53 protein-coding genes and 2 pseudogenes (1 of these 55 only partly in view) are annotated in these 57,671 nt (G+C 42.5%); 8 read left to right on the plus strand and 47 right to left on the minus strand.

Translation table 11 applies throughout. From position 1 onward, the window contains the following. Nucleotides 1-214: 214 nt before the first annotated feature. A complete protein-coding gene (locus B9D94_RS16135; RefSeq protein ID WP_148247494.1) occupies nucleotides 215-805 on the minus strand; it encodes a DJ-1/PfpI family protein in 591 nt (196 codons plus the stop codon). A gap of 145 nt (nucleotides 806-950) precedes the next feature. On the opposite strand from B9D94_RS16135, the gene B9D94_RS16140 reads away from it, so the two are divergent. The 4 genes from B9D94_RS16140 (at nucleotide 951) to B9D94_RS16160 (ending at nucleotide 5,266) form a co-directional block, all read left to right on the plus strand. Continuing rightward, nucleotides 951-1,316, plus strand: coding sequence for a hypothetical protein (locus tag B9D94_RS16140; protein WP_006209915.1), 366 nt, complete (start codon nucleotides 951-953; stop codon nucleotides 1,314-1,316). A gap of 443 nt (nucleotides 1,317-1,759) precedes the next feature. Further along, nucleotides 1,760-3,094, plus strand: a complete 1,335-nt coding sequence (locus B9D94_RS16150) for a spore germination protein (protein ID WP_063479346.1) — start codon at nucleotides 1,760-1,762, stop codon at nucleotides 3,092-3,094. Continuing rightward, nucleotides 3,087-4,181 (plus strand): GerAB/ArcD/ProY family transporter, encoded by a 1,095-nt coding sequence (locus B9D94_RS16155; RefSeq protein WP_063479345.1) that lies wholly within the window; start codon nucleotides 3,087-3,089, stop codon nucleotides 4,179-4,181. Before B9D94_RS16150 ends, B9D94_RS16155 begins: the two co-directional genes overlap by 8 nt. 44 nt (nucleotides 4,182-4,225) lie before the next feature. Beyond that, on the plus strand, nucleotides 4,226-5,266 hold the full coding sequence (locus tag B9D94_RS16160; protein ID WP_234972872.1) for a Ger(x)C family spore germination protein: 1,041 nt from the start codon (nucleotides 4,226-4,228) through the stop codon (nucleotides 5,264-5,266). Nucleotides 5,267-5,395: 129 nt separating this feature from the next. On the opposite strand, the gene B9D94_RS16165 is transcribed toward B9D94_RS16160, so the two are convergent. The 11 genes from B9D94_RS16165 to B9D94_RS16215 all read right to left on the minus strand — a co-directional run bounded on the left by B9D94_RS16165 (nucleotide 5,396) and on the right by B9D94_RS16215 (nucleotide 15,205). Next, nucleotides 5,396-5,701 (minus strand): Dabb family protein, encoded by a 306-nt coding sequence (locus B9D94_RS16165; protein ID WP_006209907.1) that lies wholly within the window; start codon nucleotides 5,699-5,701, stop codon nucleotides 5,396-5,398. After that, on the minus strand, nucleotides 5,698-6,933 hold the full coding sequence (locus tag B9D94_RS16170; RefSeq protein ID WP_036638309.1) for a Bcr/CflA family efflux MFS transporter: 1,236 nt from the start codon (nucleotides 6,931-6,933) through the stop codon (nucleotides 5,698-5,700). Before B9D94_RS16170 ends, B9D94_RS16165 begins: the two co-directional genes overlap by 4 nt. A gap of 196 nt (nucleotides 6,934-7,129) precedes the next feature. Beyond that, on the minus strand, nucleotides 7,130-9,640 hold the full coding sequence (locus tag B9D94_RS16175; RefSeq protein ID WP_148247495.1) for a WG repeat-containing protein: 2,511 nt from the start codon (nucleotides 9,638-9,640) through the stop codon (nucleotides 7,130-7,132). Nucleotides 9,641-9,854: 214 nt separating this feature from the next. After that, on the minus strand, nucleotides 9,855-10,316 hold the full coding sequence (locus B9D94_RS16180; protein ID WP_006209903.1) for a DUF2269 family protein: 462 nt from the start codon (nucleotides 10,314-10,316) through the stop codon (nucleotides 9,855-9,857). Further along, entirely contained in the window at nucleotides 10,313-10,939 is a 627-nt protein-coding gene (locus B9D94_RS16185; RefSeq protein ID WP_006209902.1) for a TetR/AcrR family transcriptional regulator, read from the minus strand. The genes B9D94_RS16180 and B9D94_RS16185 overlap by 4 nt, the downstream gene beginning before the upstream one ends. 26 nt (nucleotides 10,940-10,965) lie before the next feature. Beyond that, a complete protein-coding gene (locus tag B9D94_RS16190; protein ID WP_148247496.1) occupies nucleotides 10,966-11,418 on the minus strand; it encodes a DoxX family protein in 453 nt (150 codons plus the stop codon). 148 nt (nucleotides 11,419-11,566) lie between these two features. Continuing rightward, entirely contained in the window at nucleotides 11,567-12,808 is a 1,242-nt protein-coding gene (locus B9D94_RS16195; protein ID WP_148247497.1) for an MDR family MFS transporter, read from the minus strand. A 284-nt stretch (nucleotides 12,809-13,092) separates the two neighbouring features. Next, on the minus strand, nucleotides 13,093-13,497 hold the full coding sequence (locus B9D94_RS16200) for an NUDIX hydrolase (protein ID WP_036638322.1): 405 nt from the start codon (nucleotides 13,495-13,497) through the stop codon (nucleotides 13,093-13,095). A 31-nt stretch (nucleotides 13,498-13,528) separates the two neighbouring features. Further along, entirely contained in the window at nucleotides 13,529-13,987 is a 459-nt protein-coding gene (locus B9D94_RS16205; RefSeq protein WP_006209898.1) for a DMT family transporter, read from the minus strand. 39 nt (nucleotides 13,988-14,026) lie between these two features. Further along, nucleotides 14,027-14,728, minus strand: coding sequence for a Crp/Fnr family transcriptional regulator (locus B9D94_RS16210; protein WP_148247498.1), 702 nt, complete (start codon nucleotides 14,726-14,728; stop codon nucleotides 14,027-14,029). Between the two features lie 51 nt (nucleotides 14,729-14,779). Then, nucleotides 14,780-15,205: a DMT family transporter gene (locus B9D94_RS16215; RefSeq protein WP_006209895.1), complete on the minus strand. Its 426-nt coding sequence runs from the start codon at nucleotides 15,203-15,205 to the stop codon at nucleotides 14,780-14,782. A 368-nt stretch (nucleotides 15,206-15,573) separates the two neighbouring features. Between B9D94_RS16215 and B9D94_RS16220 the strand changes: the two genes are divergently transcribed. Beyond that, a complete protein-coding gene (locus B9D94_RS16220; RefSeq protein WP_148247499.1) occupies nucleotides 15,574-16,437 on the plus strand; it encodes a pentapeptide repeat-containing protein in 864 nt (287 codons plus the stop codon). Nucleotides 16,438-16,498: 61 nt separating this feature from the next. Here B9D94_RS16220 and B9D94_RS16225 read toward each other — a convergent pair. Beyond that, nucleotides 16,499-16,782, minus strand: a pseudogene (locus B9D94_RS16225) (glutamate--tRNA ligase family protein); the annotation flags it as partial. Nucleotides 16,783-17,076: 294 nt separating this feature from the next. Continuing rightward, a complete protein-coding gene (gene infC / locus B9D94_RS16230) occupies nucleotides 17,077-17,565 on the minus strand; it encodes a translation initiation factor IF-3 (protein ID WP_148247500.1) in 489 nt (162 codons plus the stop codon). A gap of 176 nt (nucleotides 17,566-17,741) precedes the next feature. Here infC and B9D94_RS16235 point away from each other — a divergent pair, with 176 nt between their 5' ends. Continuing rightward, nucleotides 17,742-18,557 (plus strand): alpha/beta fold hydrolase, encoded by an 816-nt coding sequence (locus tag B9D94_RS16235; RefSeq protein ID WP_148247501.1) that lies wholly within the window; start codon nucleotides 17,742-17,744, stop codon nucleotides 18,555-18,557. Between the two features lie 298 nt (nucleotides 18,558-18,855). On the opposite strand, the gene B9D94_RS16240 is transcribed toward B9D94_RS16235, so the two are convergent. The 4 genes from B9D94_RS16240 to B9D94_RS16255 form a co-directional block, all read right to left on the minus strand. Continuing rightward, on the minus strand, nucleotides 18,856-19,533 hold the full coding sequence (locus tag B9D94_RS16240; protein WP_253806171.1) for a metallophosphoesterase family protein: 678 nt from the start codon (nucleotides 19,531-19,533) through the stop codon (nucleotides 18,856-18,858). Between the two features lie 256 nt (nucleotides 19,534-19,789). Continuing rightward, on the minus strand, nucleotides 19,790-20,635 hold the full coding sequence (locus B9D94_RS16245; RefSeq protein WP_148247502.1) for a CheR family methyltransferase: 846 nt from the start codon (nucleotides 20,633-20,635) through the stop codon (nucleotides 19,790-19,792). A gap of 33 nt (nucleotides 20,636-20,668) precedes the next feature. Further along, nucleotides 20,669-24,319, minus strand: a complete 3,651-nt coding sequence (locus tag B9D94_RS16250) for a response regulator (protein ID WP_172963956.1) — start codon at nucleotides 24,317-24,319, stop codon at nucleotides 20,669-20,671. 216 nt (nucleotides 24,320-24,535) lie between these two features. Beyond that, nucleotides 24,536-24,976 carry a GNAT family N-acetyltransferase gene (locus B9D94_RS16255; RefSeq protein ID WP_148247504.1) on the minus strand — a complete coding sequence of 147 codons (441 nt, stop codon included), beginning with the start codon at nucleotides 24,974-24,976 and terminating at the stop codon, nucleotides 24,536-24,538. Nucleotides 24,977-25,242: 266 nt separating this feature from the next. Here B9D94_RS16255 and B9D94_RS16260 point away from each other — a divergent pair, with 266 nt between their 5' ends. Together B9D94_RS16260 and B9D94_RS16265 are read left to right on the plus strand one after the other, a co-directional pair. Further along, nucleotides 25,243-27,189 carry an elongation factor G gene (locus B9D94_RS16260; RefSeq protein WP_148247505.1) on the plus strand — a complete coding sequence of 649 codons (1,947 nt, stop codon included), beginning with the start codon at nucleotides 25,243-25,245 and terminating at the stop codon, nucleotides 27,187-27,189. A 1,037-nt stretch (nucleotides 27,190-28,226) separates the two neighbouring features. Next, complete coding sequence (locus B9D94_RS16265; RefSeq protein ID WP_036638352.1) at nucleotides 28,227-29,096, plus strand: cation diffusion facilitator family transporter; 870 nt, start codon at nucleotides 28,227-28,229, stop codon at nucleotides 29,094-29,096. Between the two features lie 36 nt (nucleotides 29,097-29,132). Here B9D94_RS16265 and B9D94_RS16270 read toward each other — a convergent pair whose 3' ends face one another. The 29 genes and pseudogenes from B9D94_RS16270 to B9D94_RS16415 form a co-directional block, all read right to left on the minus strand. Next, on the minus strand, nucleotides 29,133-30,281 hold the full coding sequence (locus B9D94_RS16270; protein ID WP_253806172.1) for a kanamycin nucleotidyltransferase C-terminal domain-containing protein: 1,149 nt from the start codon (nucleotides 30,279-30,281) through the stop codon (nucleotides 29,133-29,135). A 240-nt stretch (nucleotides 30,282-30,521) separates the two neighbouring features. Continuing rightward, nucleotides 30,522-31,130 carry a sugar O-acetyltransferase gene (locus B9D94_RS16275; protein ID WP_006209879.1) on the minus strand — a complete coding sequence of 203 codons (609 nt, stop codon included), beginning with the start codon at nucleotides 31,128-31,130 and terminating at the stop codon, nucleotides 30,522-30,524. Nucleotides 31,131-31,798: 668 nt separating this feature from the next. Beyond that, nucleotides 31,799-32,287, minus strand: a complete 489-nt coding sequence (locus tag B9D94_RS16280) for a hypothetical protein (RefSeq protein ID WP_148247506.1) — start codon at nucleotides 32,285-32,287, stop codon at nucleotides 31,799-31,801. A 499-nt stretch (nucleotides 32,288-32,786) separates the two neighbouring features. Then, nucleotides 32,787-33,455, minus strand: coding sequence for an HAD family hydrolase (locus B9D94_RS16285; RefSeq protein WP_036638355.1), 669 nt, complete (start codon nucleotides 33,453-33,455; stop codon nucleotides 32,787-32,789). Between the two features lie 290 nt (nucleotides 33,456-33,745). Beyond that, on the minus strand, nucleotides 33,746-34,087 hold the full coding sequence (locus tag B9D94_RS16290; protein ID WP_148247507.1) for a hypothetical protein: 342 nt from the start codon (nucleotides 34,085-34,087) through the stop codon (nucleotides 33,746-33,748). A gap of 256 nt (nucleotides 34,088-34,343) precedes the next feature. Next, nucleotides 34,344-34,775: a GNAT family N-acetyltransferase gene (locus tag B9D94_RS16295; protein WP_006209875.1), complete on the minus strand. Its 432-nt coding sequence runs from the start codon at nucleotides 34,773-34,775 to the stop codon at nucleotides 34,344-34,346. Between the two features lie 468 nt (nucleotides 34,776-35,243). Beyond that, nucleotides 35,244-36,359, minus strand: coding sequence for an aminopeptidase (locus B9D94_RS16300; protein ID WP_148247508.1), 1,116 nt, complete (start codon nucleotides 36,357-36,359; stop codon nucleotides 35,244-35,246). Nucleotides 36,360-36,692: 333 nt separating this feature from the next. Next, entirely contained in the window at nucleotides 36,693-37,127 is a 435-nt protein-coding gene (locus B9D94_RS16310) for a GNAT family N-acetyltransferase (protein ID WP_051449297.1), read from the minus strand. 1,004 nt (nucleotides 37,128-38,131) lie between these two features. Further along, on the minus strand, nucleotides 38,132-38,548 hold the full coding sequence (locus B9D94_RS16320; protein ID WP_253805985.1) for a GNAT family N-acetyltransferase: 417 nt from the start codon (nucleotides 38,546-38,548) through the stop codon (nucleotides 38,132-38,134). A gap of 1,054 nt (nucleotides 38,549-39,602) precedes the next feature. Then, nucleotides 39,603-40,129 (minus strand): annotated as a pseudogene (locus B9D94_RS16325) (GNAT family N-acetyltransferase). Nucleotides 40,130-40,359: 230 nt separating this feature from the next. Continuing rightward, nucleotides 40,360-40,803: a DUF4279 domain-containing protein gene (locus tag B9D94_RS16330; RefSeq protein ID WP_006209869.1), complete on the minus strand. Its 444-nt coding sequence runs from the start codon at nucleotides 40,801-40,803 to the stop codon at nucleotides 40,360-40,362. Between the two features lie 1,317 nt (nucleotides 40,804-42,120). Continuing rightward, nucleotides 42,121-42,849 (minus strand): ABC transporter permease, encoded by a 729-nt coding sequence (locus tag B9D94_RS16335; protein ID WP_148247511.1) that lies wholly within the window; start codon nucleotides 42,847-42,849, stop codon nucleotides 42,121-42,123. A gap of 10 nt (nucleotides 42,850-42,859) precedes the next feature. Beyond that, a complete protein-coding gene (locus B9D94_RS16340) occupies nucleotides 42,860-43,597 on the minus strand; it encodes an ABC transporter permease (RefSeq protein WP_148247512.1) in 738 nt (245 codons plus the stop codon). After that, a complete protein-coding gene (locus B9D94_RS16345) occupies nucleotides 43,590-44,513 on the minus strand; it encodes an ABC transporter ATP-binding protein (protein ID WP_006209865.1) in 924 nt (307 codons plus the stop codon). The genes B9D94_RS16340 and B9D94_RS16345 overlap by 8 nt, the downstream gene beginning before the upstream one ends. Before the next feature lie 97 nt (nucleotides 44,514-44,610). After that, nucleotides 44,611-45,534 carry a sensor histidine kinase gene (locus B9D94_RS16350; protein WP_006209864.1) on the minus strand — a complete coding sequence of 308 codons (924 nt, stop codon included), beginning with the start codon at nucleotides 45,532-45,534 and terminating at the stop codon, nucleotides 44,611-44,613. Between the two features lie 2 nt (nucleotides 45,535-45,536). Beyond that, a complete protein-coding gene (locus B9D94_RS16355; protein WP_006209863.1) occupies nucleotides 45,537-46,235 on the minus strand; it encodes a response regulator transcription factor in 699 nt (232 codons plus the stop codon). A gap of 500 nt (nucleotides 46,236-46,735) precedes the next feature. Beyond that, nucleotides 46,736-47,053, minus strand: a complete 318-nt coding sequence (locus B9D94_RS31915) for an SMI1/KNR4 family protein (protein WP_367613776.1) — start codon at nucleotides 47,051-47,053, stop codon at nucleotides 46,736-46,738. Nucleotides 47,054-47,176: 123 nt separating this feature from the next. Next, nucleotides 47,177-47,674, minus strand: coding sequence for a DUF8453 domain-containing protein (locus tag B9D94_RS16360; protein ID WP_148247513.1), 498 nt, complete (start codon nucleotides 47,672-47,674; stop codon nucleotides 47,177-47,179). 8 nt (nucleotides 47,675-47,682) lie between these two features. Next, nucleotides 47,683-47,940: an ECs_2282 family putative zinc-binding protein gene (locus B9D94_RS16365; protein ID WP_053492220.1), complete on the minus strand. Its 258-nt coding sequence runs from the start codon at nucleotides 47,938-47,940 to the stop codon at nucleotides 47,683-47,685. A 565-nt stretch (nucleotides 47,941-48,505) separates the two neighbouring features. Continuing rightward, nucleotides 48,506-50,878, minus strand: coding sequence for an SEC-C metal-binding domain-containing protein (locus tag B9D94_RS16370; RefSeq protein ID WP_148247514.1), 2,373 nt, complete (start codon nucleotides 50,876-50,878; stop codon nucleotides 48,506-48,508). 654 nt (nucleotides 50,879-51,532) lie between these two features. After that, entirely contained in the window at nucleotides 51,533-52,252 is a 720-nt protein-coding gene (locus B9D94_RS16375) for a metallophosphoesterase family protein (protein WP_148247515.1), read from the minus strand. 184 nt (nucleotides 52,253-52,436) lie between these two features. Next, nucleotides 52,437-52,898, minus strand: a complete 462-nt coding sequence (locus B9D94_RS16380) for a GNAT family N-acetyltransferase (RefSeq protein WP_006209839.1) — start codon at nucleotides 52,896-52,898, stop codon at nucleotides 52,437-52,439. A gap of 244 nt (nucleotides 52,899-53,142) precedes the next feature. Beyond that, nucleotides 53,143-53,667 carry a phosphotransferase-like protein gene (locus B9D94_RS16385; RefSeq protein ID WP_006209851.1) on the minus strand — a complete coding sequence of 175 codons (525 nt, stop codon included), beginning with the start codon at nucleotides 53,665-53,667 and terminating at the stop codon, nucleotides 53,143-53,145. Nucleotides 53,668-54,261: 594 nt separating this feature from the next. Beyond that, nucleotides 54,262-54,543, minus strand: coding sequence for an RNA polymerase alpha subunit C-terminal domain-containing protein (locus B9D94_RS16390; protein WP_036642829.1), 282 nt, complete (start codon nucleotides 54,541-54,543; stop codon nucleotides 54,262-54,264). 274 nt (nucleotides 54,544-54,817) lie between these two features. After that, nucleotides 54,818-55,072: a dihydrofolate reductase family protein gene (locus B9D94_RS16395; protein WP_307719602.1), complete on the minus strand. Its 255-nt coding sequence runs from the start codon at nucleotides 55,070-55,072 to the stop codon at nucleotides 54,818-54,820. Continuing rightward, complete coding sequence (locus B9D94_RS31920; RefSeq protein WP_081742828.1) at nucleotides 55,069-55,194, minus strand: GrpB family protein; 126 nt, start codon at nucleotides 55,192-55,194, stop codon at nucleotides 55,069-55,071. Before B9D94_RS31920 ends, B9D94_RS16395 begins: the two co-directional genes overlap by 4 nt. Nucleotides 55,195-55,526: 332 nt before the next feature. Beyond that, nucleotides 55,527-56,306: a hypothetical protein gene (locus tag B9D94_RS16405; protein WP_148247516.1), complete on the minus strand. Its 780-nt coding sequence runs from the start codon at nucleotides 56,304-56,306 to the stop codon at nucleotides 55,527-55,529. 224 nt (nucleotides 56,307-56,530) lie between these two features. Beyond that, entirely contained in the window at nucleotides 56,531-57,316 is a 786-nt protein-coding gene (locus tag B9D94_RS16410; protein ID WP_148247517.1) for an abortive infection family protein, read from the minus strand. Nucleotides 57,317-57,535: 219 nt separating this feature from the next. Continuing rightward, nucleotides 57,536-57,671, minus strand: partial view of a hypothetical protein gene (locus B9D94_RS16415; RefSeq protein ID WP_172963957.1) — the final stretch only. Its footprint extends 365 nt past the window's final position; only the last 136 of its 501 coding nucleotides appear in the window; its start codon lies off the right edge, out of view — the gene reads right to left on this strand; its stop codon occupies nucleotides 57,536-57,538.

A 57,671-nucleotide genomic window follows, 5' to 3' on the forward strand; every position in this document is an offset into this window, starting at 1 on the left:
TCGGCTATCTCGAAACCTTTGAAATACCGCATCTTGCCCTATTAATTCAGATATTTAACGGCTTCAACGTAAGCGTAACATCGTCCCAAAACCATAAATAGAGGAGGTATGAGTATAATTAACTTTTATATAAACTGTCGTTGGCCGCAATAAAAAAAGCAACGAGCACTGTCCAGCTCAGACATGCTCATTGCTTAATATGCGTGTTAGTCCGTTACTTTTCCGCAAAACCCATCAAATCTTTCACATGTAACGTATTTTCTCGCGTTGTCAGCTTTTCCAGCAAAGTGAAGGCCACTTCAAAGGCTGTTGCCGGGTTACAGGAAGTGATCAGATTTCCATCGACAACGACTTGTTCGTCCACCACGATGGCGCCAAACTCGCGCAGCTGTTTCTTTCTGATGCTCGTTGGATGATCGTAGATTGTTGCCCTGCGCCCCTCCAGCAGCCCGGCCTTGCCAAGCGTCAGGGCTGCAACACATATGGTGGCGATCCACTTGTTTTGGGCATGGAATGCCTGAATGACGGCGGAGAACCTGGGATCGTATGCATCCTTGTAAAACCCGGCTTCCTCAAATCCGCCTGGAATCGCAAGCGCATCATAGTCATCAACCCGGACTGAATCCAGTGTCACTTCAGGAATCACGGTGAAGTTCCAGGTACACTTTAATCGGTCGTGCAATCCGGTCGTTACCACCTGCGTGGTGCCGTCTCCCTCAAGCATGTTCCATCCTAATACGTCGGTAAAGACGCTTGCTTCCACTGCCTCGAATCCATCGGCCAGCAGCAACAGCACTCTTTTCATCGTCATCCCTGCCTTTATGTTTACTAATAATTATAGTCCCCATTACCTCTCATGGAAATATACCTCCTGAAACTATTCTATCTGTCTATATCCTTTTCTCTCTTTGATGAATAGAATGTAAGACTTAATTAAAAGAGGTGAGCATATGACTCCGTTACAGTTGAATGGGATTGTAGGTGGGAAGAATCCTATTGATGTAGGTGCTGGAAAGACCATTTTGTTGCAGCAAATTGTAATCAACGTGAGAAACGGCAGAAAACTGGTTCTCAAAGATATTAACTTTTTGTTTAACAATGATGCTTTTGCAATCAAAATTGAGGCACAGCCATCCCCCGGCGTATATATTGCCAGAGGTGGCGCTGGTGATTTGCACCCGAACAAAGTATTGTTCAATAATAATACGGGGTCATCCGTTTTGATCTTCTTACTGGTAAGTGCCGTCAATACGTCCCGTAACAAGCGTTCGCTCAGTCGTTCTGACAGCTGGCACCTTAATCTCAAGCGACAATAAAGCATTCCTCCTACAAAAGGAAGCAGCTCCTGTGCTGTTTCCTTTTTTTTATGGCGGTAAAGGGCATCATGCCGGAAAAAGCAGCCGCCGTCGCAACTTGACATCGTTTAATACCCGCGTACCACCAAATGAATGCCAGCGCCGTTACGATCGGAACGTACCATACGAGCGCCAGCCATTCTTGCATTCCAATTGCAGCAAGGGAAGCTGCCGGATTTTCGAACCATAAGGGAATGAGACACAGGATAAAGGCCGCCGCAGATACCCGTGTTGTCTCGAGTCCTTCAGCAGATACAATCGCTCATCGGTGTTAACAATACCGGACGTTGAATCCTTGTACTTGACTGTTGCTTCTCCTCCCCATTCTCCTTTCATGCATAAATTAAAACATAGAATGGAAATGATAACTAAATCATGTATTGCATGGACTAGGGAGTGAGTGTATGGATCTCAAACAGCGTTTGGCTGATTATTTCAGGGCAAATGCCGATTATTTCAATGTAGAAATTCAATTGCTGCAATATCGAGTTCAGGTGATCGGCTTGGATTCTTTGGTCGATCTTCCTCAGAGCATTGCTATGCTCCAGACGCAGACAACAAACATGGTCGATGACTCGCTGTCACCGGATTCATTGCTCAAGATTATTGGACAGCTTGTGGACCCCGATCTGGGTGCAATTGTGCCTGACATCATAAAGGGCAACTTGATTGTGCTGGAACCTCTGTCAGGAACATGCTGCGCTGTCCTTCCTATATCCAAAGTTGTTACCCGGTCGATCGGACCGGCTGAAACGGAGAACACCCTGTATGGGTCCAGCAGCTCTTTTCTTGAAGATCTCAACACCAATATCGGCATCCTTCGGAAACACTGCACAAGCGCCAACTTGAAAGTAGAAACTTACAAGGTCGGAAAGAGCAATCCCAAAGCCGTTTTGTTAATCTACGTTGAGGATCAGGTTAAGCCCGCGCTTATCGACAACCTCCGGAAGAAAATTGAAGCCGGTTTGGATAAGGATATCCAGCATCTGCAGCAGCTTGAGAAAATTCTGGGATCAAACCCCTGGACGCTGGTAGCCCGGTTTAACGCAACCGAGCTCCCGCAGAATGCGGCACATTCCCTGCAGCAAGGGAAAGTCGTGTTAATGATTGATCGACTGCCGTTTGCGGTCATCATCCCGAGTCTGATCTGGGATATGTTCTGCATGAAGGATGATCACAATTTCCCGCTGCCCTTCATGTATCTTATCCGCTTACTTCGCATTCTGGGCGCGCTGATTGCCACCATCATTCCGGGTCTCTATGTTGCCCTGGTGTCCGTAAACCCAGAAGTATTGAGGCTGCAATTGGCGCTATCCATTGCCCACAGCCGTCAAGACGTCCCGTATCCCGCCATGGTGGAAACTTTACTGCTTCTGGTTGTGCTGGAGCTCATACTGGAAGCCAGCATTCGCCTGCCCAAGAGCATAGGACCGACCGTTACGATGGTCGGAGGCATTATCCTCGGGCAAGCCGCAGTTGCGGCGAAACTCGTCAGCAATCTGTTAATCATCGTGCTGGCGGGCACCACCATTGCCTCTTCGACGGTAGTCGGATTTCAGAACTCTGTGCCGATCAGGGTCTTCAAGTATCTGCTCATTATTTTATCTGCTATTTACGGGGTATTGGGTCTGCTCGCGGGGATTGTGCTTATCTGCGCCTACATAGGCAACCAGAGCAGCATGGGTGTTCCTTACTTGTCCATGCCCTCATTGACCCAGAAGGATGAACCCAATGGCTAAAGGCGGACTTCAATCAGCCGTAATGTACGTGGTCTGTCATATGGGGCTTATCTTTTTTCTATATCCCTCGAGGTTTTTTTCTGCTATGCAAACCGGGCACTGGATAGGCATTGTATTCAGCTACGCCGTACAGATGACCGTTGTTTTCTTATATATCATGGGCTTGCGATTTGCCAAAAATCAAACGGTCATTGATATATTCCGAAGTGCAGGCAGGGTTGTTCCATGGATTGTCCTGCTGCCTGCCTTCCTGTACCTGGTCGTTGCGTTTATCGTAACTATTCGTGCCTACTCTGAAATGCTCACGCTGATTTTCTTATCCAACACACCCCTGTGGGCCATCCTGCTGCTCCTGTTCCTTGTCGCCTTTGTAATGGCTTGGCAGGGAATTGGCAGTATGGCCAGAACAGCCTTATTACTTGCTATCTTGTTCTCGGGTCCACTCCTGTTTGTCCTGTATCTATCCTTTCAGAATGTCGATTGGTATTACGCTTTGCCGTTCGTCGGCCATAAACAAACGTTTACCTTCATAACGGATGTAGAATTTCAAGTTAGTCTGTTTGTGTATGCGGGGGGATTCTTTTTTCTGGGACTACTCCCCGTCTCTATTCCTATCAACATGAAAAAGATGGCCATCGGCGGACTGCTGCTGCTCCCAATGTACCTGCTGTCGGTATATCTTCCCCTGCTGACCTTTGGCCAATCGACCGCTGAGCTGTATGAATTCCCCATGCTGATGACGATCGATACGGTGAACGTGACCTGGCTGATGTTTGACCGGATCACCATATTCTTCCTGCTCAGTTTGATGGCTTTTGCTCTGCTATACATGGCAGTCACCCTATGGACTTTAATGACCTTAACGAAAAAAGCACTGCCCTTTATCCCCGATCCTTACGGGCTAATCGGGTTGACGATTCTCCTATTTGTTATCTCATTGGCCATTCCGGACTGGGACTTCCTGAAACAGCTGCAGATCGGGATCATCCCGCTCAGGTTATACATTTTCATTGTCATCCCCGTGCTCACTTTCATTATGGGATGGCGGCTCAAGAACAAAGCCAATCGTAAAGCGGAGGTATCTTGATGATGATCATACGAACCCCTTTTCGTTGGAGGATGAAACTTCTGATGGTTTCGATAATCCTTCTCCCTTTATTAAGCGGCTGCTGGGACAACAAAGATATTAACCATCGAGCCCTCCCTGTCATCATGGGGATATCCCTGACCGAGCATAATCAGTACAAAATCTTCTTGGATATCCCGTCAGCGGATGATTCCAACAACATTACGATTGTATCGGATACCGGAGACACCATTAACAAGGTCATTGACCATATGAGTATGAATATGGAATCTCAAGTTGATTTGCTTCATCTGAAAATTGTTATTGTGGATAAGAAATTTGCGCAAAGCGGAATGCAGGACGTCGTGTCGGCCTTTAATCGGTCCCGTGATATTTCTTCCAAAACGCTGTTTGCTATCAGTGAACAGCCGTTGGAGCAATTCTTCTCCGAGATAAAGGCAAAGACTCTGAACAGCGGGAATATCATTTATGATTTTTTCGAAAAAAACGCCGGATGGAATCCCCAATTAGCCGATACACGGGTATGGGAAATGTTTCGAAGCATTAATTCCTATACGCATGATGTCATCGTTCCGCTTATTCGCTCAGGAAAGACAACGAATATCGAATGCATTGGCTCGGCCATTATCAAGAATGGGAAGATGACGGGACAGATCAGTCCGGAGGAAACGCTGGTCGCTAACGCTTTTTATGGAAAAAGCGCCTATGGCAAGCTCGAAGTTATGGACAGTGCGACAGTACAGATTATCAGCAACAAACTTACCCATAAGAGCTGGATGAAGAATGACCAGGCTTTTTTGAGGAGTAATCTGAAGCTGAATGTCACCATTCTGGATTCAAAGGGCCATCCCACGGAACAAGAGATTAAAGATAAATTGGAGCAACTGCTCACCTCTCGATTAGAGCATTTATTTAAGCAAACCCAGCAGGACGAAGCGGATATATTAGCATTAGGCCAATTTTTCAGAAACGATCTGACCCGTGAGCAATTGTCCAGATGGCGATCCGAATATTACCCGGAGCTGGACTTCGAGCTTAAGGTCACGACCAAAATCGAGAACCGGGGCAATCTCAAAAATTTATGATAGATATGAAAAAAGGACCCTTTGCGGTCCTTTTTTTACTTTCCTCTTATTTCATAAGCAGTGAAATTCCATTTAATGCCTCAAGCCGTATTTTGATTCTCCTCGGCGGTACCTACAGAGATGCGAATATTAAACCTCGCTGTAATCGATCTCCAAAAACTGTACGACTTCCTTCTCCCAGCGATCCTCTACAAAGGCAACATGCTGCGGATGCACATGGTATGCTTCATAATCAGCTTCGCTATCAAATACCATGGAGAATCCGAAATCGTATGTATTCTTATGGCTGATCTGCTTGAACACCTTGAACTCCTGAACCACTTCAATCGTACTAAGGGCAGATCGCCCATCCTCCAGAAAACGCAGCTCCTCTGCAGAGCCCTTCTCATGCTTCAATGAAAAAATAACGGAGTGAATCATTCGGTTTGATGTCATGTCAATCCCGCTCCTCTCATGTCGTCTTTTGATTCGGTTTCATGTTTCCTGGTCCATTTGAAAAAAGCCAACGAGCCGAGTACGGACGTGATGAACAGGATGGCTCCCATCGGCACGGCTGTAGACTCATCCATACCGACAAGCGGTGATACGATGGATCCCAGCAGGAGTGGAAGCAAACCTATGACAGCACTTGCACTTCCTGCGCGGTGTCCTTGCTTCTCCATGGCCAGCGTAAATGTGCTTGTTGCCACCATTCCAATGGTGATCATGTAGATGAATATCAATATAACAACGATGGCCAGAGGCCCTTTCAGCATCGTCATCAGCAACAACAGGAACGTTGCACTCACCGCCATGATGACTCCGACCCGGAGCAAGCTTCGTTCATGAACGATGCCGCCAAACCGTCCAATAATGAAACTTCCCGTAATAATAGCGATCCCGTTAATCCCGAACAGTACGCTAAACATTTGTGGTGAAACACCGTAAATTCCCTGATACACAAACGGCGTTCCCGAAACGTAAGCAAAGCTGCCTCCGTGAATGAAACCCACCGTCAGGGCGTACCCGATAAAGGAACGATCCTTGAACAAACTTCCCATCGTACGGACGGAATGGCCCAGCGAGCTTGGCGTTCTTCTCTCCTGCGGCAAGGTTTCCTTCAGCCGAAAGGCAACGATCAGTACAATGAAGACACCGAATATGCTCAAGAAATAAAAGATCGTGTGCCAGCTTGCAAACGGCATCAGCAGGATGGCTCCGCCTGACATCGGGGCAACCATCGGGGCAACCGCGTTAATGACCGACAGCAGCGCAAAGAATTTAGTAAGCTCACGCCCGCTGAACACATCGCGCACAACAGCACGTGAAATCACAAGCCCGGCCGCCGCCGTGAATCCCTGCAGGAATCTGGCAACAACCAGTGCCGTAATATTCGGTGCCAGTGCACAGAACAAGGAGGATATCGCAAATAAGGCTAGCGAGACTAATAACGGCTTTCTTCTTCCGTGAGCGTCACTGATCGGTCCAACAATGATCTGACCAACCGCGAGTCCGATGAGACAGGAGGTCAAACTCAGCTGGACAAGCGAAGCCCGCGCCCCAAAATCATGGGCAATCTCGGGAAAGCTGGGCAAATACATGTCGATATTGAACGGTCCTAATATACCAAGCAAGCTGAGAAGCAAGGCTAATCCGAGGCGTTCTTTTCCTGTTGGGTTATGAAGCATGCGTGTCAAACACCTCTACTCTACTATTGTTTTGTATTCATATAATGTAACAGCTTTGTCCCAAATAGAATAGTGCCATTGCAAGGCAGTATGATAACATATTTGCATTTGCACAAGCTAAAGAGCCCGGTTCTGATCAAACCGAGCTCTTCGACGCTTTTATACAAGATCCGGTTCACCTTCTCCGTGCTCAGCATCAGGAATGAAACGCCTTCCAGAACTCGCCTTCCGTATTGAGGATGTCTTTAATCTGAACAAAAGGAATCGTGAAAGTGGGAAAACCTGCGGCATAGGGGCCGATCTCATACGGTGCAAACACCAGATGAAGGGCATTCTCTGTCACATAGAAGGGCTGGTCTGCGGCGATTCCCGTATAACTGCCGGGGAATACATACGAATATTGGGGATCTTCCTTAATCTGCTTGCCAACGATTCGGCTGAGCTCTGCGAGATAATCACTGCCCGGTTTAAACAAATCCTTCAAGCTGTACATGCTGCCATTCTCCAAGTTGATCACGGCATACACTTTGGTTGGCATGCCATGGGCGGCTCCAAAAGGATAATGATATCCGTTCAGCTCCATTTCAAGCAGCTTCTGCTTAAAGAAAATTACGTCGAAATCACCGGAATAGGAATAATCCAGCTTCTTATCGGCAGGAATCGGCTTCACCCCAGACATATCCTTCAGCTTGGTATTCACGGCTTGCTGAGTCCCTTGGTCTCTCATTCCTGTGACCTGCGGATAATAGACCAGATAATCCGGATTCGGCTTATACTTCTCTTCTGTTACCTGATAAGGCCGCTGCAGCGGAATAACGGTATTCTGCGCCCAGACGATACGTCCCGACCGGTCCAGATAGGATAGACGCAGATCGACCAATGCCTTAATCAACCCTCCGGGTTCCAGCGTAAGCGTACCGCTGCCGTTCACTCGGGGAAAACCCGGCGCAGGTTTGCCGGTACGGTCAATCAAATACGTTTGCTTCGCATCATACACGGAGGCCAAACCGTGCTTGTAGTCGGAGATATCGCGATACGTAAAGTCAGATAGCTGCTTCCCGTCCCAATCTGCAATCGCATATATCGAGCCGATGAAAGGCTGTTCAGGATCAATCGCGCGCCCGAGCGCAAACCGTTCTTCCGTTAAATCCCGAATATCATTGTATTCCGGATGGATCACCCAGGTCCCCTGTCTATTGATGACGCCATACTTCGACTTGTAATCTTCAGCTGTATTTACAATAGCTCTGCCATCGTGAAACGGAAATGCCGATGTATAGGTCGGCGGAATGACGATTTCCCCCTGCTCATCGATGTAGCCATATTTGCCCGTGCTCTCCTTCTGAAAGGCAAGCAAGCCCTCGCCAAGCGGTCCGACATAGGCAAAGTGATACGTGGCCAGTTTCCGTCCATGAAGATCAATGAGCGCATAATTATCATCTTTTAACTTCACAACAGCTTTACCATCAACAAAATCATTCGCGTCCGCGTACCGAGCAGGAATCACCTCATGACCATCGGCATCAAGGTAGCCGTAACGGCTGTTATCCCCATCACCGCTGCTATGATCGGTAACATAGAACACGGCCCTACCTTCACGCAGTTCTGCAATGTATGGATACGCCCGACTTGTCAGAATTACCCCTTGTTCGTTAATCATCTTAAAGCCTTGACCATCCATGACCGTCGCGCGATGCTCCGAGAAAGGACTGATGGACTGATATTGGGGCTGCACAACATAATGGGCGCTTCTATCAATGACACCATAGCTGCCGTGTGCACTTACGATTGCAAGACCGTTATCCTGAAAATCCTGTGCATCATCATATACCGGATGAATCACCATCTCGCCGCTATGGTTAATGTATCCCCATCGGGTTCCACTCGTTGTCTTCACAGATGCCAGGTATAACCGGGAACCCAGCTGTGCCTCTCCTCTTCCAGCCAGCATCTCCTGAATCCGGCGCTCAAGCTCAAGCAGCGTATGGCGCTCAGGGTATGGCTCTGCAAAAGAGAGTGCCTTACGGACGGACTTCAGCCCAGCTTCCGGCATTCCCGCACGATACTGCGCATCCGCCAGATAATACCAATAGAATGAATAATCCGGGTGTTCCTGGGTCAGCCTCTCGTAGTAACCCACTACGGCGGGAAAATAATACGGATAAGCGTCCGGTGCAGCTTCAAACGCCCCATGATTCCATCTAACGACCTCAACCCGGTAAGCTTCGCCTGTATCATGAATCCACAGCGCGATTTCAGCCTGACCATCCGTCCCGATCGAACTTGGCAAATCAACGATATCGATATGGCTGTAGGTCATATCCGCGGGTGCTGCATCCTTCAGCCCCTCCGGTGTCCAGGCATATATCGACTGCTTAGACCAGATGGCGCCAATCTGCCAGCCTATGATCAACTGGTTTACGTTATGACCCAGCACCGGTGCGGCCGTCATTAAAGTGACGCCATATCCCTGTCCCTTCACATTGGCAACGACTTCCCAGCCTCCCTGATGGTGCATGAGGACCATTACATAAAGTTCACCGTTTAATCGATATACTCCCGCAATTTCAGGCACCCGATCTCCCGTAATGTCAGCTGCATAAACGGCTTCATGCGCACCCGATGCATCCTTCCCTACCAGTTCTGCGCCGTTAGGCAATTTGGCCTTAACCGCCTGCACCAACTGCTGCTCATTGTAAGCGGACATATCAGCATCCTCCCTCTTCGCAAGCTTTCTCGCCTAATCGTATGCCGTCTATTACCAAATATTCGCTGGCTTGAGAAGCCGCAAGAGGAACTGACGCCACTACGTGATGCGGTCCGGAACATCTGTCGGCGCTCGGTCAATCAAGTGCAGCTGATTGCCATTTAATCCTCAACTAAAAAGAAGGACCGTCACCAAGGCGACCGTCCTTCTTGATTCAAAAAGGCTTGCTGATCATCAAGTACAAGATGATTACCGGCAGTAGTGTTGCTGCCGTCCCGCCTACCGCCCAATACATCGACACTCTCTTGTATCTATCGGAAATAACTCCGCCGCCTATCGATTCCAGACTAAGGCGAATCATTCCTTTTTGCAGTGGTATCAAAATCCCTGCCCACAATATGCCTGTGATGCCGAACAGGATCAAAGAGACCGCCAGCCAGCTCATTCCACCCATTCCATATCCCGCCTGTACAGACATAACGACTCCAGAAATAATCAGCAGCAGCAAGCCTGGCAAGGTAAACACATAATCGGCTAGCATAACATTTTTGACCGTATGATGGATTTCCGTTGGATCCCCCTTCAGGTCTGCCCTCACTTTCCAGAAAGCTGCCGTGATAATATTGCCCAGGAACAGCACGCATCCGGCGATGTGAAGAAATAACCACAATGTCATAGGCCTTCCCTGCCTCCCTCTTTGTTCCCGGGCCGCAGAATGTCGGTTATAAAATCCGAATATTCCTTGGTACTGAATACATTTCCCTTCACTCCGATCAGTCCCCGCATCCGCAGCCCGAAGGATAACAGCTCGAACAGCTCGGCTGTCCGTTCAGCATCAATTGTATCGGTGATAACACCTGCCTCCTGGCCTGTTACAATCCACTGCTTGGAGGTGGCCGTGGCTTCCTTATAGAAGCCCGCAACGATGTCAGCGATCTCGGGCTGATCGCTTTTGCCGATAAGGTACATCAAGATGAGGTTGCTTACGTCATCCCGGCTTTCCAGGCTCGACATGCTGTTTATGATGGTATTCATCGGACCATCAAATTCCTTGATGTCCCCTTGCTTGTTCACTTCGCTCATGAAATGCTCGTTCTGTTCCGCAAGCCTGGCTTTCAATACATGGACAAACAGTTCGTCTTTACTGGATACATAATGAAAAATGGCTCCTTTGGACATGCCGGACCGTTTCATTATGTCATTAAGCGTCGTTTGGCTGCAGCCTTTCTCCCTTATCAGTTCTTCCGTGGATTCAAGCAATATCCGCTTGGTCTGCTCGCGCCGTTCTTCCTGCTTCATCTGGAATCCTCCTTCTTCTCGATGGGTTACCCCTGGGGCGGAAGCCATCCTGCTGCTAGAGCCGCAGCAAGGAACAGCATTTGCATAATCGTTCTCGCTCCGATTGGAGTGACCGGTTTGCCCCCAAGTGTCAGCTTCTTCTGGGCCGCATATATGTTGGCGGGAAACATAGCCAGGAGCATTAGTGCCAGCCCTGTTGACGCAGCCATCGCAGTTGCCGGGATGAGAAGCAAAATCGCACCCGCAATCTCAAGAATACCTGTAAGACTGATCAGGATCTGGGCATTCGGTATTCTTGGCGGCATCATGGCAATCAGATCACCTCGAAGTCTGCCCCAATGCGCCGATGCGGCTACCAAAAACATGATGGCAACCGCAAACCGCAGGGAAATCACCCAATCATTCATGTAATCCCACCCTGCCCAGCCCAGCGTCCGAAACAATATAAGCGAAACCAGCATGGCTGCTAATGGTACCATCTCCTTCACCTCCAATTTGAATATTCTGTATTTTTATTATATATACCGACCATCGGTTTGTAAATATAATTGTTTGTATGTTTAAGGGAGCAAGCTCACGGCTGTGATACAACCGGGCTGGCTCCCTTTTGCAAACACTATTCTCTTCCTACGCCCTGCCCTCTTCATAAATTCTGAACAGCAGGATATACAGCACCGCACTGATCAGTGCTGCTGCCAGAATGATGGTGAAGATTCCCATAGGCGGCAGCCAAGCGGACAGGAATACCGTCACCGGTGCAAAAAACCTGCCGATCGTATACTGCAAACTGTCCGCCCCCATATACTGACCTCTTGCATGCTCGGGAGCATAACGGCTGATAAAGCTCTGTGTCACCGGAGAACGAACCATTTCGCCAAACGTGAACACCGTCGTTACAAAGAACAGGAACCAAATATTCGTGTGTAAACCAAGGGCAAACGTACCGATTCCGGACAACAGTGAAGACAGGACAAATACGTTGCGCTCCTTCCAATGATGGAACCATTTTGTGATCGGGATCAGAAACAGGACAAACAATAGTCCGCTATACCCCAGCAGCCAGCCTAATATTTCTGTGCTCGACAGCATAAGCGAATTTCCGTTCCAATGGATCAGTGCTTGGGAAGGTACATAATGGATGACATACACCGCTAGATACATATCCAATTGCATGATCGTCACAAGCGCAAAGATCCCCGCCAAAATATACAGCAGAAACACCTTATCCCTGAATATAATGCCATAGCCTCTCCATTGTTCCTTGAATGTATGTTTAATCGAGGCTGAACGTTCTGTGATTCTCGCTGACGCTGGCAATGTTTCATGAACAATGAAGTATATGGCGATGAAGTATGCCAGCAGAACGATGGAACAGGACCACAAGAGCTCTTGCCGATATTGGAAGAAAAAAACAGCCCCGAGTGCCGGACCCAGTACAGCTCCCACATTGTTGGCTGTCGTAAACATGGCGAATACTTGTCGCCGTTCTTGTGCCGGAACCAGATCCGCCACCATCGCCGTGCTGGCCGGTCTATAGATAGCTCCGCCGAATCCAATCGCTATAAAAGCCGCATAATCCATCCAATGTGAAGGCGATAGCGCAAACAGCGCAAACATGAGCGTTTGTAACGAAGCGCCAAGCAGCATGATGGGCCGTCGGCCTAACCGATCCGCCAAGGCACCCCCAAGCAGGTTGCCGATAATGCTGAATATCGGGGGGACCGTCATTAGAACACCCGCGATATGATTGCCCAGAGACTGACCAAAATAAACCGTTATGAAGGGAAAGTACATCCAATACAACATATTGAACAGCCCTTCGCCCAACAACCGGACCTTTAAATTGTTATCCCATAATCGTATGTGCACAAGACTCCCTCTTTCTATCCAAACAGCGCATGGTAAAAAGCTTCCGCGCTAACACGTCTCCCGGCCGGGTATTACAAACTATAGAGCATTTCCCTGCCAAAATATAGACTTATAATGAGGGCTGAGTTATACTAATAATATCAAAGCCGAATATACAAGTATTTAATTTCGATGCCCCATAAAACGAACATTTGTTCCGCATATAATAAGACGCTCCGGTCGGAGCGTCTTTTTTAGGGCATTCATATATGCCATTATCATGCTGTTCCAGCTTGCCTGAAGGCTTAATCAGCCAGCATCTTCTCGTTATGCAAATAATCAAAAATCATCTGACAAACGGCGGATACACGTTCCCTGTCCTTATAAGTGAACCAAGCTAAGGCTTCAATCTCCGAAGCTGGGTTCAGCTCTCCTTCATAGTCCGCGGTGTAACAGGTCATCGTTACTTGAACGCCCTCTAATTTACCGTGAGCGGCCGCATGAAAGCTGTCGACGCGCGCTGCCGTCTTTCTGTTGATTCGAACAGACAGCTCCTCCTCGATTTCTCTCACCAGCGTATCGATATCGGATTCTCCCGGTTCGCGTTTCCCTCCAGGCAGATAATAGGTGTCCTTGCCTTTGGAACGAGCAGTTAATATCCTTCCATCTACGATATGAAGCCAGGCGATTTTATCAATCTCCGTATTCATATGGATTCCTCCTCATCATTTCAACGCGTGTTTATGCCGCCTCTTGTTGCTCATGTTTCCCGCCCAGTTTAAAAACCAGGATGCCTCCGACAATAACGACAACACCGATCAGTTGGTTCATCGTAAAGGGAACCTTCTCCAGGCCTAACCAGCCGAGGGAGTCCCATAACAAAGCAAAGCCGAGCTGTGAGGTCATGACGATCGAAATAGCGAACGTTGCTCCCAGCAGCCTTGTCGCCTGCACGAGACAGATCACCACACCAACACCGATCAAACCGCTGATCCAGTACCACGGCTCCATATTTTGAATATTAAACGTACCCTTACCCTCCACGATAAGACTCATGCTTAATGAAGCCACAAAGCCCATGCCTAACACCAAGGTGGTTGTGGACCATGATCCTGTTTTTTCATTGACTCTATTATTGAAGATATTTTGCAGACTGACCAGTGAACCTGCGATAAGTGCTAATATTAATCCTGCTATCATGCTCGATCTCCCTTGCTGAATGATTCATATTGTTGCGTGTTACTCTTCATAAATATTGCCGCCGGCTACAATTGTCAAAGCTTCTCGATTCTTAATCAGAATGAATCCCTTGCGGCGTTCAATCAGACCCTCTTGGCTAAATTTTAAAATCACGCGGTTTAAGTGACGGTAACTGGTTCCGAGTAAATTCGCGATATCGGTGAGGTTGAATGCGGTTGGATCATCTGTCTTGAGCGTGTCCGAATCCTCCACCGAGACCGACAGCAAATAACTGGCCAACCGCACCTCTACCGGATGCAGCAAATTAAAGCTTAGGAAATTGGATTTAATATAAAATTTTCGTGTAATGATGCGCAATAAAAATTGCAGCAGCGGCGAATGCTCCTGTCCGCATTTTCGTAACCAGCGATAATGCACGCCAATCATGTACACGGGCGAGACGGCTTGAACCGTATTAATCATCGGATTCCCTTGGATATATTCAATATCTCCAATCACCTCAAGAGGTGTTTTGAAGGAAAGAACGAGGGCTTTGCCTTCCGCAGAGGTTGTGTATATTTTGATTTTCCCCTGGACAAGGATGTACAGCATTTCGGCAGGTTCTCCTTGCGTGCAGATGATATCCCCCTGATCGAAGCGATACAACACCAAATAAGGCATTAACTCCTCATGAAACACGGACTCCATCTCATGGTTCAGCAGAAAGTTTCGCAGAAGCTCTGCATTATGAATTTCCTTCACGTTTCTATCTCCCTCTCCAGCCTTCCAATCTTCGGCACCAGCCGTGCCTCATCATAATTTTATAATGACCACTCCAGCGATCATCATCCCGATGCCAATGAATTGTGGCAAACTCATCCTCTTCTTCACCACTCCGAACCAGCCGTTGCTATCGATCAGGAAAGTCAAAAATAGCTGCGCTATTAACAATGCAGATATCGTTAACGTAACACCGATATTCTGAATGGCCGTAACTTCACTGAATATAATGGGCGCTCCCAAGGCTCCTCCAATCAGATAAAGCGGCTTTACCTGTCCAAATCCTTGCTTGCTTCCGTCCCGGACGAACAGTAGAATAACCAAAGCCATCATGAATCCGGTCAGCTGCGTTACCGTTGCGGCTTGCCAGGTGCCCATATCCTGACTGATCCGGGCATTCGCTACGCCTTGCAGTGTAATGCAAGCTCCGCCAATGAATGCAAATATAATTCCCCTCATGGTTCAAACTCCTTCATATATATAGGTCTGTATACTATTAAAAGTGAAATGGCTGAACTCAGGAAAGGACATATGTCCTGAAATGGTTTAAAACCTGCATGCTTTCAGATAAGAAATCACGAATTCCATTATATACTATCCGTCAACTTTGCATTTAACATACAAATAAGCTGCCCGCGTTTCTTGACAGCTTAAGCTTTATTCGTATAGCACGCCCCATTTACGCTCCCTCATATTAATCGTCTCGCATGGTATAAAACAGTTATAACCAAGTTTGCTTATATGGTGCGGCCATCATTATGTTTTACTATAAATATATAAATGTAAACCGCTTTACATATTGGATTGGGAAGGAGCTCCTGTAAGTGATGTTAGACAGACAAGACCATGCTCACAATGAACGCAACCGTATGAATCTGCAATCCGACTGCAGCAGCTGCTTTGGATTATGCTGCGTCGCGCTGCCCTTCGCGGCCTCGGTTGACTTTGCCATGAATAAAGATGGCGGGACGCCTTGTCACCATCTGCAATCCGACTTTCGCTGCGGCGTTCACGGCAGCTTGAGGCAGCGCGGCATGCGAGGCTGCACCGTATTTGATTGCTTCGGAGCGGGACAGATGGTTTCGCAGGTTACCTATAACGGCCGTGATTGGAGGCAGGCTCCGGAAACGGCACAGGAAATGTTCGATGTATTCCCGGTCATGCGACAGCTTCATGAGCTGTTATGGTACCTGAACGAAGCCATGACATTGCAGCCAGCGCAGGAGATACATTCCAACTTAAGAGAGGCACTGGACGAGACCAAGCGGTTCACTCTGCTTCCACCCGAATCCCTGTTACGGCTGGATATCGCAGCACACCGGTCCGAGGTGAACCGGCTGCTCCTTCAAACAAGTGAACTCGTACGGGAGAATGCGCGCCGTTTATACAGAGATAATCCTGTCCGCCGGAAGATCGGCAGCCGTGGAGCCGATCTCATCGGAGCTAAACTGAAAGGAGCCGACCTGAGATACGCGAACTTAAGAGGCGCATATCTGATCGCCGCGGATCTCAGTGGAGCTGATTTGAGAGCCGCTGATCTGATCGGTGCGGATCTCAGGGATGCCGATCTAAGGGGAGCTGACCTGACGGACAGCATTTTCCTTACCCAGTCCCAGCTTAATGCAGCGAAGGGCGACGCCAATACCAAACTGCCACCCTCCCTGTCACATCCGATACATTGGGTGGATTAAGCCTAATGAGGGACGGTATATCATATGAAATGGGTCACGAACGTACCAAAACCTCCGGCGTATACCCGAGCCACGCGATATCCTCCTGGATCGCTTGTACGTATTTCACATCCTCCTTCAGAGGATTCGTATCGTCAAACCGAAGGTTGAATGTTCCATGAAATTGGCTTGCTATGGAATGGTTGATGTGTATGGCATAAGCGCTGCCAATGTGCAGGTAGCCGTTAGGCTCAGGCGGGAAGCGGGTGGCCACGTTCTGTGGTAACCTCCCTTTTCAATACCTTCCTTAACCATTCTTGTCAAAAAATCCACCGTTTCTTCTCCCAAACCCTTATCATGGATCATGCCGAGCTCCTCCTTCGAATTCATCCCGAATAACTTCCTGAAAAAATAAAAAAATCCCGTCTCCAAGACATTAGTCTTGGGGACGAGATTGGTTTCGCGGTGCCACCCCTATTTACCGATATATCACGATATCAGCCTTATCGGGTACGGCTATCACAAAACAAGCTTATACCCTTGCTCTGTAACAGGAGCTCCTGTCGCACCATCCTATCTATAAATAAAAAAGTAAACCGTAAGCGTCACTTAAAATCGCAAAAAATCTTATGAAAATCCCTCCGTTAAACGGTCCAGGAATCAGATTGGCAGCAATTTAATGGTAGCCAACTTGCCGCTGACCTGAATGCCGGTCTCCTTCTTGCCGACCTCGGCCAGATCATGGACCAAACGCTCAAGCAGCTTGCGGGCTGCTTCTCCCTCCTTGCCTTGAATGCGGATGACCGGCTGCACGGCTTTATCCGCTGCAAGCAGCTTGTGCATTTGTGACAGCTTGGTATCGTAGTCGTGCTCCTCGATATGTACAGACAAGCGGAATTCCTTCACTTTAATTGGACCGGATGTTTCATTATGGCCTTTCTTTTCCTTCGCAGCCACCTGCTTAGCCTGCCCCCGGCTCACCAGCTTACATGGTGGCGGGCTGCTAAACAAAGAGGTACACACCAGATCGGCTTTGTGGCTCTTGGCCAGTGCGAGCGCCTCTTCCCTTGTGACGATGCCCAGACTCTCGCCGTTTAACCCGGTAAGTTCAACCTCTCGTGCCTTTATCTTTTCATTCATAATCAACATAAACAAGTCCTCCCATCATACGTGTCTCTCCCATTTCTTCTCTTGATAGAATAACATATTCCCTTATCTGCATGGATTGTTTTAATAATGACAATAGTTGTCACTATTATGGGTTATAGTTGAACTACAAACAACAAGCAATGGGATAGGTTCCATTGCCCTAAGGAGGATATGATATGCAGTCCGCTCAGGATATTCAATCAACCAAACGCAAGTATTTTCAATCAGGCAATTTGAAACTCTCCTACCTCGATTATGGTGGCGAGAGTCTTAATGTTCTCCTTATGCTGCATGGGCATATGAATGATGCCGAAACCTTCACGAAATTAGCCGCAAAGTTTACGGATTGGCGGGTGATCGGGCTTGACCAACGCGGTCACGGCTGGAGTGAGCATTCCCCGGATAAAAATTATTCAAGAGAGAGTTATGTGGAGGATATCCACACCTTGATTACATCCGAGTTAAAGGGACAACAGGTAACATTGCTCGGACATTCTTTAGGAGGTATCAACGCATACCAGTTTGCCGCCCGGTATCCGCAGTACGTTAAAGCCGTTATCGTAGAAGACATCGGGGCTGAGATTGACGTCGACATGTCCTTTATCGGGAACCTGCCGGAACGATCAGATACACTAGACGACCTTAAAGAGGCTCTTCTACGTATTGGCCTAAGAAATGTCGATTACTTTGCTGAAAGCGTATTTGAAGATGAGAGAGGCTGGGGCTTCCGTTCGGATCTTCAGGGAATTCCGGTTTCTACACAGCATACGAAAGGCGACTGGTGGAAGGATTGGTTGGCCTCCACTTGCCCGATCCTGCTTATTCACGGCAAACAAAGCTTCGCCTTGGACGAAGCCCATGCCAAGTTGATGGCAACTCGGAGGTCTCATACTTCTCTCGTCGTTTTTGAACAATGCGGCCACGATATCCATTCTACCGATTTGGAAGGATATACCCAGGCAGTGAAGGAGTTCCTAGACACGCTAACATAAAAAATCCAAACAGATAGCAGTCAGCATAACGAGAAGCATGTTGAAAAATTTTCTTATGTAGGATAGACTTCCAAGATATCATTTTCCCTGTAAGTGTGGTGATAAGAGTATGCAGCTGCTTGGCAGGATACTAATCTTTATTCCTCTATTCTTGATTTTTTACTTATAATCTCAGGTCTCATCTCATTGATTTTGTCCGCTGTAATGGTGGATAAGCTAAGAAATAGCAGGGATTATTAGTCTTACTAGCAAACACCTTAACTCGACGAAAACCTTTTGTCGAGTTAAGGTGTTTTTTTCATTTCTCGAGGTTCTGCTTTAACGGGACAAAATAGGTTTGGTAAACCTTTCCTTCCCTGATTTCCAGGCAGTTCAGCTGTTTGCCGTACACGCATGCCCCATCAATGCCAATCTTGTCTCCATCCTCACTGAACCAAACCTTCTCGGATGCATGCAGGTTGATGGCCGGCGTATGCCCGAATACAACGGTTTTGGGAAGACGGGTCGGATAATTATAGAACTTGTCGCGAATCCATATGAAATCATCCTGCACCTGCTGCTTCCAATCCTCCACAGCCGGATTAATCCCGGCATGCACAAAGATGTGGGTGTCTGTCTCATAATATAGCCGGAGTGTATTGAGGAATGCGAGATGATGTTCATAATGCTTCTTAATATAGGCTTTACCCTCGTTATACTTGTCCCGCTCCATTTCACCTTCAAAGAAATCAGCGCCGCAGTAACTCTCAATTGTATGTCGCGCACCGTTGCGAATCCAGCGCGAATTCACTTCCTCCGTATCCAGCAGAATAGCATCCAGCATCATCTGATCATGGTTCCCGCGAAGGGTGATGACTCCGCAATCTTGCAGTGCCATTACCTGTTCCACAACTTCCTTGCTTCGCAGTCCCCGGTCCACATAATCACCAAGCAGGATGAGCCGATCTTCATCCGGATCAAAACAAACGTCTAACAATAACTGATTAAACTCATCATAACAGCCATGAATGTCACTAATAGCTAAGACCCGAATCGTGATCCCCTCCACTTCTTAGGAAATGATATAAACCCAAACACCCATAAATTGTACATTCTAATTAGGTATTCTAGCATAATCTTATCATTCGCGAAGAACACTTCTATACGGCCTGCCGTGGATCTCACATAAAAAAAGGCGCTCCATCAAGTCCTATTGACCCGCTGGGAACGCCTCTTTAAGCTTGCAGTCATCTCTACTTTATTTTTCGATACAGCTTTTCCCTGTCATCCATCGCTTCATAACAGTGGGTGTAGGGATTAAACAGAATGGATTCCTTATCCCCAAGAACCAGAAAGCCCAGTTTAGCCAGACTCTCATAAAAAAACTGATGTACGCTGTGCTGCAGCTCTCTATTGAAATAGATGAGCACATTGCGGCACAGAATGACATTGAACTCATTAAACGACTGGTCCGTCACCAAATTATGTCTGGCGAACACGATATTTTTCATCAATGAAGAATGAAAGATAACCGATTCATGCTGCGCTGTATAATAATCCGCAAAATCCCGCGTTCCGCCGGATCGGATATAATTCTGCGTGTATGCCTTCATGTTACGCAAGGGAAAGATGCCTTTTTGCGCCGATTCCAGCGCATCGTCATCAATATCCGTTGCGTAGATACGCGCTTTGTCATACAGGCCTTCCTCTTGGAGAACAATCGCCATGGTGAGCACCTCCTCGCCCGTAGAGCACCCCGCATGCCAGATGCGGATATGCGGGTATGTCCGCAGGTACGGCACCACCTTTTGCCGAAAGGTCAAATACATGGAAGGATCCCGAAACATCTCCGTGACATTCACCATGAAGTAATTCACAAGCTGCTGCATACTCTCCGGTTGATAAAGCACTCTGGGAATGAGAGAGGCAATCGATTCCTCACCCATCCGCTGCATGCCATGTCGAATCCTGCGCCGGATGTAATCATACGCATAATTCCGAAAGTCATAACCGTACATCCGATAGATAGCCTGCAGCAGCAGCTCTACCTCAATCTTCTCGCGTTCGGCATATTCATCGTTGACCGATGGATTCATCATCTCATCCTGGTTGAGAATAATCTTCTGCCTCCTCTATGTGTAAAGCCATACCTTCAGCAAGGACAGCAGCTTCTCGACATCAATCGGTTTGGTGATGTAATCGGAAGCACCCGCATCAATGCAGCGCTGACGGTCTTCCTTCATGGCCTTCGCTGTCAGGGCGATAATCGGCAGCTTGTCGAATTGCGAGATCTCTCGAATCGCCTTCATCGTCTCATAACCGTCCATTTCCGGCATCATGATATCCATCAGCACCAGATCAAAATTGTGATCCTTCTGGAGCATCTCAAGCGCTTCCCGTCCGTTTTCTGTGAAGACCACGTTCAGTTTATAGGATTCCAGCACACTGACCAGCGAGAAAATATTACGGATATCGTCCTCCACCAGCAGAATCCGTTTTCCTTCGAACGCATCTTCATTGTTATACAGCTTACGCAATAGATTGCGTCGATCTTCCGGTAAATTGGCCTCTACCCGGTGCAGGAACAACGCCGTCTCGTCAAACAGCCGTTCCTGCGATTTCACGTTCTTAATGATGATGCTCTCCGCATATTTCTTCAGTTCGATTTCTTCCTTCATATCCAGTACTTTACCCGTATAAATAATAATCGGCAGCTGCTGAAGATGCTTGGTCTGCCGAATGCGGTCCAGCAGCTCGAAGCCCGTAATGTCAGCCAGCCCCAAATCCAGTACCATGCAGTCAAAATGCTCCCGCCCCAGCTCGCGCAGTGCTTCCGCACCCGTGGAAACGGCCGTTATGATGACATCATCATGACCAATCAGCTCTACCATGCTGCTGCGCAGAATAACATCGTCTTCAACAATCAGCAGCCGCTTGAGATCACGATCCACAAAGGTTTCGATATGAGCCAAAGCTCCCTCAATCTGATTCTTGTTGGCCGGTTTCTTCAGGTAGGCCATTGCCCCCATGCTTAAGCCCTGCTGCGGCTCATCAACCACGGAAATGACATGCACCGGAATATGGCGCAAATCCGGCTGCTGCTTCAGCCGCTCGAGTATGGTCCAGCCATCGATGACAGGCAGCTGAATATCAAGCATAATGGCATCCGGTTTATAGGCATGCGCAAGCGCCAAGCCCCGGTCCCCTTTCAGCGCAACAATCCCTTTAAATTTATGTGCGCGAACGATATCCAGCAGTATTTTCGCAAAATGGATATCATCCTCAATGATTAATAAGATCCGGTCGCCAGGCTTAATATGTTCCCGGTCATCCTCCATTTCGGAGACGGTCAACAGATCGGGATCGGATAATTCAATATCCGTTGCCAGAACCTCTTCCGAAGACGAAGAAGATGAGGGTACGCCCGGGATAACGGCTTCATGGGCAGCGGCGGCTTCCTGAATACCTGATGCCTCTGGTAGAACCGGGGTTTCCGGCACATATAGCGTGAAGGTGCTGCCTGTGCCTTCCTGGCTTTTAAAATCAATGTATCCGCCAATCAATCCGGCCAGCTCGCGGCTGATTGTAAGCCCAAGTCCCGTGCCGCCGTATTTGCGGCTAGTGGATCCATCCGCCTGCTGGAACGCCTGGAAGATGACATCCTTTTTATCCATCGATATGCCGATGCCCGTATCGGTCACGGAGAATGCAGTCCATCCCCCTTGACTCATTTCACTGAAAGGCTGTTGATGATTCGTACGGGTTACCTGCAATGTTACAGAGCCCTGGCTGGTAAATTTGAAAGCATTGGATAACAAGTTTTTCAGAATCTGCTGCACGCGCTGTACATCGGTATGTAACGAATGAGGCAGACCCTGCTCCATCTCGATATGGAACTCAATGCCTTTTTTCGCCGCAAGCGGCTCGAAGCTGCGCTGCAGGGTTTCCTTAATCTCTTCGAGAATAACAGGCTCCAACTCAACCTTCATCTGTCCCGCCTCTACCTTCGACAGGTCGAGAATATCATCAATCAGATGCAGCAGATCATTGCCCGAAGAGTGAATCGTTCGCGCGAAATCCACCTGCTTCTCATTCAGGTTCCCTTCCTTGTTCCCCATCAGAATTTCGGACAAGATCAATAAACTGTTCAGCGGCGTCCTGAGCTCATGGGACATATTCGCCAAGAACTCCGATTTATATTTCGATGCAGACTGCAGGTCGGAAGCCTGTTTCTCCAGCATGAAGTTCTGCTTCTCAATCTCGTCTTTGATTTCTTCAATCTTGCGCATATGCGCTTCCACTTGCTCCGTACGGTTGCTCAGCTCCATATTGTTCTTCTCCAGCTCTTCTTGCTGACGCTGCAGCCGTTCTTCGGATAGTTTCAAGGCCTCGTTGGACGCCTTCATCTCATCTTGCTGTGACAGCAGCTCATCCGATTGTGCCTTTAGCTCTTCCGTTTGCACCTGAAGTTCCTCGGACATCGCCTGAGACTCCTCCAGCAGACGCTTGACTTCCATCTGGGCAAGAACGTTATTCATCGCAATGCCCAGCGTACTCCTTGCCTGATCTACCAGCTTCAATTGTATTGGAGTAAAGGCTTCTAGCGAAGCAAGTTCAATAACCCCTTCAAGCTCTCCTTCATATTCAACAGGAAAAATGAGAATGCTGCGCGGGGCAGATTGCCCGAGACCGGTCGTTATTTTCACGTGATCATCAGGAATCGCTTCCATAACGATGGTTCTTTTCTCAACGGCGCATTGACCGACCATACCCTCACCCATATTGAATACCGAGGCGCCCATATCGGTGCCTAAAGCAGCGAATGAAGCCGTCTTATGAAGCTTGTCACCCTTCCGCAGGTAAAAAACACCATAGGAGGCGTTGACCAGATGTGCCATTTTGGTAATGAAGGCCTCGGCAAGCGGGTTGATATGGCTGATGCCTTGATACGAGATAGCTACATCACCGGTACTGGTCTGGAGCCAGCTTTGTCTCTCGTGATTTTCGAGCAGCCGGTTGGTGGCTTCACCCAAATCCCTGACCTCATCCTTGGTTCGAACCACAATACGCTTGGAGCGTAAATTGCCTTCGGAAGACGCAATGTCCGAAATCGCATGGACCACTTCCCGGATCGTGTTCACGATAGACTTCGAAATCACCACGCCAACTGTAATGGAGAGAACAATGACCAATGCCAGAACAATATAAAGCACGTTTTTGAAGTCCGCGTTTTTTTGATCGAGCTCATCTACGCGCTTCTGTGTCAGACTTTTCTCCGTGCTGCGGAAATCTGCCAGCTGTGACCGCATTTGATCAACGATTTTTTTACCCGGGTCCTCCATGAAGAATTGAAAGACTCCTTCGTTGTCATTCGCTTTTTTCATAGCAACAACGGACTCTCCAGCGGTATCAATCCATTCTTCGATGTTGGCCTTGATCTCCTCCAAACGATTCTGCTGATCGGGATTATCGGCTATTAACTCATGGAGATTGGAAAAATCCTTCTGCCAATTGGCCTGTCCGTCTGTATAGGGTATTAAGTATCGGTCATCCCCGGTAAGGGCAAAACCTCTCTGTCCTGTCTCCATATCGAGCACATGTTTTTCAATCTGATTCGTCAAATTGTGAACTTCAATATCATGCTCCACGATAAAATCAATCTCTTTCTCAAGAGATGAAATTCGATCGCTGAGAACAAAGATGGAAGCTCCCAGAAAAATAACGATGATCAAATAACCAAGCACAATCTTTGATCCTATGGTAAGCCTCATATTATGTAACACGTTTTTCACTTCCCTTTCCCCGGCATCCATCCTTTTTTGAGGAACCAAACCATAAAGAAGAATACGCCGAACCCTTTCATCGAAAAAAGGACTTGGCGTAATTACGGATACTTCTGGCACATGTCGTACTCGAAGCTTGATATGATAATGTCTCTATCACTCACGTTTAAGTTTACGATAGTTTCTATGATGATGTCTAGATTTACATAGGGTCTTTTATATATAACTATATTTGGCCATCGCATCTCCCCACGGAGCATAACCGGCTTCCTGGAACCCCATTTGGGTGTATACCGTTTTGGCCCGCTCATTCTCGGATTTATAACATAACATCACATGGTCTGTTCGGTCCGAAGCCTTCCGAATCTCATCAAGAACGAGCCGAATCGCAGGTTTGGCATAATGCTGCCCTTGAAACCTGCCGTCGATCATAAACCGGTATATCCAGTAGTTATCATCGCAAGAATGAGGACCGTACATGACAAAACCAATCATCTCATCATCATGATAGATCGCCCTGGTTTCGAATCCTTCCATAAATTGTGCCTCGGCTATCGAGTATAGATTAGGTGCAATCCATTTCTCTTGTTCCGGCTTGGGTTTGAGACGGATGCAATCCTCCCAATTATCTTTATCTATGACATGAAGTGTTATCAAGTGCAAGACCCCTTCAATATGGTTTATGCCTCTATCCTAATCCAATGCGAGCTATTTTTCACGGTATTAAATATGTAAATCCAAATAGAGCTCTTCAAAACAAGATAATTAATAATTATAAGCGTTTGTTCCATATTCCGAACATGCTGCGACGGATAAACTAAAGTTAACTTTATTTAAATGGAGGCGTTTATCTATGCGGCAATTCAAAAACCATACCCAATCGAAAGGACTACAAAACATGAAACGAATGAGGGTTATACTATATGCAGAAAATATTGAATATTGGGGTTCTGGCCCATGTTGACGCCGGTAAAACCACACTAACAGAGCAAATTCTCTACCGATCCGGTATCATTGAGCAGGCTGGCTCGGTCGATCAGGGCAATACAACCACCGATTCCCTCGAAATTGAGCGAAGACGGGGAATTACGATTAAATCCGCGGCGGTATCGTTCACGCTGGGTGATCTTAAAGTCAATCTCATCGATACGCCGGGGCATGCGGATTTCATCTCGGAGGTCGAGCATTCCTTAAGTGTTCTGGATGGCGTCATTCTGGTTATTTCCGCCGTTGAAGGTGTACAGGCCCAAACCCGGGTGCTCATGCAAACACTGAAAGAACAAGGTATCCCTACCCTACTGTTCATGAACAAAATCGACCGAATGGGTGCGAACTACAACCGAGTTCGTACCATGCTGCGGAATCTGCTGGATGAACATATTTGTGAAATGAGCCGTGTTGATAATGAAGGCAGCACATCCGTTCACGTGGACATGGCAGATCCCCATAACTCAGGTTGGCTGGAGATCTTGGCGCTGCTTAACGACGAGCTGCTGCAAGATTACGCTCATGATGTTCCTGTATCCAGCGAACGGCTGAAGGAAGAATTGCGCAAGCAAACCCGGCAGGGTAAAGCTTATCCCCTGTTTGCAGGCTCCGCCGCCAAAGGAGTTGGCATGGAGCCGCTGCTAGCGGCACTGAACGACTTTTTCCCGGTTAACGACCCGTCTGAGCTGAATCATGAACCGCTATCCGGCTTGGTGTTCAAAGTGATTAAACAGCCGAGCGGGGAACGGAATGTCTATTTTCGGCTGTTCGCCGGGAAAGTCCAGGCCCGTGATGAAATCTCGGTTACGTCACAGGACGGACAAACCACGATGCTTAAAGTGAAGCAGCTGCATGCTCTGCAGCATGGAAAATCCGCTCCGGCCGGTCATATTGATGCAGGGGATATCGGCATCCTGATCGGTAGCGAGCTAAGGGTTGGCGATGTTATCGGAGCCGTGTCTGACAAGATGAAGGTTGTTCACTTTCAGAAGCCACCCATTCAGGTCCATGTCTCAACGAAACAACCCGAAGACGAACATAAACTGCACAATGCACTAAGCGATCTGACCGTTGAGGATCCATTTCTGCAGTACGTTCAGGATACAAACACAAAGGAAAACATCATCCATGTGTTCGGCAAAGTCCAGCAAGAGATTCTGGTAGAGACGCTTCAGCGGCAATACGGCATCGAAGCTGTTTTTTCAGCTCCCCGGGTCATTTGCATCGAGAAACCCTGCGGTGTCGGAGAAGCTGTTGAATATATAGGGGAGTGCCCATTCTATGCAACCGTCGGCTTGCGGGTTGAACCGGGAGAACCGGGATCCGGTCTGCAGTATCGCTTGGACGTTGAGCTGGGCTCCCTTCCTCTATCCTTCCAGAAAGCGATTAAGGATACCGTCATTGAGGTGCTTCAGGAAGGGCTGTACGCATGGTCCGTAACGGATATCATCGTGACGCTGACGCATACCGGTTACGCAAGTCCCGTATCCACGGCCAAGGATTTTCGCAGCTTAACCCCGCTTGTCCTTATGGAAGCGCTGACCCAAGCCGGGACGGAGGTATACGAGCCCATGAATGATATCCAATTCATCCTGCCGGAAAGCAGCTTAAGCAAAGTTTTATCCAGGTTAGCTGCACTTGAAGGAACGTATCAGGAACCTGAATTCCGTAACAACGTCGTTCATCTTCATGGCACGATTCCTGTGCGCACTTCCGACGAGCTGAAATCAGAAGTTCATTCCCTGACAAGCGGTGAAGGCATGCTCTCCGTTAGACCAGGCGGCTACGTGAAGGTGCAGACCACCATCCCTGAGAATAAACGGCGACAAGTAAACCCGCTTAATCGCGGTGAATATATGCTTCACTTGAATAAGATCCTGTAATGAAGAGAAGCAGGCACAATACACCACATGAGAAAATTCCCTCCGCCCAAGCGAAGGGAATTTCTTCTGTCTAACTCCATATCTAATAAGCGAAAAGATAAGTTCGAGCACGCTACACTTACGAAAGGCGGCGAACAACCCAATCATTATTCATATAATCTGAATATTATACTATGAAGAAGTAAGATGATTCTTAATCATGATATATCAGGAGGCTAGACGCTATGCCTGCAATAATAGGGGTTCTTTCCGTTATACTGATGTTGCGCGTCGTTAAACGCAGATCCCGGAGGAATAATCGCTAAGCCACCTTTCCCTCCCATACCCATAAGAAAACCGCCAGTTCTTCTACTGGCGGTTTATTGTTTATGTGTATGTGTATGTGTATGTGTATGAAGAACTTCATGGACCGGTACTTACCCTGTACAAATGCAGCCACCTTCTTGTTCAGATTCATTTATAAGCACGATTTCGCCATATTTGTTATCCACAATGAATTATTTCTGAATCTATTGATATTCTGGTCCGTAAATACCTCCTCACAATAATTATATGCGGCACATGAAATAGAAGCATGCCTATGCCTATTCTCGTTCTCTTTTCGCGGAGGTTGTGGGTCTAAGCTGGTTTCAAGTGTAAGTAAGATCAATAGTCCGATAATCCACCAGTTCATGTTAAGGTAACCGCCATTCTCTCTTTTTCGCACGAATACCAACCTTTCATCCCTGCAGCTTATGCTGGGTTATTTCTGCGTTCTAATGGACCTTGATCCTCATCCATAATGGTTCATCCCCCTATCATATCCGTTCAATAACGATAACCTCCAGCAAGCCAAGTTGTTTGTTAAGCTGTTATACTTAATTAACGCTTCAAGCCCCGTCGTAGTCTCGCTCTATCTTTCTTAGTCTGGTGCAACTCTTTTTGCCCCTTGTCACTTATTAAGAGAGAGGAAAAAACGTTGCTCTAGACCCACCCATAATCGGCTTGGTAATATAGTCAGGTACTATTCAGGGGCGTGCGGAAGGAGTCGGCTAGATGTGGAGCAACAACGTTTCAATGATTTAAAATTAGGTGAAAAAGGTGCCATTATCAGTATCATTGCTTATATATGTTTATCTGCAATCAAACTGTTCATAGGCTATACCGCGAACTCCGAGGCCCTGCGGGCGGACGGATTAAATAACGCCACGGACATCGTGGCCTCCATTGCAGTCTTGATCGGACTTCGATTGTCACAAAAACCGGCTGACCGGGATCACCCCTACGGACACTGGAAAGCGGAGACGGTGGCGTCCTTAATCGCTTCCTTTATTATGATGGCCGTAGGTATCCAAGTATTGTACGGGGCCATATCTTCCGTATTTGAAGGAAATCATGAGTCCCCTGATCTCATATCCGCGTGGACCGGTATCTTCTGTGCCATTGTGATGTTTATGGTTTATCGCTATAACAAACGACTCGCAACGAAAATAAACAGTCAAGCCGTTATGGCAGCCGCCAAGGATAACCTCTCGGATGCCTGGGTCAGCATCGGTACGGTTGTCGGTATTGTTGGCGCCCAATTTCATGTGCCATGGCTTGATCCGCTAACTGCCGTCCTGGTCGGCTTTCTGATATGCAAAACCGCATGGGATATCTTCCGCGATGCCTCTCACCATTTAACCGATGGATTCGATGAGAACATCATTAAGAGTTATAAAGAAACGGTGAAGCAGGTTTATGGAGTAAAGGGAGTCAAAGACATTCGTGCAAGAAATTATGGCAGCAACACAGTTGTCGATATCGTTATTCTCGTAAAATCAAATCTGGATATCAGGGTTGCTCACGATATCTCGGATCAAGTGGAGCATGAGTTAAAAGAAACGCACGGCGTTTATGATGTTCATGTTCATATCGAACCGAATTAAGCTTCCAACAGACGACAAAACAAGGTCCGGCCGTATCTACACTGGCCGGACCTTGTTTTGTCTATTTGCGTCTTCGAGCGATTTTTCAAGATCAAGCTTAAATTGCTCCAGCGTCTCATAACGATTGATGGTAACTCCCTCCTCGATGAGAAGTTTCTCCAGACCCGATTCCAGGCATAGGACCGCTTCGTGAAGCGGAGCGAAATTGCCGGGATCCAGCACTGACACCAGATCCGGCAGCCCTTTGCTGAGATAAACCTGTTGGTAGTTCAGACTTGAGTCTAATGAGGTCGGCCAATACCCATGTTCAGCGTTATAAATAAAACGGGCGATCTCATCTTGGGCACCAATCGACCAGAAATAGGCGATTGGATAATTCCCAGTTTCACAGGCCGTCTTGAGTTTATCCAGAATCCCCTTCACCTCTTCATAAAATCCCTTCATTCGGTCCGGATAAGAGGGCTGCCCCGTTAGCGCAGCTTTCTCCTCGATCAATAACGAAAGCATACTCTCGACGAGATGTTCGCATGCATCGCGAATGCTCTCTGCCGAATCTGCACACATGATGTAATCCATCTGTTCTTCCAAACGGGCGGGTTTTAGCGCAAAATTCATGATCTGGCTTTGGTTCTTGCCCCAGCCGCTCTTGAGATAGGTTCTATTGAGAAGTGCCAGACTCGAAAGCACCTGGATTAGTACATCATGAGCTTCATTGCGGTAGTATGTGATGTTTCCCTCGCATGGTGCCTTCCCGAGCTTATACAAATGAAGATACACGGCACGTAACTGTTCTTCGGCTTTATCAATAAACGACTGCTGGCTCGGAGGCATATCGATAATCGTTTGCTGCAGCTTCTTAAAGCGTGACAGATCCTCATCGCTCCGCGAATACAGCAGAATCGAGTCCGCGATGATGGAGGTGTTCGTTTCCTGATAGGTTGCCATGCGTTCGGCACGTTCCCAGCTGATCGGCCAGAAATCGAAGCTGATATCTTGCATAACAAACTGTATACTTGCACGATAACCTTTTGGCGTGGCCGGTATGAAGAAAAAATCCAGATCCGATCGCTTGGTAGCCGTGCCCTGTGCGTATGATCCGTAATAGGCAACAATTGCGATATCCTGTGGATAATTATTTTTGATATGATCCACCAGCGTATCAGCGACGTCCATTATATGTAACACCAGGATTCCCCCTTTAAATTCGAATGGCTTGCTCTATGATAACAGAACGAATTCGAACATCTTAAGGGAAACTTCAAATATAGTTTAATTTTACACTCCGTAATAAAAAGCCAATGAGCAAAATGAGCAGACATGTAAAAAAGAGTGATGCGTATTAGTCGAGCCTAATGTGCATCACTCTTTTATGAACGCCTTAGCAAGGAGGATAAACCTCCTCCAACAGCGTGATCCTAGCGTACTTTAGTAGTCCTCCACGTCGAATTTCCTATCTTTATAATAATACGGTCGGTCCTCTTCCGTAATCGTTCTTAAGACTCTGCACGGATTCCCGACAGCGATCACGTTGTCCGGCAGGTCTTTGGTAACCACGCTGCCTGATCCGATGACTACGTTATGACCGATGGTTACACCCGGATTAACGACCACGTTAGCACCTATCCAGACGCTGTCGCCTATGGTAATGGGGATCCCATACTCATATCCTGAGTTTCTTGAATCCGGATGAATCGGATGTCCAGCCGTGATGATGGATACATTGGGGCCAAACATGACGTTATCCCCAATCGTCACCTTGCCTACATCCAGGATCGTACAATTGAAGTTGGACATAAAGTTATTCCCAACCTCAATATTTTTGCCATAGTCACAATGAAAAGGCGGTAAAATATTAAGATTTGATCCGGCTTTTCCCAGAATGCTTCTCATAATCTCATCTATTCTCTCCTTCTCCTCGGGAGGACATAGATTATATTCGCGGATCTTCTTCTTGTTCGCTAATTGTTCTTCAGCAAGTCCATCCATCCATGCTTTATACGGAAGACCAGCCAGCATTCTCTCTTTATGGTTCATCATTTCTTCTATAATCTCCTTTATGTAAATGATGTTGGTCCATGCTATTGTACCAAATAAGCCGCTTGCGCTTAAATCCGCTGGATAAAGCGGTCTCCTCAACACGGTTATCCAGTATCAGCTTCCTATGGTGGTGTCATGACCAATGAAGAAAGTCCGGCCATATTTCTATTGGCCGGACCTTTCATCGTCTATTCTGCATTTTCGATCGACTTTAGCGCCGTGTCGAAGACTTAGCCTCGCAGGGTTATCTGCTGCTCATGCTTCTCCGAATAAGCTTCTGTAGATTAAGAGACCTATATATATCGATATGTTAATACTATGTTATCTGTAGCTTTACACTTCTCATGCCATTTCGACATTCACGACGTCTCATCGATTTTAAGGCCGAAAGCCTGAGTGGTTTGCCGGCAGTGAGTCAGTGCAGATGTCTCTGTTGTCTTTAATTACAGGCAATAAATAATCGAGAATTTCAGAAAATCTGTCAAATAAGTTTTCGTTAAATGTTACACCCCAGCATTCTTCCCCAGCTTTTTGAAATGAGGTCATTTTCATCATTTTGTAAAGGAGGCTCGAGGATATTCAATTAGCTTTACTCCGACTTTCCTCATACCAGATGGTGAAATTGGCCCGCAGTGCGAATATCGTGTTATCCAAAATCCTCGTCTTCATTGAGACACCCTAAATATGTCTTTCATTATTGTTTGTCTAACTTTTTCACTTGATTGCTCTAACATTTGTACCAACTGACTTGCATAATAAGATACATAAGAAGAATCTATTTTAGATTCTTCATCAAAAAAATTTTCAGGGTATTCGGATCGGCTAATATCTTCTTCTCGAACTGCACCAAAATATTCAAATACATATTGAAATCCGGCATTCTTAATTAGTTCATCAACTACTTGTTCTATTCTTTCACGGCTTATATTATCTACAATGACTACTGGAGAAGATCCGCACCAATATGCCCCGTTTAAACAATGTCCATTTTGCAAATAATCTTTTCTAATTGATTCAATACATTTGATGGTATAGAAATTTGAAATCCATTTTGATGAATCAGGGAATGTGACGACTACATCCACCTGAGCATCTTCTTCATCATCTGCCCATCCTTCTGCACCTATATGAATATGCCTTCTTTTTTCAAACATATTTTCCACTCCTTGTCTTTTAACCCTCATACATATCAATCTTTTTTTGAAGGTATCACATAACGTTCTTACATTCTATTCGAGAGTACTGTTTTATTTTGTGCGACCCAAAATGACATGTCTGGATATCCGTTAATCACATCTTGCCATACTTCATTGATGCTTCATCCCATGCAGCCTTTAGGTATTCATCTTGGTTCTCCCTTGTTCTTAATTGGAAAAATTCATCAGCGGAATTGATCATTCACATTCTCACTCTTCTTTCTTTTGTGCTTTTTAACAGTGCTTCTGATGTTCGCCTAACGTTGTTGTGTTCACGACGTCCATTCACCCTAAGTTGCTAGAGTCGTGCGAATAGCTCGATCTCGGCCGGCCGTGATGCGGTTGGGTGAATGGATGTGTCCCGGCAATCACTTCTCCGATTTTTCTTCCGGGACCGAGGCAGTTTGACTGCCTATGAGTGAACACGTTGTTATACGAAGATCACTACTTCCTTGTATTACTCGCAATTCCATTGTTCTATAATTGTTTCGATTTCTAGCAAATCTCTTACTAGTCCATCATGTTCAAATTGATCTGTATAATAAGTATCTTCCTTCCAGATCCCCTTCATACCAGCATTCTTACTCGCAGTGACATCATTAATTGGATGATCACCTACATATACACATTCCTCAGGTAATACTTTCATCAAATCAGCTGCTCTAAGAAATATGGCTGGGTCAGGTTTTCTAAGGCCCTCTACCTCAGAGATCAATATCACCTCAAAGTACTTCTGTATTCCTAGAGCGTGGATATTACTAGATTGAAAGTCACTGAATCCATTAGTGATCATCCCAAGCTTGTAATCTTGTTCTTTGAGCTTTTCAAGTATTTCAAAGGTATTTGGAAATGGTATAGCATACTTACAAAATCCATTTTTATAATCAGCTAATAACTCATTCCAATCAAGTTGCAGATCAAATTCCTTTATTAATTCCTGGTAGACTCTATCCTTCCAAACATATCCCCGATTATCCAGTTCAATAAAGCGATTAATATAGCTCTCCTTATCTATATTCTTAGCCTTCTTTATGATCCGTTCATATTGATCGACAATGAATTCATATAGTGAACTGTTACGGTTTAATATAGTACCATCAAGATCAAAGATAATTGATCGAATCATATGTTTTTCCGCCTTTCAATGCGTTTCAGTGATGTTCGCCTAACGTTCCTGTATTCATGACGTCCCACCGACTCAAAGCGACGAATGTCGCCGGGCTCGATGTGCGCTTAGTCGGTGCGGATGTGTCCGGTGATTGCGCTTCCCTGCAACTGAAATGCCTCACGGAATCACTTCTAACTTCATGCCGGACCGAGGCAGCTTTTCTGCCGAAGCGTGAATATACTGTTATACGATGCCTTGTCTTCTAGAACTGCCACCAAATCTGCTCTTCACCTTTATTTCTTTGCCCTTTATATTATATCTCCATCTTTTTCTGACTTTATATCAAAATTAATTTGATAGCTTTTTCTAAACAGGTTTAAATCTGTAATTCCTCTTTCTATTTCATCAAAGAAATCAAAGACTAATTCTTTTGCATTAGTTAATCTATCATCTACCATAATTCTAATATTGATCATACCATCACTTGAACTCGAACTCGTTGCAGTAGTAGTAACTAGCTCTTTACTATTCATGGTCTTTTCCGCTTTAACTAATGAATCTACTAATTGATTAAAATCGATTTCATTATTATTGTTACAGCCAACTGTAATAAGAGAAAATAAAATTATTGATACTATTAAATATCTCATTTAATCTCCTTCTCTTAATGATTTTACAAGGATTTCACATAACGTTTATGTATTCCCGAACCGAGAACCTTAAGGCCCGAAGGGCCGGACCGCGACGCGGTTAGGCTCGCAGGGTTGTCCGCCAACGCTTCCCTGTACCTCTGAATTCGCTCCGCAGTGAAATCCCTTCGCTCTTGGCGCACCAAGGGGCAAACGCCCCGCCTCGGGAATATGGTGTTATGTAATGTCTGCCTCATCTTCGAAAAACTTTCAAAAATTATAAGTACTTCTTAAAGGCTTTACTCGAATCACCGTCATAACCTAACTTTGTATAGAACTCGTGTGCTTGCTTCCTCGAAGCTCCGCTGGTTAAAAAGACCTTAACGCAATCCCTTGAAATACACAGATCTTCAATATGCTTCATAATGAGCGATCCATAACCTTGACCTTGTCTGTTTCCAGATACAACTACACGTTCTACAACCCCAAAAGGTTGTGACTCTATCAACGCATCTAAACATAGATGCAGATGTGCAGTTGCAACGATCTCTTGGTCTACTTCGCAAATGAACAAGAAACTATTAGGATTTTGTTTAACTTCTTCTATTCTATCTTCCAACACTTTTATTTTTGTGTTGTTTGGAAGCAATTCTTTATATAGTCGTTCAATCGCTCCGGCGTCCTTTGTTTCAGCTTCACGAATTATCATTCACATTCTCCTCTGTATTTAGGCTTATTTCACGTAACGTTTGTGTATTCACGAACCCGAGGGGATTAAGGGAGCAACGCGACCGGGTCCGACGGGCTTAGCCTCGCAGGGTTGTGAGCTGATTCTACTTCCCTGACTACCTCATCTTGCGAACCAAGGGCGTAGTCCGCAGTGTAGATACTGTGTTAGGCGATGTATCTGCCTTCTTCGATTACACTTTTCTAATAATGAGCCCTTCTTCAAACTCCTCTATCTTATCCATGTCTCTTCTAATTCTCTTAATCTATAAAAACGTACAATAGTGAAATTACTACCAATGTCTTCACTATATATCTGATTTTGCAAAGATAGACCCTAGTTCTCCATTTTTTTTATGTAGCCCAAAAAAGAGAAAATGGATTATTTAGAACTTTCTATACTTTTGAAGGGGTCTTCTAAGTAAAGGATGTAAATATGAAGTCAATATCATCACTTTAAGTTTTCAGGATTTAATCCTTTTAAAATATCAGGAATAAACATTCCATCTTTGCGGATTAATATATCATCAAACCATATCTCTCCACCGCCATATTCTGGCCTTTGGATATTAACAATATCCCAGTGAAGCTCGGACCAATTTTCATTTCCAGGTGAACTAACTGGAACACATCCAGGTGTAAAGTGAAAGCTTCCCCATATTTTTTCATCAAATAAAGTATCTTTCATAACATTCTCAATATATGGATTAAGACCAATTCCAAATTCACCAAAATACCTCGATCCTTGATCCGTATTCAGTAATTTATTAATTCTTTCTGAATCATTTCCGGTAGCATGTATAATTTTGCCGTCCTTAATTTCAAAACGAATGTTCTCGTAAGTGAAGCCCTCTTTTAAAGAAGGTGTATTATACGAGATAACTCCGTTGACTGAATCCTTAACTGGCATTGTATACACTTCTCCATCTGGAATGTTCATAATTCCTACGTCTTTAATAGAAGGCATGCCTTTAATCGAAAATGTTAACTCCGTTCCTATTCCTAAAATTCTTACTTTATCTGTTCGATCCATTAATTCAACTAGATTATCCATAGCTACATCCATTTTTGAATAGTCCAGATTACATACATTAAAATATAAATTCTCAAAATCCTCTGTTGACATGTTCGCCTGCTGTGCCATGGCATGATTGGGATAACGAAGAATACACCATTTTGTATGAGTGTAACGTCTGCCATTGATCTGTTGTGAGTAATATTTTCTAAACAAGCCCATTTTCTCAGGAGAAACACCACTTAGTTCACTCAAATTCTCCCCAGCTCTAATAAGTATATAGGCTTGCATATCGTTTACTCGGTTTAGGTCGTAAGATGCCATTGCTATTAATTGTTCTTCAGTACAATCAATCAAAATCTCTCTTAATAACTCATGATTATTTATTAATAGAAATGGGACTCCACCTACGAGATAAGACTGCCTTACCAATTCTTTGGCCAAGGGAATTTCCAATCCATCCACCTCAATTAGTATTTTTTCCCCTCGTTGCAGCTTCACCGAATATTGAATAAGATTTTTAGCGAGTTGTTCAATTCTTGGATCTTTCATTGTTAGTCTCCTTCAGTACTTCATTATATTTGTTGTTCATATTATTGTTGATAGTATTTGGATACATGTAGATGTTTATCATACAATAATTTCGTCTAACGTTATGGCATTCACGAACCCTCACTGGCATAAGCAGCCGGTCGATCGAGCGCAACGATCGGTCTGCCGGGTCGAAGACTTAGCCAGTGCAGGGTTGTCCCCTGAGTATGCTCCCCTACTTCCACCTCGGGGGGGGGACCGAGGGACGCGGCAGCAGACCGATGCATGAATATGGTGTTATCTGATGTTCTTGCCATCTTCGAAATTGCTGAGAGCACTTTAGTATTTAACAAATCAGATTCGTTTAATAAATCCACGCTTAGTGCCCTCATATCCAATTGATTCATAAAATCTATGGGCTTGTTCACGATTTTTACTAGAAGCTAAGATTATATAAGAGCATAGGTTTTCCATAGCAAAATCCTCGAGTGCATTCATGAGTTTCTTACCAATTCCACTTCCCTGGTACACAGATGAAACAACTACATTTTCTACAAGCAAGTATGGCTGACACTCTCCTACAATATCTGGACAAACAATGCCCATGGCTGTTCCAACTACCTTTTCCTCTAAACATGCTACTGCAACATAGTAGTTTGGTTGCTTATGTAATAGGTCTAACTGATATTGGATCTTTTCAATGTTAGATCTCGTTCCAATAAACTCAACGAACAATTCAGACAACTCAAATGCGTCATCTTTTTTTGCCATTCTGACTTTTATGTCCACGCCTTCAGCTCCTATGGTTTATAATCTTGCAAGAATTTCCGATAACGTTCTCGTATTCACGAAGCGACCCAGCCTTAGATAGCTCCTATCTTAGGCCGGGTCGTATGTCGTCTAAGTTTCTTCCATGAATATACATCTGACGACCAAGAGGCGTAAGCCCCGCAGCGTGAATGCGATGTTATTTGATGTTCATGCCTTCATCGAATTCCTCAGAAATGCGTATGTGATTCTTTATTATCCTCAACATTTCTCTTCTTATGATTCCACTGAAAAACTCAATTACAAACCAGTATATTTTAAACTTAATTCTCGCTCCCTTTGATGTAGATACAACTCTTGTTGTTGTACTTACATTCAATTTCTGCTTTATTCTGTCAAAATCTATTCGAAAGTTCCATCCGATTTTCACAAAATCTGCTTCATTAAAGTTGATGAATTCCAAACGTGATACTCTCTTCAGATTACCGGTAGGTTTCCATGGTTGCGCAATCAGACCAATGACGAGTTCATCTCTGCCTTCCTGCAGCAAATTGAATCCAACATCAATAAATTTCTTAATAGTAATCGTATTCGAAGGGAGACCTCTGATAAGAAAAAGAGTCTTTATTATCACTGATTTACTAAAATCAATCGAATATAAGATTGATATACTCGGAGAACTGGAGCAATTTAATGCAGCGGTATTCTCCTTGGTAATATCCCACAACGGCAAATAATGATCAAAAGCATCTTGTTATCTCCCCAAATTTAATCATGCATGAATTTCCGATAACGTTCTTGTTTTCACGAAACGCCCCAGCTTTAGATAGCTCTTATCTTAGGCTGGGCAATTGTTGACTGAGCTTCTTCCACGATTATACATCTGTCAACCAAGGGGTGATAGTCCTGTAGCAAGATCAGCTTCTAGATTTCCTTCAACTAAACAATATCATACAAATTTAAAAATAATGGACTCTTTATAATTCATATCCTATAATCCTTTTTCAAGTATCCTACACGCTTTGTTATTCGAAACAATTAGATAGCTTTAAATATTCATGTTTCAAAATACTCATCAATATACGATCGACATATTGACCATTTTTATAGACTTCGTCTCTTAGTATGCCATCCTTCTTGAAACCAGCCTTTTCATAACTCCGAATAGCACCAGGATTATCAGCGTCTACAGTCAAATACACTTTATGAAGGTTTAAACGCTCGAACGCAAAATCCAGAACAACACTTGTCACTTCTGTAGCATAACCTTGCCCCCATACCATTTTGTTCCCAATCCAAATACCAAATTCAGCATGCTTGGACCAAGGATGGATTTTAAACAATTGGGTACTGCCAATCGCGATGCCGTCTTCTTTTATTATGGTAAAATAGACAGCTGATGGATCTGTTTGCGCGTAACTCCGGGTACGTTCTCTAACCACTTCCGGTGTTAGGGCATACCACTTCCTGATGGTAACGTTCGGTTAACTACAGGATCGGACAGCCATTCGTATCGCAGTTCCCAATCTTCTTCAACAACAGGCCTTAATGTTACTCGTTGTCCGTATAGCATATTTCCCCTCCGTGTACTTAGATAAGTAATTATTTTAGCCCACAATTATAATAATAGATTTTATCTAGCAGTATGTCATATAACGTTTATGTGTTCCTGACATCGAAAGGCTTAAGCTGCCTCAATCCATATGCGAAGCATGTACTGAAGCCGGGTGGCTCCGCCACTTAACCTTGCAGATGTATCCGCCTGCCCTACTTCTTCGCCGCTGAATTCCATCATTGTGAGTTAACTTCTATAACCTCGGGCGGACCGAGCGGTGATAACCGCGAAGCTGGAAAACGGTGTTATCTGCTGGATCTGCCCCACTTCTCCGAATCAAGACAGGACGTCGGCCACAGCCTTATTCTCTTTATAGACCTATTTGAATTTGATGTCTTTTCAGACTTTATAGCTTAAAAGCCATTGTCACATCGGTAAAATTATATAGTTTTTTGACTGTTTATAGTCTTGTATTCTTCGTAATGGCTTTATCTAGTTTTTATATGTATTTAGGGCTTCATCTGTATTCTAAGCTTTGTTATTTAGATCATCCTAACATCTCGTTATTTAAATCGTTATAATCAGTTTCGATCCCTTAAAATTTCTTTAATCTCTCGTAATTCTTCTATCATTTCTTTCATTTGTTGATTGTTCCTAGAGTTGTCCATTCCAATTTTCACACTAAAGATACCAATTACTAGATTCACTGCCAACATAATAATAACTTCCAATATATCCTTCCTTTCTCCAAGCAACGGGACGTTGCGAATGTATAGCTCTCAAAATGTCCCTTTGGGGCAATATCTTGCAGATAACGTTTCTGTATTCACGAACCCCAAAGGGGTTGTCTGTTGTAATGCCTCTTCGCAATCCATCCCGGCAGGCCCAGGCTCCGTAAGGAGCCTCAGCTTGAATAGGTTGTTAGGCGTAGTAGCCTCCTTTCAAATCTCTATCCAAAATCTATTTAATATATTTCCATCTTCTTCCATAAAATCTTCATCCCTTAATCCACCATTCTTAATAATTGTATTTTTTGATGCTTGATTAATTTCATCACATACTAAAAAAGCACCTTCAATATTCCCAGTCTTTTACTTTTCAATAAAGCAAGTCTTAAAAGCTCTTTAGCATATCCCTTCCACCTTTCCGACGGTCTGATCCCATAGCCAATATGTCCACCACTATGAAATAGTTTATCTGTCAATTCGTGTCTAATATTTACTGCCCCTACAACAATCTGATTTGCTACTAGCCAATAAGTTGAATTGGCAACAAAGCCATTTGTATTCATTCCTTGTTTGTTATTGTTAAGCCATGTAATCATGTCTTCAAAGTTTTCTGGGTCTTTCTCTATCACCCATGGAACCATATCTTCTCCACTTTGTTTCCATTCCTGATAAAAACTCAAATAGGAGTCTTTCAGTTCAATACTCGGATTAGATAAAACCAACTGATCATTCAACAGCATTGTCTCCTTTTCATTGCATTTAGGGTATTACGCCTAACGTTGTTGTATCTACGAACCCGAGAGGCTTAAGGGGCTTAAGCCCCGGGTTCAACGGAGTTAGCGAGTGCAGGGTTGTCTGCTGTATCCGCTTCCTCGAAAACCCTCTTGCAGACCAAGGGTCGAAAGTCCCGATGTGTGAATACTATGTTATAAGATGTCCCCGACTTCTTTGAAATGCCAAACTCTATTTATTATTCTTCTTGATACGGATTAGAATAAAGGTCACACTCAATTTCTGCATCGATTTTATTTGTGAATTCTATTATTTCTTTATTTATTATTAGTGCGGGAGTAAAGCCGTCGTTCATTCTTATCACAATCATGAACTTACACTCTAATTTATATTTGTTACTTAATTCAACTATTTTTTCTTCTTTACCTAAAAGCTGTTTTAGTATTTTATTTAGTTGCACAGTAACATCTAAGGATTCTTCGTATTCCGTACTAAGTTCCCATACAGTTTCTTTCCTTATGTGTTTTATAGTCTGGGCGATATTAAAGTTGTTTTTTCTTGAAATAAGTTCTCCCATGGTATGCGAATGCGTTGGTCGTAAATTCAATTCTTTTGAGATGTGATCAATTGGAAACTGATCACCATATAAACTGAAATATACTTTTACATTTGTCTTTTCCAAAGAAACCACCTTCAAATAGTTATTTAATATCTTGCGGGGATTTCTGATCCTTTTCGATATCAATAAACCTTGAACCAGTTGATAAATCAAGTGGTCAACATTCCAGCCAACTCCCCCTTCGAAAATGTCACATATCTCCTCGTACGTTCTGCTGAATGTTAGAAGTCTACTACCATATTCATGTAACCAGTCATGAAAGACTTAATATCTGTTTTCTTTTACAATAAAGCATAAAACCTTTTTGCATCATCATCATATTGAACGTAATGACTAATTCATTCGGATCAATACTAGTCAGTCTTTCTAAGAAGTATATCATCCATTCTGGATATATCTTTTTCATAAACTTTTGAATGTGTGTCCAAAATGATCTCAGTGCATCAAGGATGGACAGATTATCTGGTATTTGTGAATGATATAGTACTTTACCGATTTCCAACAACGCTTTTTTAGAGTGCCCACCCTGAGTTTAAGGAGTATTTTGTTTTATAAAAATCAATCATATGATCAAAAATCTCCAGCCCTTGTTTTTTTATGTTCGGTAGTGTCTTGCAATGCTCTACAATATGATGTATATTCTTTTATTGCTTCTCGCGGATCGCGAGGCGCTGAGCTCCGATGTATGAGTATGATGTTATAAGATGTTGACGACCTCTTTAGCTGCATACATTTTTTCTTTATGCAAATCATTTTTTTGTAATTGCTATTTCATATTCTTTATGTCGTTTTTAAAAGATTCAATATATTTTTTTGATTAATTTCGAATAACTCCTCATATCCATAATAACTAATTAAAAAAATCCTTTGTCAAAATTTATTGCTTCTAGTATTTTACAATCTACATCTTAATATATCCCAACTTGTTCCAGCTACGAAAACAGGAATAGAGAAAAAACAGCCCCTGAACTGACCTTGTTGTTAGACTTCACTAACAAAGTAGGTACAGTTTAATGTCTGGGCTGTTCTTTTACATGTACTCCAAATATAAAGAATACCATCTATCCTGCAATCATAAGGCATCATTTCACTTTATTTAGTACATGATTCTTTAATTAAATTCCCACTGAACTTCTTCTCGTTCCTGTATTCACGAATCCCAAAAGGGTTGTCTGCATAAATGCCACTTCGAAATCCATCTTGCAGACTCATTTCATTTAGTGTATCTGAGGTGGCTCCAAGTGTCCAATTGGATCAGGGGCCTTTAAAGAAATCTATCTTTAATATGTTCTTTAGCTCTTAAACAAGCATTCTTATAACCTTCACTTCTCATATCGTCGGAAAGAATTTTTTGGAGGTTTGGCAGATAGATGCCCTATTTCATTTGCATTTGTTCATGCCTGCAAGTGTTACTGCGGCAAGTCCTACGCAAAATAGTAAACTAATGCAACTAAGCATAACCTGAAAAGTCGATGCTTCATAGTAGCCAGATATGGTAAATACAGCTGTAATAGGATATAAAGCTTTTAGGGTATTTGACGTACTTGTAAATAATCCAATAAAAGAATAAAATTCAGTGATAACTAACGCAATCCAATATCCCTTTTTCATGTATGATATCAAAGCAATAATAGGTGATATTGCTAGAAATATACATATACCATCCAAAAAATAAGCTTTCAAAAAATTCATGACCATCCCTATGGATAAATCAGAAAAATGTAAAGCTGCTTCAGTGAAAAATGTTATAGCAAAGAGCAATAAGTAAAAAAGAATACTATATACAAGGGTTATAATCATTTTTGCAATTGTCAACTTTGCTTCATTCACGGGGATAAGTCGAAGTGAATCGATTGTATTCTCCTGTTCTTCACGACAAATCATGTAACTACCTAAGAGAGCAATAACCGCTGGAAGAACGAAAAATGTTGCCAGTGGTTGAGCAACAGCCATATACCAACCTATAGTATCTATATCTCGAATACCGTCATTGTCTGTTAACCCGGATAAAAAAACAATAACTGCTACCATAACCGTCGCAAAAATTGCAATCCAAACAAAACTTAACCGGCGAATCTTTTGATGTTCCGCCCAAAGTAACGTTCGCATGATTAACACCTCACTTTCTTCTTGCTAATGCAACGTTTGCAAGAAGTACGGATACAATCCCCCAGATAAAAATGCTAAGAAAAGCCAAAGGTATGCTAATTACCTGTGTATTGTTCAGTCCTGGAATATCTCCGTTTCGAGCAACGATTACTGCCATGCTGGATAAAGGATGTATATACATATTTATCGACACTATAATAGAACCAAGAAAAGCATAAATTAGTGTTATAGCAACTGGAAGAATATATCCGTTTTGCGTTGTAGCAATTGCCAAAATCGGCAGCATTGCAAAAGCTGTAATAACACCAATCTCCAAACACTTTCTTATCAAAAACAAAACGTTTTGCCAATCAAATGCGATATCTCCGAGAAATATACTAAATATAACGGAACCTACAGCTGCGACTAACATGAAGCAAACAGAATAAATCAAAACCACAAAAAATTTACTAAAGAAATATCTCATTTTGCTGACAGGCACAATCCAAAGTTGTTTAAGCATATCGTATTGATTTTCATTGTACATTAGCATTGTGCTTAATATTCCTAAAACAACAGGTAAGACAATAAAAAGTGTAAGTCCGAACGCTGACCATTTATAAAACTGTACAGGGTCACCGCCTGTATCCCACGCATATTTAAATAATAAGTACGCAAGGAATGGCATGATGAGAGCTGAAAACATCATAATCCACACAAATGTTCTGCGTCGTAACTTAAGAAATTCTATTTGAATAAGTTTAAGCAATGCCATCTCCTCCCGTAATTTTCCTAAAATAGTCCTCTAAAGTATCATTACAAAGCTGAGAACTAATAACCGACACATCTCCCAATATAAGTGCCTTATTAACAGAAGCCATATCCAGAGAATTATTATAGATTTGCAACGTATGATCGTCTTTCACAGAATAACTTTTCAAACCGAATTGACGTTCCAAGATCAAGCTGGCTTTAGCAGCATCAGAAACTTGAAGTAGAATGTACTTACCATTTTTTCGTTTAAGTTCCTCCATACTATTTTCTTCTAACAGAATACCATTGTCGATTATTCCAATATCATCCGCAAGCAATGAAATTTCAGTAAGAATATGGCTGGAAATAAGAATTGTTTTCCCACGTTCAACGCTCAATTTCTTAATAAAATCCCTGACTTCTGCTATACCTATAGGGTCCAGACCGTTTGTAGGTTCATCTAAAATCAGGAGTTCTGGGTCATGCAAAATAGCATTAGCAATACCCAGACGTTGTTTCATACCGAGAGAATACTCACCGAACAGCTTCTTATCCTTATACGGTAATCCTACAACTTCCAATGCGTTCTTCACAGCGTTAGGAGCAGATGTACCACGCAGTTTTGCAAAAATATTTAAATTTTCTGTTCCAGTTAAGTTTGGATAGAATCCGGGCGTTTCAATAATCGCTCCAATTCTGGGATATACCTGCTTTTCTCTTCCTTTAATGTTATTACCAAATACGTCTACCTCACCAGAAGAGGTAGACGTTAACCCTAAAATCATTTTCATAATTGTCGTTTTACCGGCGCCATTACGACCGAGCAAACCGTAAATACGTCCTTTTTTCACATGGATATTTACATTATTTACAGCTTTCTGATCCTTATAGATTTTAGTAAGTTGTTTAGTTTCTATCGTATACTTTGTCATATGAATGCCTCCTTTATTTAAAGTTTATCAAACAAATCTTGCCATAATCTTGCCGAAATCTTGTTTGTTTCTTGCTAATAAAAAAAGCTCTTAAAAATTAAAGAACTTTCGGAAGTTTTACTATGAATGCTGTACCACCATATAATGAATTTTGAGCATGGATTGTTCCTTTATGCAGATGAACAAGTTCTCTAGCAATAGCAAGCCCTAAACCATTTCCGTTAGTCGAACGTGATTCATCACTTTGATACAGTCTATCAAATATATGCGGCAGGTCATTAGGAGAAATCCCTTTTCCATTATCACTAACCTGAACCATAACGTTTTGTTCATTTTCACTTATTTGTAGATCAATTCTAGTTCCCTCACTATGTGCAATAACATTTTGAATTAAATTATTAACAATTCTTATATAAGCATTTGGATCTAATCGGATAAAGCATTCTTTGTCAGAAATATCAATTTTATATTCAAAATGCTCTTCCTCAAAGGTTGGTATCCAATTCACCAATATATCACGAGTAAATTCGTTTATATCCTGTTCTTCAAGTTTAAACACTTGCTCTTTTGCGTCAAGCTTGACCCAATCAAATAAAACTTCAACAAAACCCTTCAAATGATGTGCTTTATTTAAAGCAATCTCAAGATATTCTTCTTTTTCTTTTCCTGTAACAAACTTCTTTTGAACTGCTTCTAAATAGCCAACTAAAGAAGTTAAAGGTGTTCTCACATCATGGGATAAACTCGTCATAAGTCGCTTATAAGCTTGTTCGGATTGCTTTAACTGTATGAGTTGAGTTTGACTTTTCATTGCTATATCATTTATGGAATAACAAATTGTTTTAGTGATATCATTTTCATTTACCAAAACACGACGATTCCAATTCCCTTTTTTTATATCCACTAAAGAATCTTCAATAATTGAAAGTTGTTCAGAAACCTTATACAGTTTTGTTACCAAATAAATGATAACCATAAGAGAAGAAGCTAGAGCCATAAGTAGAATATAGATCCATTCCATAATTAAGCCTCCTTATTAAAACGATAACCTACTCCGTGTACCGTTAAAATATAAAATGGCTGTTCTGAATTGGGTTCTATTTTCTTCCTCAACTTACTTATAAAGGACATAATATTATTGTCGTCAAAAGAATAATCATCGTTCCAAACTTGTGTATAGATTTGTTTCTTCGTAAACACACGCCCCTTATTCGAAGCTAAAAATACTAATAAATCAAATTCCTTTCCTGTTAAATCAATTAGCTTGTCCTCAACATGAACAGTTCTTATTTCTTTGTCGATAACAATTCCTTTAAAGATAAGAATGCTTACAGAATCCCTGGAATTAAAAGTAGTATATCTTCTAATCAAAGATTGCACTCTAGCAATGAGTTCATTGATACTGAACGGCTTTGTTAAATAGTCATCTGCTCCAAGACTAAGACCTGTTACCTTATCAGGCTCACTTCCTTTAGCCGTCAGCATAAGTACGGGGACATTACTATATTTTCTTATTTCAGATAATACTTGAAAACCGTCCATATTAGGTAACATCACATCTAAAATAATTAGGGAATATGAGTCGTTTTCATTCATGACTTGAAGTAATCCTGTTTGCCCGTTATATGCCATATCGGTTTCTAGGTTTACTTGTGATACGCATTTTTTTACTAATGAGCACAATTCCACATCATCATCTATTATGAGTATTCTATTTGTCATGAGGTTTCTTCGCCCCTTTTTTTCTTTCAAAATAAGTGCAGCTGTTTTAATATACTATTTCCCAGATGTTAGATTAATGATAATTCCAAAAAATGTAAATCAAAACGAAGTAATGTTATTATTTTATGGCAGCATTCTTTATTCGCTATCGAAATTGTCCGATCACAGGAAAATTAGTTAGTACCATAAAGCCCCTCGCAGAAGAGTTTGGAATAATCGCTTTAAGCAATTCAAAATACTGTTGATCAAGTTAAGTTAATTAACAAAGATATCATAATCGTTTTCCTTTCTTATTTAAGGGTATTTCACATAACGTTCAGAGATTTACGACGTCTCACTCCCTTAAAGGCCGTAGGCCTGGCCGCGACGCTGTTAGGGAGTGCAGATGTGTCCGGCACACTTCTTCGATTCATCTTACCCGAACCGAGAAGCGTTAGCGACAATGCGTAAATCTAGTGTTATGTGATGGTGCTCTGAAATATTCCAACTAAAACTAGTATTTATCCCAACCCTAGTTCCATAGAAATCACATTATCGTCATATATGGTTCTAATAACTTCCTCTCTATTGTTTATCAAAACCTTTAACCACTCATTGAAATTATCCATGATTCCATACAATTTGGGGTTGTGGCTATCGAAATAAGCAACTATGTATTCTTCATTTATCATCTGATTCACAATGAAACACCATGCATTTCCATTATGATCTAGAGAAAACGGGATTAAATGGTCTACGTTCACAGATCCACCCTCTCTAATATTAATCATTTCATGAGTCTCAACGCTAATCATTCTTTGTAAAGAAAGGCTCTGCATCGGAAAGATTTGTTTGTTTCCATCTCCTACTGCACATACATCGGACGACCAAGGGTGAAAGCCCGCAGCGTTAATATATTGTTATAGGATGTCAGAGCCTTCATTGAAATACTTGGGAATTAACTATATTGTTAGAATCTGTTCCTTCGTATGGTGAGTTCCTTGATTATCTTCCCATGTAGTGTTAATTGTAAATTTTCTTGGAGTACCACCATGCACTATAATATGCTCCTCAAAACTCTTTCCTGCATCTAAAAACTCATAAGGGACCTTGTCTGTCCATACTATTCCATTAAATTCAGGTGGTATATCTAAATTAACATTGTAAGCTGTAGCTTTACCCGAATTCCAAACTTTTAATTTGTATTTGTTATTAGATATATTGATTATACGCGCTTCAACTAATGCCTTTTTTTCATCCAAACGAGCCTTTTCTTTATCCTCTAAAGCATACTGCTTAAGTTTTTCTTCTAGTTCATTAAGTCTGTCACGAACTTTGTTGGCTTTCCTAGAATCTTTAAATGATAGCAAAGATAAAATAATAGCTAGTGTTGGAAATCCATATTTCACAAGATCTGCAAAGACTTCTTTAAATAGTGTCCATAATTCAGTTGTAGTCATTGTTCGCCTCACTTAAAAAGTTTTTTTAAGTCTTTCTCTAATTTCTTTATAGCTTCTTTCTTTAAGTCTTCCATATTTGAATCGATGATATGACTATTATCTTCAATTAATTCTGCTTTTGTAGTAACTAGCCCACAATCTGAACATTTTATTTTTGTCTCATCAGGAGCATTCTTTAAGTCATGAATGTCTTCATCAAGTATTGAGAATTGGTCGTTACCACAAGTTCTACAAATCATTTTTATACTTTTTTCTAAATTATCCATTGAAAAATCCCCTTTGTGGTTTTGATTAATATTCGCACAGATTTCCTATAACGTTTCCGTATTCACGACGTCCCACCACCCTAAAGGAACGAAGTGACTGGCCGCGATGCGGTTGGGTGGTGCGGATGTGTCCGCTGATTCTGCTTCCCTGCTGCTGAATTTACTTCAATCGATTAGGCTTCATTACATCTGGCGGACCGCGGGGCGGCGTATGCCGACCCGATGCGTGAATACATTGTTATATGTTGTTGGGGCCTTCCCTGAATTACATTCAATAACATGTTTGTTTTTTTTGTATATGTCTTGATAGTCGGAGGTCTTCATTGATTCGCTGCGTATTCGTCTTAATAGTCAGAGGTTCTCTATTGATTAACTGCTTTCAATGAATTGTTGATTTTGTTAATACTAGTTTTAATACGTCTTTAATAGCTCTTTACAATCTCTTGCCCGCAGTTTCCGACACTCCTTCCTGTTAACGCCTTAGGGGAAAAAGCGGCCACGTCCTTGCTTCACAAGGACTGTGTCATCGGAAGTAATGTAGGAAACTGTCGTGTTATGTGATCTTCTAATTCGTTAGTATATATTTCTTACAACACTTCTTGTATTTTTTCCCACTTCCACATGGGCAAGGTGAATTAACTGTAACGTTCTTGTACAATTTCTTACCTTCTTCTGAATAATTAATGAAAAGTTCCTTTCCACTAATTTTTCCTGATAAGTATTCAAAGCAATGTGCTACATTCATCATTTCTTTTGATATTTTCTTGAATTCTAGATCTAAGTTAATACTGGGGTTAGAATTGTACTCTATAATTACATTTATTGTAGCATTAATATTTTTGAAAATTTGACTTACATGGCGAATTAACCTAGGCTCAATCGAATGCTCTAAGTATTCTCCTGCAATCATTTCAACATACTTTACTTGATCAATTATCCAACCAAATCCAATAGTATTAACTTTTCCAGTTCGAATAATTCTTTTTTTCTCATTATCAATTTCTTTTAAAATAGGAAATATGAGCTGAAGAATACCTGATATGAATCTATTATCGTTCTTATTCTCTACTTCATCAGACTCATATATGCTTTCAATTTTGGTAGTGAGCATATACATTAAAACCCAACAATCTTTTTTGATTCCGTTTTCATTTAATGATTTTATTATATAGTCTGTTCTAACTTCAATATGACCAAACTTTTCTCCTTTATGATCACTCAATTCAAGTTTAACATCGGTTAAATGAGGTTTTTCCTGAACTAATGGTGCAAAAATCGCTCGAATCGACTCGAATGAGAACTGTTCAACTTCTCCAATATACACACCAGATAACTCCATTGCGCTGTCATTCTCATTCTCTTGATCTATTAAAATACCAAATAAACTCAACGCAGCATATACTCCAAGTAATTTGTTTGTCACTTCATCTTCTTCAAAATAAGAGTCTACATTATCAATTTGATACTTGTTGTTAATTAGGAATACCGTAAACGCTGCAATCGATGAAAACACTGTCTCAGATAGTAGATTCATTTGGTCGAAGAAATCATCAAATCTATACTCTTTTGTGGAGATAGTTTTAGTTTTCTTTTGTCTGTTCCTTAGTATTACCATTTGATTGTCGATATCTATATCATAATCTACATGAGCTTCGGAATGACGTATGATACTATCTACACCTTCAACAAAGTGATTAAGCTTGAACTTTGTTAGCGATGCAAACTGACCACAAATATCACCAAATCCGGTCCATTCAATTAATTCATCGATATCTAAACTCTTGTTTCTTTCTATGTAATTTGCCAATAATAGAAACATCATGGAATCACGATATATTCCCTCACATAGATCTTTATACCATTTCAGTCCGTTTGTCATAAGAACATGATCAGAAGGATTATTACCAAAAACAAATCCAAATGCTATTGAAAGGTCACTTAATTTTTTGTACATATACTTATATTTTTCAGTATATCGGCTAAGAAACCCACAAACTAAGCTATTATCCTTTTCGAAAGCTTTCTCATAAGTTTTGTATGCAATACTTACCTTTCTAAAGAAACTTTCATCATCAAATGCTATAGTACCAACATACTTGTAGGTAGACAGTTTTAATAGATCATCATTTGAATAGTGTTCTTTATCTCTAGATAAAATTGATCGAAAATAGTAACTTGTTTGCTCGCACACATCACTAATTCTCTCTTCAATCGTTCCTTCATTGGATGTTTGCCATACCATTCCTAATATAGCTGAGTGGTTCAATTCGCCATTCTGAAACAAATCAGTTAAATTTTCGATATTATGAGCACCAAATATACTTCCAAGTATTTTTACTTCTTGCGCTGAATTATCCAACTTTGCTTGTGAATTATCTTTCAATTTCATAGCATCGTCTACGTTCATAGCAATAGTTGCCATGATTAGTTCTACAACAGACTCCTTGTAAGCAATAACCGTAAGTAGAAGCCTCTTGTGAATATTTCTAAATACTTTAGTAGGTTCAAATAAAGTGACTTCACATAATAGATCATATAATTTAATCATGAATGAGTTTATTTCATTAATAATTTCAACAGTTTCAACTAACTTAATCCCCTCTTGAGTCATATTTATGGAGTAGAAAATGTCAAAGCTTAATTCATTACTTAATATACTAATATACTCCGAAACTTTTTCCATTTCATTCTCATAGCAATTCTTAGTTCTTATACCTTTTCTAATATCTTTTTTTAACTTTTTATATTCCGATTCTCTATTTTCAATGCCTGATAATACATTCTCCAATAACAATTTACGAGATTCTACATACGGGTCAACAGATTGTCGTTGATCCTCAATCGGTATACCGCATTCCTTGCATACATCATTTATACATTCATTTAGGTGCCCATTTGCACATTCTATAGCAAAATAGTCTAATTCTATATTTACCACAACTATCACCTCTTAACATGGACTAGAATTCGAAATTTCACATAACGGTATGTGTTCACGACGTTCATTCACCTTAAGCTGCTGGCTCGTGCGATCAAAACGAGAGCGACCGGCTGCGACTGCGGTTAGGTGGATGGGGGTGGAGCGTTGCCTATTTAGTTGGATTCTTCCAAAAATGCCGATCCCGAGAGGCGGATGCCACGATGCGTGAACATTGTGTTATATGTTATTAGGGCCTTCTTTGTAATACTTTCAAATAGGTCCTTTTATTGTTTTTACGTATATGTTTTTATAATCGGAGAACTTCATTGATTCGCTGAGTATTCGTCTTGATAGTTGAGATCTCAATTAATTCGCTGGGTATTCATCTTGGTAGTCGGAGATTCCAAATGATTTTTTGAGTTTGATATTGGTTTTAATAGTTTTTTTATAACTCTTTACAATCTCTTGCCCCAATGACATATAACGTTCCTGTATCCACGACGTCCCATCGACTTAAGCGACCTACGGGAGCGGCCGCGATGCGGTTAGTCGGTGCGGATGTGTCCGCTGAATCTGTTTCCCTGCCAATCGCTTCTCGCGGACCGAGGAGCCGTCCGGCTCCGATGCGTGGATATGATGTTAGGTGATGTCCCCCACTTCCTGAATTAACTTTCAACAGTTCTTTATCTGTTCCGTTATATACAATCCTTCTTGAAAAATTAAACAATTCAACTGCATTCCATATGCACATCCGCCATCAATTCCTATCTTGTCTTTACTAAACCAAATATCTGATGTGCCATGGATATCAATAGTTCTTGTATGTCCAAAAACAACTCTTTTGTTTAGATCCTCAAAAGTGTGTTGAATGAATTCATCCTTAATATACATAAAATCATGTTCTGGCTGGTTCTTCCAATCTATAAAATTGGGATTCAATCCCGCATGAACATAAATGTGATCATGATCTTCGTGATATAAAGGTAATTCACTTAAAAAGTCTATGTGGTGACCAAAAAAAGTCTTAATTGTATCCTTCGCCTGGCTCAATATCTCATTAGAGATTTCGTCATTAATGTTATTAATATCACAATAACTTTGGAGAGTTTGTATTCCCCCATGTTCAATAAATTTAGATCTAATCAATGCGCTATCATTATTTATAAAATCAACCAATCGTTGGTCATGATTGCCTCGTAAAGCAATGGCATTATGCATACTTACTAATTCGATTACTTTATCAACTACTGCTTTACTATTAGGCCCTCTATCTACATAATCACCAAGCAAAAACAACTGATCATCTATCGAATTATATTTGATAAGATGCAACATCTGATTTAATTGATCGATACATCCATGAATATCGCTAATCATAATTGTTCGCTTCATAGAATCTCCTAACTATAAATGTTTTTAAGCTCTTGGGGGATTTCACCTAACGTTCCCGTATTCACGACCCAACGAATGTTGGGTGTCCGGCGAACGCCGGACCCAGGGCGTATGCCCGCAGCGTGAATATTATGTTAGGTGATGTATTCGGCTCCTTCGATTTACTCTCAAAACAATTCCTGCTTTATAAATCTTTATATCTAAATTCTCTGTATGCCACATATTCATTCTTATTATAAAAGTTCCTTGCAACTTCATTTTTTGCCCAGTAGTCTACTTCTATTTTATTGATCTTGTTTTGAACTGCAATCTCGTAAACTTTGTTTAGTAGCTTCTTCCCAAGTCCTTTATTTCGATACGCTTTAATGATAGTCAATTGATGTATGTATACTGCTTTATATGATTTTCGAAAGGGGTTTTCTTGATATTCCCTTATTTCAATCCATATGTAACCTAGTTTTTGTTCTTGCTCTTCAATAACATAAAATTGAAAATTAGGCTTGGTCATAATTGATTTAAAAAACGCACTTATAGTCACCTGATCATATTCTTTAAAATGGTTCGGATACATTTGAGCGTGAATATCCTGCACTTCTCGGTTAAGTTCACTAATTAATTCATGATTTTGGGTTTGAATAATATTCACGTTATTCCCCTTCAATCCATTAATATTGTTTTAATCATGCAATTTGAATATTTCACCTAACGTTCGTGTGTTCCTGACGTCGATTCCCCTTAGATAGCTCTTATCTTAGGGGGAATCGATGTGCCTGCCTGAATCCGCTTCCTCGAAATACCTCAGGTAGACCGAGCGGCGGCAGCCGGGGAGCTGGAACACATTGTTATCCGATGCCCCGGCTTCTTTGATTCACTATCAATAATATTTACGATTATTTATCGTTCTTTTTGAATAATGATGTAATAATAATTTCTGCACATTCTTCTGGTGAATTCAAACTTGTATCGACTGAGCAGCTATAGCGAATGTTTTGTGACATTATTTTATTTTGCTCATCTGATTGTTCTTCTCTTCTATCACCACGTTCTATATTTCGTTTACGACAAAGATCTAAAGGACAGTACACCTCAACTATTTCCAAAGGATACCCATTAAAAATATCTTTGACTTTATCATAATGTGGCTTTAACTCAGGCCTTTCAACAAGTATCCCATCGATTAAAACATTCTTTCCATTATCCGAAAATAATTTTGCAGTGTGATACATCATAATTATTACTTCACTTAGATACTTCCAGTAGTCTGTCTGCAGATGTTTATCACCAATCGTATTTTCAAAAAGATCATTGGCAACTACATAAAAAAATGGTTCAGAGTAAGATTGCATAGCTTCTACTATAGAAGTTTTACCTGAACTTGTTATACCATTCAAAAATATAATTCTCCCTTTATCCATGTTTCTCATCTTCCTTTGCATGGGTTTTATGTAGATATACTCTTTCTTATGTTTTATAAGATTTAGGGGGTTTCGGATAACGTTCCCGTATTCACGACGCCGAGTGGCTTAAGGTCACGAAGTGACCGGGTCCGACTGGACTTAGCCTCGCAGGTGTGTCCGCCTGATCCACTTCCTCGAAAACCATCTGGCGGACCGAGGGGCCGGCCCCGATGCGTGAATACATCGTTATAAGATGTCGGCGCTTCTCCGATTCACTTACAAATTTGTTTTAATGGGGTTCCATCCGCTTTTTTGGCTCCATTTTTTCGCCTTCTTCATAATTTCCCATATGAAATCAGTTTTGGCTGAATACTCCGGAGCATATTGAGCCAGCATTCCGGTGAGTGAGAGCCACGTCTCCGGCATTATGAGCCAGCTCTCCGGCAAAGAGAGCCACCCATTTTCTTGAGTGGCTCTCAGGTCTTATTATAGAACTATCGTATTCCGTTAACTTAATGAGTTGTGATACGATTCAGAGATTTTTTCTTTAGGCACAGGTTATTTCTGATTGATCGAACTGGAGTAATGGCTAATCTGAATGACATGTTATTTCTATTTCTTAAATGATAAACCAAACTTCTCTAATGCCATTCTTAGCTTTGGGATCGTACTGGGACCGACACCATGTAGCTTCAAGATATCCGACTCAGCATACTCTGACAGGCGTTGGAGTGAGGTAATATCGTTCCGTTCAAGAGCCCTTCGGGCAGGTGCACCTATCTTGGAGAGAAAATCACTTTCGATCTCTCTTTCTGCCTCACATATAGGGCAAGTTGGGCAATCAGAGCTTTTATAGTAGTCGTGACCATTTTTACAAGTCCTCAAGGTTGTAATAGCCATCGTAATTATCCCCCTTTTCATGCAAACCCTTTATTCCCAAGTATAACATTTTGGAGTTTATTAAGTTTCTCATAAATTGCTTAATTGTCCGTTTGATTGGTTAGCGCTTACGAAGTAAAAGACACTAGGGACGCTTCATCAATATCATCAGGTTATTGAGCAATTCTGCTCTAAAGCTTAACGAGACTGCCTTTACAGATTCATGGCAGCCTAGTTAATTCCCTATATTTATATCGTTCCTTTTTAGGCCGCTGGGTCAACCATAAAACTAAGCTGGAACGTAGGTCAACCTGATCACCTGCTCGCCAATTCGATCGCTTGCCACAAGGCGCAGCGGCGGCCGCGGACCGGCGAAGAACGGCTTGCCGCGACCCAGCACGACTGGATGGAGATAGAGGCGATACTCATCAACGAGACCGAGCTCCGTTAGACTGTGCGCCAACTCCGGCCCGGCAACTTCAATCTCCCCTTCATGCAGAACCTTCAGCCGACGTATGGCCGCTACGAGGTCGCCCTGGATCAGAGAAGCGTTCGGACCGACAAGTCATCATTATCCAGACGATATCGGAAGCCTAATGATGCAAGGCCGGATGCAACACTCTCCATGAACACTAAATTCTTAACAGATATTTGAATATCAATGATGGGCTTTGCAGCTAATCCAGTTACTGCAGTTGGTGATCAATTCTTAGTATGTCAGAGCCAATCATTGTCGTGATCTTGGTTTGTAATTCATTGAATAGATTCGGCCAATTATAGCTGTATCGCTCAATAACGATTGGATCCTTCATTGAAATCACCAACTCAAATGATTTTAAATGCCCTTCGCCGATTTCTTATAACGTTCTTGTATTCACGACCCGGCGTATGCCGGGTGTCCGACGAATGTCGGACCCAGGGCCGGATGGACCGCAGCGTAAATATTATGTTAGATGATGTCGGTACTTCTACGAATATACTCAGAATTTATTTTGTAACTACTTATTTCTATTTTCTAAAAATTTATTGATTTCTTTGATGACCCATTGACGCTTTTCAATTATCTTCTTCTGTTCTTTATCTTGAGCATTCATACCATTTATACTTCTATTAATTTGTTCAAGCACCGATTCAGCATTATTTTTGAAAGTTTTCAAAAGCATAAAATTTATAAAATAGTGTCCATCCGATTCATCTTCTAAAAACATATTTCCTTTAAAGGTATTTTCCATCAAGTAAGGATAAAGATCATAATCTTCATATTCAGTTGGTATCAAAGTCAAGCTTATGATATTTGGATCTATTACGATTCTAGGGGTGCTAGCTAATTGGTTTTCTAAAAGATAAGCTTTAATAAAAGCAGGACCAAAGCATATATTTTTTTCATGGAATATCGGTCCCCACGTTAAACCACCTCGCAGTAGTACTCCTTCGTTTAAAAATCTAGCTTGCAAATAAGAAAGTAAACTACACATATTCATTATATTGTTGATATTATGAAATTTAAGACCATCTATTTCTGGTACAACAATGTCTGTACTTAAAATGATGCTGTCTGAGAATTGAGTATAGTTTACTTTTAGCTTTGACACAGTATTATTACCGACATCTTCTGAAAATTGGTAAAGTTCTTCTTCCCGCTTAATAAAACTCTCTATGTCTTTAAGGGAACTTAGTAACATCTGTGCTTTACTATCATTAGTTTCACTTTCTTTAACTAGATTTGAAAAGCCCAAAATATCGATGAAAGCCACTAATTTATTTTGATATGTACTCAATGTACTCACTCTCCATTCATCTTAATAAATGCGGTTTAGTAAATATTTTAACAACTTTTGATTTGGCCGATTTCATCTAACGTTCCTGTATTCACGAACCCCAAAGGGGTTGTCTGCTGAAATCCCTCTTCGAAATCCATCCACAGACCAAGGCTCCGAAGGAGCTGCTGCTTGAATATTATGTTAGTTGATGTTCGACACTTCTTGATATCGCTCTCAAAAATTCATACTTTAGAATCGATATACTGCAAAATACTTCTGAATAAATTTATTACAAGTTTAGCTTCAGGCTCTCCTATGATTTGTTCATTAGGGTGAGAGTATGATCTATTGTTTCTTATCCCATTTAAATTTTCTAAAAGCTTCCCAATTGCATTGATAATTTGATTGATAGGAAGATGGCTTTCTGCATTATCTATCAGAATACTCGGATGTTCTTGTTTCAATTTACTCCAATAGTCTTGTATTTTTGGATTGTTTTCAGTAATCGTAAGCCCTGCATTATTACAAGTTTCTTTTAAATATCCATGTAAGGCAGTATGCGCCCTATCGACAGCACTTCTACAATCATGTTCCGAAATCAATGTCTGACAGTGGTCTAATGTCTCTTGTACAAATTGGTAGTTATACGTTAAATCTTGTACGGCAAGTAATCCTTTGCCCTTTAAATCAGGTATCCATGATAACATGCTTGCATGAATTCTTTGTTTTTGTTTGAATTCTCCTTCAGTTAAATGCCCATCAGTAAACCGATCCTCAAAATGTTCTAAAGGATATTTGTCGATTACTCCTTGTATAATTTTTGACTGAACTAATGGATCTGCTTGAGATAATATTGCTATAAATCTTTCTCTTGTTGTTCCATTAAATTCATTAGGATCAATATCTAAACCACAATATGCAGGATAGAATTCAGCGTGAGAGGCGTATGAAAAGTTTCCTAAGTAGCCACCGCTGACTCCAATATAAGCGACCACACTATTCACTTCTTTTCCACTCAATCTTTCCATAATTGTTCAACTCCAAAATCTCTATTTATCGGTTTGTCGAATTTCAGCTAACGTTGCCGTATCCACGACGTCCCACCGACTTAAGCGACCTACGGGAGGGCCGCGATGCAGTTAGTCGGTGCGGATGTGTCCCGCCTGATTCTACTTCTCTGTCAATCTCTTCGGGCGTACCGAGGCGCCGTCAGGTTCCAATGCGTGGATATAATGTTAGATGAAGTTCTACTCTTCCTTGAGTAGCTCACTAAAATCATTATATGCTGTTTCGAAAATCCTCAATTCTTCAAGTGTTGATTCAATTACTTCTTCTTCACTACCATAGATTCCTTGAGAGGCTAAATAATATCGATCTTCTATA

It is taken from the genome of Paenibacillus sp. Cedars (assembly GCF_003184205.1).
GTDB lineage: Bacteria > Bacillota > Bacilli > Paenibacillales > Paenibacillaceae > Paenibacillus_AQ > Paenibacillus_AQ glucanolyticus.

Bases quoted from the DNA above. Each gene is read 5' to 3' on its own strand.
- B9D94_RS16135 (WP_148247494.1), bottom strand. From the start codon at position 805: ATGAAAAGAGTGCTGTTGCTGCTGGCCGATGGATTCGAGGCAGTGGAA.
- B9D94_RS16140 (WP_006209915.1), top strand. From the start codon at position 951: ATGACTCCGTTACAGTTGAATGGGATTGTAGGTGGGAAGAATCCTATT.
- B9D94_RS16150 (WP_063479346.1), top strand. From the start codon at position 1,760: ATGGATCTCAAACAGCGTTTGGCTGATTATTTCAGGGCAAATGCCGAT.
- B9D94_RS16155 (WP_063479345.1), top strand. From the start codon at position 3,087: ATGGCTAAAGGCGGACTTCAATCAGCCGTAATGTACGTGGTCTGTCAT.
- B9D94_RS16160 (WP_234972872.1), top strand. From the start codon at position 4,226: ATGGTTTCGATAATCCTTCTCCCTTTATTAAGCGGCTGCTGGGACAAC.
- B9D94_RS16165 (WP_006209907.1), bottom strand. From the start codon at position 5,701: ATGACATCAAACCGAATGATTCACTCCGTTATTTTTTCATTGAAGCAT.
- B9D94_RS16170 (WP_036638309.1), bottom strand. From the start codon at position 6,933: ATGCTTCATAACCCAACAGGAAAAGAACGCCTCGGATTAGCCTTGCTT.
- B9D94_RS16175 (WP_148247495.1), bottom strand. From the start codon at position 9,640: ATGTCCGCTTACAATGAGCAGCAGTTGGTGCAGGCGGTTAAGGCCAAA.
- B9D94_RS16180 (WP_006209903.1), bottom strand. From the start codon at position 10,316: ATGACATTGTGGTTATTTCTTCACATCGCCGGATGCGTGCTGTTCCTG.
- B9D94_RS16185 (WP_006209902.1), bottom strand. From the start codon at position 10,939: ATGAAGCAGGAAGAACGGCGCGAGCAGACCAAGCGGATATTGCTTGAA.
- B9D94_RS16190 (WP_148247496.1), bottom strand. From the start codon at position 11,418: ATGGTACCATTAGCAGCCATGCTGGTTTCGCTTATATTGTTTCGGACG.
- B9D94_RS16200 (WP_036638322.1), bottom strand. From the start codon at position 13,497: ATGAATACGGAGATTGATAAAATCGCCTGGCTTCATATCGTAGATGGA.
- B9D94_RS16205 (WP_006209898.1), bottom strand. From the start codon at position 13,987: ATGATAGCAGGATTAATATTAGCACTTATCGCAGGTTCACTGGTCAGT.
- B9D94_RS16215 (WP_006209895.1), bottom strand. From the start codon at position 15,205: ATGAGGGGAATTATATTTGCATTCATTGGCGGAGCTTGCATTACACTG.
- B9D94_RS16220 (WP_148247499.1), top strand. From the start codon at position 15,574: ATGTTAGACAGACAAGACCATGCTCACAATGAACGCAACCGTATGAAT.
- infC (WP_148247500.1), bottom strand. From the start codon at position 17,565: ATGTTGATTATGAATGAAAAGATAAAGGCACGAGAGGTTGAACTTACC.
- B9D94_RS16235 (WP_148247501.1), top strand. From the start codon at position 17,742: ATGCAGTCCGCTCAGGATATTCAATCAACCAAACGCAAGTATTTTCAA.
- B9D94_RS16245 (WP_148247502.1), bottom strand. From the start codon at position 20,635: ATGATGAATCCATCGGTCAACGATGAATATGCCGAACGCGAGAAGATT.
- B9D94_RS16260 (WP_148247505.1), top strand. From the start codon at position 25,243: ATGCAGAAAATATTGAATATTGGGGTTCTGGCCCATGTTGACGCCGGT.
- B9D94_RS16275 (WP_006209879.1), bottom strand. From the start codon at position 31,130: ATGAACCATAAAGAGAGAATGCTGGCTGGTCTTCCGTATAAAGCATGG.
- B9D94_RS16280 (WP_148247506.1), bottom strand. From the start codon at position 32,287: ATGTTTGAAAAAAGAAGGCATATTCATATAGGTGCAGAAGGATGGGCA.
- B9D94_RS16285 (WP_036638355.1), bottom strand. From the start codon at position 33,455: ATGATTCGATCAATTATCTTTGATCTTGATGGTACTATATTAAACCGT.
- B9D94_RS16290 (WP_148247507.1), bottom strand. From the start codon at position 34,087: ATGAGATATTTAATAGTATCAATAATTTTATTTTCTCTTATTACAGTT.
- B9D94_RS16295 (WP_006209875.1), bottom strand. From the start codon at position 34,775: ATGATAATTCGTGAAGCTGAAACAAAGGACGCCGGAGCGATTGAACGA.
- B9D94_RS16300 (WP_148247508.1), bottom strand. From the start codon at position 36,359: ATGAAAGATCCAAGAATTGAACAACTCGCTAAAAATCTTATTCAATAT.
- B9D94_RS16335 (WP_148247511.1), bottom strand. From the start codon at position 42,849: ATGCGAACGTTACTTTGGGCGGAACATCAAAAGATTCGCCGGTTAAGT.
- B9D94_RS16345 (WP_006209865.1), bottom strand. From the start codon at position 44,513: ATGACAAAGTATACGATAGAAACTAAACAACTTACTAAAATCTATAAG.
- B9D94_RS16350 (WP_006209864.1), bottom strand. From the start codon at position 45,534: ATGGAATGGATCTATATTCTACTTATGGCTCTAGCTTCTTCTCTTATG.
- B9D94_RS16355 (WP_006209863.1), bottom strand. From the start codon at position 46,235: ATGACAAATAGAATACTCATAATAGATGATGATGTGGAATTGTGCTCA.
- B9D94_RS31915 (WP_367613776.1), bottom strand. From the start codon at position 47,053: ATGCAGAGCCTTTCTTTACAAAGAATGATTAGCGTTGAGACTCATGAA.
- B9D94_RS16360 (WP_148247513.1), bottom strand. From the start codon at position 47,674: ATGACTACAACTGAATTATGGACACTATTTAAAGAAGTCTTTGCAGAT.
- B9D94_RS16365 (WP_053492220.1), bottom strand. From the start codon at position 47,940: ATGGATAATTTAGAAAAAAGTATAAAAATGATTTGTAGAACTTGTGGT.
- B9D94_RS16375 (WP_148247515.1), bottom strand. From the start codon at position 52,252: ATGAAGCGAACAATTATGATTAGCGATATTCATGGATGTATCGATCAA.
- B9D94_RS16385 (WP_006209851.1), bottom strand. From the start codon at position 53,667: ATGGATAAAGGGAGAATTATATTTTTGAATGGTATAACAAGTTCAGGT.
- B9D94_RS16410 (WP_148247517.1), bottom strand. From the start codon at position 57,316: ATGGAAAGATTGAGTGGAAAAGAAGTGAATAGTGTGGTCGCTTATATT.